Source organism: Micromonospora sp. NPDC049044, from assembly GCF_040649215.1.
Classification (GTDB): Bacteria; Actinomycetota; Actinomycetes; order Mycobacteriales; family Micromonosporaceae; genus Micromonospora.
Genome location: NZ_JBEZFA010000001.1, coordinates 57,186 through 113,195 on the forward strand (window position 1 = coordinate 57,186; position 56,010 = coordinate 113,195).

Here is a 56,010-nt window from a genome sequence, read left to right on the forward strand (position 1 = left end):
CTGCTCGCGGTCGCGGCCGGTGGCCCGCTGCCGGCGAACATGCTCGCCGCGTTGCTGGGCGTGGACCCGTCGGCAGTCGACGAACTGATCGCCACGACGCGGGCGGCCGGGCTGCTCGGCGCCGACGGCCGGCTCGCGCCGATCGTCCGGCAGGCGGTCACGACGCTCAGCCCCACCACCGACCGGACCGCGGTGTGGCGCCGGCTCACCGAGTTGCAGCTCGCTCGCGGTGCCGCGGTGCTGCCGCTGGTCCGTTCGCTGCTCGCGGCCGGCGCGCTCGGCGACTGCCCGGCCTCGACGCTGGCCGCAGCGGCCGGCGAGGCCCTGACCGACGAGCCGGCGTTCGCCGCCGAGTTGTTCGCCGCCGCCACCGCGGCCGGGCAGCCGGCCAGCGCGCAGCAGGCACTCGCCGCCGCGCTCGCCGGCAACCTCGACGACGCCCTGCGACTGGCCGATCGGCTGCTGGCCACCGCCGCCCCGCCCGAGCGTTCCGAGGCGGCAGTCGTGGCGGCGACAGCCCTGGCGCACCGTGGCCACGTCGGCCGCAGCGTGGAGCTGTACCGGTGGTCGGGCACCGCCTCGGCGCTCGCCTTCGCCACCGTCGGAGGGCTCGCCACCGGAGACCTGGCCGCCACCGCCGACCCACCGGCGGGTGACCCGCCCGGCGAACCGCCGACCCTGCACGCCAGCGCCGCCCGGCTGATGGCCACCGGGGTACGCGAGAGCGTCAGCGGCCCGCCGACCGCCGCACTCTCGGCGCTCGTACAGGCCGCCGCGCTGCTCGAACCGGACGGCCGGGCGGCCCTGCTCCCGGACAGCCCGGCGGCGCTCGCCGCGCTTACCGCCGTGCACTGTGGTGAGCTGGAGATCGCCGAGCAGGTGCTGCACCGTGCCCTGGACGCCGGTGTCGGTGGTCCGCTGATGGCCCGGCGCCACCGGCTGTTGCAGGCGTGGATCCTGATGGTCCGGGGTGAGACGCGCGCCGCCACCGAGCAGCTCGCCGCGGTGACGCTCGACGGGCGGCAGTTGGAGTCACGCGACCTGCTCTTCGCCGCCGCGATCCGGATGGGCATCGCCCGCCGCACGAGCGACCTTGCGGCACTCAAGCGCGGCTGGGGGCAGTCGCTGGAGGCGGTGGTCCGGCACCCCGTCGACCTGTTCACGCTCCTGCCGCTGGGTGAGCTGGCCATCGCGGGTGCGCGCCTCGGTGACCTGGCCCGACTCGAACCGTACCTGCGGGAGGCGTACGCGTTGCTCGGCCGGCTCGGCGACCCGCCACTGTGGAGCGTGCCGCTGCGCTGGAGTGGCCTGCACGCCGCGATCCTCACCGGGGCGCCGGCCGTCGCCGACGAACACGTCGCGGCCCTGCTGGCCGCGGCTGAGCACAGCCGGTACGCCGCGGTGATCGCCGCCGCCGCGGAGTGCTGGGTGGAGGTGCTCAGGGGTGTCGTCGACCCGGCCCGGGTGGAGGCTGCCGCCCGGGCGCTGCACGACACCGGACTGCGCTGGGACGGTGCCCGCCTGGCCGGTCAGGCCGCCATCCGCACCGCGGACCGGCGGGCGATGACCACCCTGCTTGAGTGCGCGCGGGCCCTCCAGGGGCGACCGCCCGGCGGCCACGGAGAGCCGGCGACGACGCGCACCACCGAGCGCGCCACCCGCGTCGCCGACCCCGCCCAGCAGGGGCTCAGCGACCGTGAGTACGAGGTTGCCGAGCTGGTGCTCGCCGGGTTGACCTACCGCGAGATCGGCGACCGGCTGTTCATCTCGGCGAAGACCGTGGAACACCACGTGGCGCGGATGCGCAACCGGCTGAACTGCGCCAACCGCACCGAGCTGCTGGCTCTGCTGCGCACCGTCGTCGCCGACCGGGCCAGCGACACGGCCGGGCAGCCGTGGCCGCAGCGGGCGACCCGGTGAGGGGTCCACGCCGGGTCCGTCGCCGCGAGCGGGGCGGCGCGTGACGCCCAGCGAGGTCCGGCTTCTCCGGACCAGGCTTGTCGTGCTCACCGTCGTCCTTGTCACGTTCTGGTCGTACGCGGCCTACCTGACCAGCCAGGACGCCCTCGACCTGCTGCGCGTGCGGGCCCTGGCGGACACCCTTGGCCAGCCCATCGACCGGCTGATCCTGAGCCTGCAGGCCGAGCGCCGGGCCAGCGCCGAGACGCTCGCCGGAGCCGGGCCGACGGCGACCGCGCTGGTCGGGCCGCGGGAGGTGACCGACCGGGCCGCCGGCGAGCTGCGCCGGTTCGCGGCGGGCCGCGACATCCGGTTGCTCACCGCCGGCGAGGTGCGCGACCGGGCCGACGAACTGATCCGCCGGCTCGACGGCCTGAGCACCATCCGGTCCCAGGTGGACGCCGGGCAACTCGACAGGGCCGCCGCGGCCGACAGGTACGACCAGGTCGTCGACGTCGCCTTCCGGGTGTACGGCCCGGAGTGGGGCGCGTACGAGAGCAGGTTGGCCGCCGACAGTCGGGCGGTGATCGCGCTGGCTGGTGCCCGGGAGCTGCTCGCCCGGGAGGACACCCTGGTCAGCGCGGCCCTGGCCGCCCAGCGACTCGACCCGGACGACCGACGCCGGCTTACCGAGCTCGTCGACAACCAGCGGTTCGCCCGGACGGCGGCGGCGGCCGGGCTGCCCGCCGACGGGCCGGACGAGTACCAGCGGATCGCGAGCGGCCCGCAGTTCGCCGGGCTGATCGCCCTGGAGGACAGGCTGGTGCGGGCGGACACCGCCAACGCCCTGGCCGGGACCACCAGGGCCGGCTGGCGGGCCGCGGCGGACACCGCCCTCGGCGCGCTACAGACCCTGGTGACCAGCACCGCCCGCAGCAGCGTCGAACGGGCCACGCCGGGTGCCGCCGTGGTCGTCGCCCGCACCGGCGCCGTGGTGGGGCTGGGCCTCATCGTCGTGCTCGTGCTCCTGCTGAACTGGGCGAGCACCGTCCGACGGCTGACCGCCGAGCTGACCCGGCCGGTCGTCGACGCGCCGGTCCCGGCCCCGGACGCGGGGGCAGAGCCGGCCGGCCCCGACCGGGAGGTGGGGGCAGAGCCGGACGGCCCCGACCGGGAGGTGGGGGCAGAGCCGGACGGCCCCGACCGGGAGCTGTTCCTGCGGGTCACGCGCCGCAACCAGAGCCTGCTGCGCGATCAGCTCGATCTGCTGGACGGGATGCAGCGCCGGGAGCGGTCCGCCGAGGAGAGCAGCGAGCTGTTCCAGCTCGACCACCTGGCCACCCGGGTCCGCCGCAACGTGGAGAAGCTGATCGCCCTCGCCGGGGCCAGGCCGGCCCGCCGCTGGCGGCGCTCGGTGCCGCTGCTCGACGTCGCCCGCGGTGCCGTCGCCGAGGTGCCGGACTACCACCGGGTCCTGATCGCGCCGCACTGGCCGTGGTCGCTCGCCGGCCCGGCCGTCACCGACGTCGTCCACCTGCTGGCGGAGTTGATCGAGAACGCGCTCGCCTGCTCCCCGGCGGACACCACGGTCCGGGTCAGCGGTGAGCCCCGCGCGCAGGGGTGCGCCGTCCTGGTCGTCGACGACGGGCCCGGCCTGGACGCCGCCGCGCTTGCCGACGCGAACGACCTGCTCGCCAGACCGCCGGCGGCTGCACCCGATGGCCCCACCGGCCTGTACACAGTCGCCGTACTGGCCCACCGATGTGGCGCCCACGTCTCGCTGCGTCCGAGCCGGCGCGGTGGGACGGCGGCGGTAGTGCTGCTGCCGGCCCACCTGGTTCCGGTGCCCGACACCGACCGCCGGCCCTCCGCCGCGCCACCCACCCCGTACCCGCCGGCGCAGCAGAGCATCAGCCGGCCCGCCCCGAGCGGCGACGGCGCGTTGCCGACGCGGGTCCGTCAGACCGGGCCAACCGGCCCCGAACCCGGCAGGACCGGACTCGACACTGTCGAGATACCGGTCGCCAGAGCAGCGAGGAGACACCCATGACCTCCGCAGTGGTCACCGACGACGGCCTGACCGGTGCCCTGGACCGCCTGGTCGACCGAGTGCACGGCGCGGAGTTCGCCGTCGTACTCTCCCCGGACGGGTTGCCCCTCGGCGGTTCCCGGCAGGTGGAGACGAAGCTCACCGAGCAGATCTCCGGCGTCGTCGCCGGCCTGATCGCGCTGGGCCTGGCGGCCACCCGGACCTGCGACGCGGGCGGTCTGCGACAGGTGGTGGTGCAGATGGCCCGGGCCTTCCTGTTCGTCGCCACCATCCCGAACGGGACCATCCTCACCGTGCGGATCGCCGGCGACGACGTCAAGGTGGGCGACATGGCGTACGAGGTGGCGCTCTTCGTGGGGCAGGCCGAACGGCACCTGCCGATCACGCTGGGGCCGGCCTCCGCCGCGACGATCGGGGACACCGGTGCACAGCAGCGGCACCGCTGACGAGGCGTGGTACGACGACGACGCGGGCCCGGTCGCCCGGCCGTACACGATGACCGGCGGGCGTACCACTCCCGCCCGAGGTCAGTTCGACCTGATCACCCTTGTCGTCGCCCGGCGGTCGGCCACGCCGCCCACCCCGCTCTTCCCCGAACAGGCGCGGATCGTCGAGCTGTGCCACCATCCAGTGTCGGTCGCCGAGGTCGGCGCCGAGCTGGACCTCCCGCTGGGGACCGTCCGGGTGCTGCTCGGTGACCTGCTCGCGGCCGGACTGATCGAGACGCACGACCCACCGATGCTGTCGGATCTGCCGACCGAGGATCTGCTTGAGGCGATCCTCGTCGGGCTCCGCGCTCTGTGACCGGGCCGGGGGCAGCCGCGACCCGCACGCAGCGCGGGCGGGCATCCGGCGACGAACCGAAGGGGAGACAGGCAGTGCCGGCGACACCACCCCAGCCACGCCGTACCGTGGCGATCATCCTGCTGGACCGGATCGTGGCGCTCGCCACGGCTGCCCGCCGGGTGCTCACCGGTCGGGCCGGCGTCTCGCGGCTCACCTGGGTGGCCGTTGTCGCGGTGCTCGGGGTGCTGGTAGCGACAGTTGTCCTCGTCGCCGGGGTGCTGCGTACGCCGGAGAAGCTGGCACCGGTGACGCTCGACCCGCCACTGTCGGTGGATCAGGTGGGCACACCGCCGGCCGGCACTTCCCGGGCACAGGCACGACCGGCGGCCACCAACCCGCCGCCGGCCGCTCCCCCGCCAGCCGCCTCGGTCACCGCTGTCGCACCGACAGTCAGTGCCACGACCGGGCCCACGGCGACGGGTTCGCCCGCCGTGGCCACACCGGCCGCCCTGCTCGCCGACTTCACCATCGAGGACACCGCGCTGCTCAGTTACGACGCGGCCGTGACGATCACCAACCCGGGACAGCTGCCGTCACCACAGTGGACGTTGGTGCTCACATTCCCCCGGGAGACGCTGCGGGTAAGCGCGGTCGAGGGCGCGCGGGTCAGCCACGACGGCGCGGTGTGGACGTTCGTGCCGGACGGCAGCACCGGCCCGGTGCCCGGCAGCGCGTCGGTCCGGGTGACGTTCCGGGTCAACGGCGCACCCGCCGGCGCCGCCCCCGAGTCGTGCGTCATCGACGGCGCCGCCTGCACCGGCCTGCCGAACTGAGCTGATCCTCAGCGGACGGTGGTGACCGGCTCGGGCCGGTCTGCCTGCTGCCGCAGGGCCGGCAGCGCCGGTGCGAGGGCCACGAGCATGGCCAGGCCGGCGACGGGTAGCAGGTCGAGAGTGACGACCGGCAGGAGGATGCCGGCCAGCAGGAGCGGCGCGCTCCACCACGGCAGCCGCCGTTTCGCGGCGAGCATGCCGGCGAGGATGACCAGGCCGAGGAAGAAGAGCTGGGGTACGACGTCGTAGAAGGCCACCTCGACGCCGGGGATGTCCTTGAAGTCCGCGCCGAGCGCCGACATCTCCGCCCGGTCCGCGGCCAGGAGGCCCTCCACGATGTCCGCGCCGAACTGCACGACCGTCGCGGCGAGCCCCACCATCGTGAGGGTCACCACCCCGGTGCGCCACGGGCTGCGGGGCAGGAGACGGGACAGCGCCAGCACCCCCGGGACGAAGCACACCATGCCGGCGAGCGCGACCAGATGCGCCGCCTGCCAGTCGAACCCGGGGCCGTACAGACCGTCGGACCTACCCCACAGGCGGACCAGGCCGTAGGCGGCGATACCGACCGGTCCGGCGATCACGTAGAGCGCAGCACGTTTCATGCAGGTCATCATCTGGTCGTCGGCGCCCCGTCGACCTCCGGGAAGATCCCTCGACGAGCCCTGGGTTCCGGGTCAGGTTTTCCACCGAGCGGACCCTCGGTGCCGACGCGCTGACCGGTCAGAGCGTCCCTCAGGCGGGCCAGATCGGTCGGGCGGCGGCGAGCGCGGCCTCCTGGTACGGCGTCCGTGGCGAGTCGGCGGCGGTGACCGCCACCGGCCACTTCTGGCGCAGCTCGACCCAGAGTGTCGACATCACGCCCGAGTGCACCGAGAGCTCATCCGCATCCTCGGCCACCAGTAGCACGTATGTCCAGGCCGCCGCGTCCGGTGCGCCGTCCAGTGGCGTCCGCCAGGCGCGGTGCAGGCTGCGGCCGTGGTGGCGGGGGGCCTGGACGGACAGGAGGGTGTCGGCCGGAACCGGGTCGGGCGCGTCAGTGGGGCCGTCGACGCTGAACCGGTACGGCAACGGCGGCACCTCCCCGATGGCCGGCACGTCGGCCAGGTCGGGCCCGTCGGGCTCGCCGATGAAGGTGCGCAGCAGTGCCCGTTCCTCGCTGGTGATCCCGACGCCGTAGTGCGCCAGGCCGAGCAGGAGGGTGGCGTCGGCCAGGTAGGACTCACCCGCGGCGTAGAAGTCCCCCACGGAGCCGAGGACATCGTCGGGGAGCCGACCCACGAGTCGCCGGCACACGTCGGCGGCCGTCGCGTACGTCTTCACATCCATTGTCTTCGCTTCTCCTTGTAGTTGCCGCCAGCCTCCGTCGCCGTCAGCCCGCCGCGCCACCGACCCATGATCATAATGACGGGGCCTGACAAGCGCTCACCTTCGCGGTGGCCCCACATCACCGCTCGCGCGACCGGGTGGCGGGCATCGCTCATGCTGGGGTGGTGATTCGATTCGTACTGAATGTGCTGTGGCTCATCTTCGGCGGTGGCATCGTGCTGGCGGTCGGGTACGGCGTGGCCGCGCTCGTCTGCTTCCTCCTGGTGGTCACCATCCCGTTCGGGGTGGCGTCGCTCCGCCTCGCCGTCTACTCGCTGTGGCCCTTCGGCCGCACCCTGGTGCCGAAGCCCGGCGCGGGCGTGGCATCCGGGTTGGCGAACATCCTCTGGGTGGTGCTGGCAGGCTGGTGGCTCGCGCTGTCCCACATCGTCGCGGGCATCGCCCTCTGCGTGTCGATCATCGGGATCCCGTTCGGCATCGCGAACTTCAAGCTGGTGCCGGCGGCGTTCTGGCCGCTCGGCCGCGAGGTCGTCGACGCGCCCTGAGCACGAAATTCGAGGTCACCTGACCTCTGCCACTTCTAACGTATAGCGCACTGGGGGGCTTGCGGCAAGGCCCGGGTCGTGCCGCAAAATCGTCGGCCGAGGCCAGAATCTGCCGAAATGGAAGTCATCATTTGAATTCCTCGCCTACCTCCGTGTTCGACCTCCCCGGGCACCTCTCCCGCAAAGCCGACCCGACGCTTGTCGCCCGCGACGAGCGGCATTTCGCCACCATGGCGCAGCGCCTTGACCAGCTCAACGCCGAGCTGTCCGAGCGCCTTGCCGCCGAGCGCAGGGCGCCCGGCGGCAAGGGCCGGCAGGCGATGGACCGGGACGAGGAGATCCGCCGCCTGACCGGTCACCTGCGTGCGCTGAGTCGCTACGGCCTGGACCTGTGTCTCGGCCACATGGTCGCCGCGGACGACCCCGAGCCGGTGTACGTCGGGCGACGTGGCCTCACCGACAGCACGGGTCGGCGGCTGCTGCTCGACTGGCGCTCCCCCGCCGCCGAACCGTTCTTCGGCGCGACCCACGCCAACCCGATGGGCCTGGCCAGCCGACGCCGATACCGGTGGACCCGCGGCCGGATCAGCGACTACTGGGACGAGGTCTTCACCCCGGACGGGTTCGTGGGGCACGCCGTCGCGCTCGACGACCAGTCCGCCTTCATCGCCAGCCTGGGCGGCGCCCGATCCGCCCGGATGCGGGACGTGCTCAGCACCATCCAGGCCGACCAGGACGCCATCATCCGGGCGGGATCGGCCGGCGCGCTTGTCGTGGACGGCGGTCCGGGCACCGGGAAGACAGTCGTCGCACTGCACCGCACCGCCTACCTGCGCTACGCCGACCCCCGCCTGGGTCAACGCCGGGGTGGGGTGCTCTTCGTCGGGCCGCACCAGCCCTACCTGGCCTATGTCGCCGACGTGCTACCCAACCTCGGCGAGGAGGACGTGCAGACCTGCACCCTGCGCGACCTCGTCGAGGAGGGCGACGCGGCGATCGTCGAAGCCGACCCGGAGGTGGCTCGACTGAAGTCCTCGGCGGAGCTGGTCGGGGCGATCGACGCGGCGGTCCGGTTCTACGAGGACCCGCCTGTCACACCGATGACGGTCAGCACCGACGAGGCCGACATCCGGCTGGACGCCGACGACTGGGCCGACGCGTTCCAGGCGCCGGGGCCGGGCACCCCGCACAACGAGGCACGCGACGAGATCTGGGCGGAGTTGCTCACCATCCTCGTCGGCAGGTACGACGGCGACGAGCCGGACGACGTGCTGCTCAGGTCGCTGTCCCGCAACCGGGAGCTGCGCACCGCGTTCAACAGCGCCTGGCCGGTGCTCGACGCGGCCGACCTGGTCGGGGACCTGTGGTCGGTGCCCGCGTACCTGCGCACCTGCGCGCCCTGGCTCAGCCCGGCGGAGGTCCGCAAGCTGCGGCGCGACGACCCCCGGGCCTGGACCGTGTCCGACCTGCCGCTGCTGGACGCGGCCCGGCGGCGCCTCGGCGACGCGTCGGGACGCCCGCAGCGCCACGACCGCGTCGCCGCTGTGGAACGCGAGCACCGGGCCCGGGTGCTCGACGAGTTGCTCGCGGCCGACGCCTACGACGACGGCGAGGGCCTGCTGACGATGCTGCGCCAGCCCGACCTGCGCGACGCCCTGGCCGACGAGTCGGTGGCACCCGCCGCCGACCCGGACCTGCTGGCCGGCCCGTTCGCGCACATCGTCGTGGACGAGGCCCAGGAGCTGACCGACGCGCAGTGGCAGATGCTGCTGGCCCGGTGCCCGTCGCGCAGTTTCACGATCGTCGGTGACCGCGCGCAGGCCCGACACGGGTTCACCGAGTCGTGGCAGGAACGCCTTGAGCGGATCGGGCTCGACCGGATCAGCCTGGCCTCGCTGAGCATCAACTACCGGACCCCGCGGGAGGTCATGGCGGAGGCCGAGCCGGTCATCCGGGCCGTGCTCCCGGACGCCAACGTGCCGACCTCCATCCGGGGCAACGGGCTCCCCGTCCGGCACGGCTCGACGGCCGAGCTGGGCGCGATCCTCGACGCCTGGCTCACCGAGCACCCCGAGGGGACCGCCTGCGTGATCGGCGACCCGGCGTTCCGGCCCACGCCGCGCGTCCGATCGCTGAGCCCCGAGCAGGCAAAGGGCCTCGAATTCGACCTGGTCGTCCTGGTCGACCCGGACGCGTTCGGCACGGGCGTCGAGGGTGCGGTGGACCGCTACGTCGCGATGACCCGGGCGACCCAGCGACTCGTCATCCTGACCGGATCCTGAGGGCGTGCGACGGGTCACCTCCATGGCGGGCGGACGCGCCTACTCCCCGCCCCGCAACGACTCGCGGACATGCCGGCGGGCGTGATGGATCCGGGACTTCAGTGTGCCGACCGGAATGCCCAGTTGCCCGGCGATCTCCTGGTAGTCCAGCTGGCACAGGTCCCGCAGCACGAGTGCCGTCACCAACTCCGGCCGGTGTGCCTCCAGCCGGTCCAACGCGTCGAGCAGGTCGAGACGCGACCCGGCGATGACGCTCGTCGTGCGCGGGTCGACCACCTCGACGGGCAGCAGCGCGCCGGGGCGCTCGGCCGCCCGTCGCCGCAGTGACCGATAGGTCTGCCGGGCACAGTTCGCGACCACGGTGTGCAGCCAGGTCGAGAAGAGCGACCGACCCTCGAATCGCCCGATGTGCCTGGCCACCTGCAGCAACGCGTCCTGTGCCGCCTCCTCGGCGTCCTGCCGGCAGGGTAGGAACCGACCACACTGGTCAAGGACCCGCGGACCGATCGCGGCCAGCAACGCGTCGAGGGCCGCGCTGTCGCCGGTCGCCGCCCGGCGGGCCAACTCCTCGATCGACGACGCCTCCACCACCGCGCTCCCCCGCTCGTGCGACACCGCAGCTCCGGTTGCCGGATAATACGGCCGTGTCCATCCCGCCGCAGATCGGCAGGTACCGCGTCGCCCGCCCGGTCGGCGCCGGTGCGTTCGCCACAGTGTGGCTGGCGTACGACGACGAGTTGCAGGCCCCCGTGGCCGTGAAGGTGCTCGCCGAGAACTGGTCGCAGCGGGCCGACATCCGGGCCCGTTTCCGCCAGGAGGCGCGGTTCATGCGGCAGGTCGACTCCGACCACCTGGTCCGCGTGTTGGACATCGGCGAGCTGCCCGACGGCCGGCCATACCTCGTGATGACGTACGCCGGCGGCGGCACGCTGGCCGATCGGCTGGCCGACGGCCCGATGCCGGTACGCGAGGCGCTGCGGACCGCCGCCGACATCGCCAGGGCGGTGGCCGTCCTGCACGACAACGGGGTGCTGCACCGCGACCTCAAACCCTCGAACGTCCTCTTCGACACGACCGCCGCCGGAGGCCGGGTGCTGGTCGCCGACCTGGGGCTGGCGAAGGCGCTCGCGCACGCCTCCGGGTTCACGCTTGTCGCCGGCACGCCCGGTTACATGGCACCGGAACAGCTCGTCGCGGGCGGCCCGCTGGACGCCCGCGCCGACGTGTACGCGATCGGTGCCCTGACCCAGCACATGATGACCGGCCTGCCACCGGGGCAGCCGATGGAGGCGGCGTCGCACGTGCCGTCCACTGTCGAGCGGGTGGTCCGTCGGGCCCTGCATCGCGATCCGGACCGCCGCTGGCCCACCGCTGCCGCGTACGCCACAGCGCTGGAGGGCCTGCTCGCCGTCCGGACGCGTCCGGGCCGGCCGGCGCTGCGACGCACCCGCCGGGCCCTCGGCACCGTCGGCGCGGCGGCCACGACGCTGGTCCTTGCCGGTTCGTCCACCGCCGCCGCCACCCCACCGGGCTGGACCCGGGTACGCGACGTGACAGGCACCGTCGCCGTCGCCGTACCCGACGACTGGGCCCGGCAGCTGCGCGACGGCGGCTGGAGGCCGGCGGTGGTCGGTCTGCCCGGCGGCCACGCCCCCGGCCTGCTCGTCGGGCCGGACCTCGCGGTCTGGGCGGACGTGGACAGTCCTACCTCCGGGGTGTTCGTCGGGGTGAGCCCGGCACTCACCGGCACGGCCGTCCAGCCCACACTGCCCGACCACCCCGGTTGCACGCGTGCTGCCGACCGCACGATCACGGTCGGCAGCCTCCGCGGGAGCGCCCGGCGCTGGACGCGGTGCGCCGACACCGCGACGTCCTTCAGTGAGGTCACCCTGATCGCGGCCGGGGCCACTGTCGGCGTCTACGTCCAGGTCAGACAGACCGGTGGCGCCGATCGCACCGACGAGATCCTGGACACGCTACTGGTGGACGGCGCGACGGCCACCCAGGGTTAGTACCGTTCCCAGTTCCCGCTGCCGTCGGCCTTGCGCCACCGGCGGGTCTCGGTGCCACCGTCGAGTCGGCGGACGGTGGCCTCCACGTTCTGGCCCACCAGCCGGTACGAGACGAACGTCATGACCTGGGCGCCGGAGGAACCGGGCGCGTCTCCCTTGATGACCGGCCACGCGTACCGTCCCCGGCCGTTGTCCGAGAGCTGCACGGGCACGAGCGCCTGGCGTCGCGCGGCGTTCGGGTTGCCCAGTTCGACGAGGACGAGCGCGTCCTCGGTCGACGGCGCGTTCGCCGGCTCCTCGACGATGAACTCGCCGTACACCGGCCGCGCGCCGGCCGGCAGGATCCGGCACGGCACGTCGAACCCGTTGGACCCGTTGCGGAACGCCACGGAGTCGTCGGACTCGCCACAGAAGTCAAGCTTTCGGATCACCGCGTTGGGCCAGTCGGTCCGCCTGATCTCGCTCACCTGGGCGGCCGGCCCGGAGGTGCTGGTGCCCGGCGCGTCCGGGGTCGGGCTGCCGGTGGTCGGCGCGCCCGAGCTGGCGGTCGTCGGTGCGGTGGACACCGACGGGCTCGCGCTGCCGGAGGGCGAGCCGGCGGGCGCCGCGTCGCCGCCGACCCGGTCGACCGACGTCGTGCAGCCGGCCACGAACGTCACGGTGAGCGCCGTACCGACAAGCAGTTTTCCGCGCATGGGCGGTCCTTTCCTCTGCGGGGTCTGTCACCGGATTCGATACCCCGGGGCCGGCGCTGGTTCACGGATCGAGCGTGGATCTTTTGACCGTCGGTGCACCCGGCCCTCCTCCTCAGGTCGTAGAGGCATTGCCGTCCCGCGCCAGATGGTTCGGCGCGTCCGGTCGAACAGGCTGGTGTCACGGCATCGGGTGACGCCGTCCGGACCCGCTCCGGACACCCGGTCGCCGGGGAAGGCACCGGCAGACATGCGCTTTCGCACAGTTCTTCGACAGCACTCGCCCCGACCCACGGCAACTATCGTCCGACTCGGCGCGATGCTGGCGGCCACGGCCCTCGTCGCGGTGAGCACCGCGGGCTGCGGCGCGTCGCCCGACAGTCCCGCCCCGCCCGTCGACACTCCGGCCGCTCCCGCCGGCCCGGGTGGCACCGGCCCGGCCCTGACCGACACCGACGCCAACGCCTGGCTCGACGGCCTGCTGCCGGCCGCGTTGGACCGCACCGGCATCGCCGGCGCGACTGTCGCCGTCGTGGCCGACGGCAAGATCATCACAACCCGGGGGTACGGCTACGCCGACACCGGTGACGGCGGCGCGGGAGCCGTGCCGGTCGACCCGGACCGGCATCTCTTCCGGATGGGGTCGGTGTCGAAGCTCGTCACCGCCACGGCCGTCCTGCAACTCGTGCAGAGCGGCAAACTCGACCTCGACGCCGACGTCGAGACGTACCTCGATTTCCGCCTGCCGCGAAGCTACGAACGAGCCGTCACCCTGCGGCACCTGCTGACGCACACCGCCGGTTTCGAGGAGCGGATCGCCGGCCTCATCGGCACCGACGACAACGCCGTCAACCTGCGCCGGGCGCTGGTGACCGACCCGCCGGAGCAGATCTACGATCCGGGCACGGTCCCGGCGTACTCCAACTACAGCAACGCGCTCGCCGGTTACATAGTGGAACGCGTCAGCGGGACGCGCTTCGAGGAGTACGTGCAGCGCAACATCCTGGACCGGGCGGGCATGCCGTCGTCGAGCTTCGAGCAGCCCCTGCCGGCGTCGCTGCGCGACCGGATGTCAAAGGGGTACGACACCTCCGACGGACCCGCCGCGCCCTTCGAGATCATCGGCACTCCCCCGCCCGGCGCCCTGAGCGCCCCGGCGACGGACATGGCGCGGTTCATGCTGGCCCAACTCGGTGAGACTGTCGGTTTCGAACCGTTGCTGGACCAGCCGACCCGCGAGTTGATGCAACGCCCGGCACTGGACGCGACATCGCTCGGCACCCTGGCCGACGGACCCCGGATGACGCTCGGTTTCTTCGACGAGAGCCGCAACGGCCACCGGATCCTCGGCCACGGCGGTGACACCACGTACTTCCACACCCACCTGCAGATCTACCCCGACGACCGGGCCGGCATCTTCCTCTCCCTCAACAGCAACGGCTCCGGTGCCCTCGCCAGTCACGACCTTCGCCAGTCGGTGGTGAACGGCTTCGCCGACCGCTACTTCCCCGCCCACGACGGGCCGCCGAGCACCGCCGTCGACCCGGCGACCAGTGCCGAGCACGCCGCGCTGGCGGCTGGCACGTACGAGTCCTCACGCGCCGTGCGCAGCAACTTCCTGACCACCATCGGCCTTGTCGGTCGTACGACTGTGAGCGTCGTCGACGACGACCGGTTGCTGTTCGAGCCGGGTCCGCTGTCCGACTCGCCGGCCCGTTACGAGGAGGTGTCGCCCTGGGTCTGGCGCGAGGTCGGTGGCCAACGCACTATCGCCATGCGGGCGACCGACGACCGGGTCGAGGCGATCGGTTTCGACTCCGCGTTCGCGCTGCTGCCTGTCGCACCCGCGCGCGGCTCCGCACTGGCCGTCCCGGTGCTCGCCGGGTCGACAGTCGTGCTGCTGCTCACCGTCCTGTCCTGGCCGATCGGCGCGCTCGTCCGCCGCCGGCTCGGTCGCGCCCCCCGCGAGCGGGCCGGGCGCACCGCGCGGATCCTGAGCCGCGTCGCCGTCGCCGGTACGCTCCTCGCCTTCGCCGGCTGGGTGCTGGCCGTCAGCAGCATCATGGGCCTGCGGGACGTTCCCGGCACGGTCCTGCGCATCGTGCAGGTGCTGCAACTGGTCGGCCTGCTCGGCGTGCTGCCCGCCGCCGTCCGGCTGGTCGACGACGTCCGACGCCACGTCGGCTGGCAGAAGATCGCCGGCAGCGCGCTGCTCCTGCTCGCTCTCGCCGGTGCGGGCTGGTTCGCCGTGGAGTTTCGGCTGCTCGCGCCTAGCATTTCCTACTGACCCGCCCGACCCGGGACGATCCGGAGCAAGGATGCGTACCGCATGAGTGACCACACGGGCACCGAACCCGGCCCGCCGCGACTGATGAGGTGGCTCGACGGGCGGCTCACCCGACTCGGCGTGGCGGGGGTGTTCCCCCGGGACTGTCTGCTCGCGGTGGCGCTCACCGTAACGACATTCGTCCTTCTGACAGTGCTTGTCTGGTTCGTGGCACCGCAGGACGGGGTGTCCTTCGACCCGACGCGGGCGTGGCTGCTCGTCGCCGTCTGCTGCGTCCAGGCGATGCTGCTGTGCCTGCGTCGGGTCCGCCCACTGCTCTGCCTCGCGCTCGTCGTCGGCCTCCAACTGCCAGTCATCGGCGTCTCACTGCCCGAGGCGACCGTCCGGGGCATCGCACCGTTCGTCGTGGCGTACACCATCGGGTCGGTGCTGCCGTTGCGGCGCGCGCTGCTGGCCGTCGGCGCGGCAGTGCTTGTCGAGTCGGTCGGGGCGGCCCTCATGGTGACCCCCGATCTGCTGACAGCCGTCACGTACCTCTCCGCGAGCGCTCTGACCTACCTCAGCGCGACATTCGTCGGCAGGTACGTGGCCACGTCCCGGCGCTACGTCGAGTTGGTCCAGCTACGGGCCCAGGAGGCGATCCGGGAACAGCAGACGAAGATCCAGGGGGCGATCGGCGCGGAGCGCACCCGGATGGCCCGGGAGCTGCACGACGTGGCCGCCCACCACCTGTCCGGCATGGTCGTGCAGGCGGCGGCTGTCGAACGATTGATCGAGCGGGACCCGGCAGCCGCGAAGGCCGGGGTGGCCTGGATCCGGAGCCAGGGCAAGGAGACCCTGGACAACCTGCGACTTGTCGTCGGTGTGCTGCGTGGCCGCCCGGGAGCCGAGGGCGGCGACGGTGCCGCACCGGTGCCGGGCCTGGCCATGCTCGACGATCTGGTCCGCACCGTCGGCGCCCTCGCCGGTCCGGTCGAGTTCGTCCGCGAGGGGCGGCAACGCGATGTCTCGCCGATCGCCGACGTCGCGCTCTACCGGATCGCGCAGGAGTCGCTCAGCAACGTCCGCCAGCACGCCCCGGGTGCGGTGGCGCGGGTGGTGCTCCGCTTCCTGCCCCGCTCGGTGGCGCTGGAGGTGGTGAACGAACCCACCGCCCGGCGTACCGTGCCGGCGGCGCGGACCGGCGGTGTCGGCCTGGTCGGCATGCGCGAGCGCGCGCAGCTGATCGGAGCGACGTTCGCGGCCGGCCCGACCGCGACCGGTGGTTGGTCGGTCACCGTGACGCTACCGACAAACGATCCCGTCGCGTCGCAGCCCAACGGAGAGGCCCCGGCATGATCAGAGTGATGCTCGTCGACGACCAGGCGGTCGTGCGCGCCGGCTTCCGCGTCATCCTCGAAGAGGCCGGGGACATCGAGGTCGTGGCGGAGGCGTCGAGCGGTACGGCCGCCGTCGAGTTGGCCCGTCGGCTGCAACCCGACGTGATCTGCATGGACGTCCGGATGCCGCACGGTGACGGGCTCACCGCGACCCGACAGATCGTCGCAACCGCCACCGCACCGCCACCGGCGGTGCTGGTGGTGACGACGTTCGACCTCGACGAGTACGTCTTCGGCGCGCTGGAGGCCGGTGCCAGCGGATTCATCCTCAAGGACTGCGAGCCCGACGACCTCATCGAGGCGGTGCGTAAGCTCGCCGGCGGGTACGGCCTCGTCGACCAGGCCGTCACCCGCCGGGTGATCTCGGAGTTCGCCAGGCGCACCCCGGCGCCCCGCTCGGACGCCGCGGCGGCCCACCAGCTCACCGCACGGGAAACCGAGATCGTGGAGCTGCTCGCCCAGGGGTTGTCCAATGTCGAGATCGCCGATCGGCTCTTCATCGAGACCAGCACTGTCAAGTCGCACCTCGGGCGGGCGATGGGCAAGATCGGCGCACGGGACCGGTTGCAGACCGTCGTGTGGGCGTACCAGAACGGGGTGGTCCACCGCTGAGGGTCCGTGTCGGTTCAGGTGGCCCAGGTCCGCCCCGCTGTCGCGGCGGGGGCGACAGCGGGGCGGCCGTCGGTCACCCGATACAGGTGAGCGTCAACCCGTCGGGCACCACGCTTGTCGACACGACCAGGCCGAGCCTCGCCACACCGTTCGGAGCCAGCGTTCCGTTGTACGTGGCGTTGCGGACCGTGACGTCGGCACCCACCGTCTCCGGCACGCCACCCCAGATCGTCTCGATCCGCTCGTCTCCGGACCACCGCCACGAGACGCGCCACCGGTCCAGCGGCTGGCTCCCGATGTTCTGGATGGTTGCCGTGACGACGAAGCCACTGCCCCAGTGGGCGTCGATCGTGGCGGTGGCCCGGCACGACGTCAGCGGAGCGGTCCTGGTCGACGCGATCACGAACGGATCCCGCCGGCCATCGACGTCGGTGAACCGGTACCAGTACTCGGTGTCGGGCGTCAGCCGGTCGATCGTCACAGTGCCGGTGCGCTCCGGCCCGGAGACGGCCGACGCCACCGGCGCCCGCCACTGCTGGGCGTCCTCGCGGCTGGCGAAGAGGCTGACGGTCATCGGCGGGTCGTAGCCGCAGGGCGGCCGGAAGAAGATCGAATACGAGATGGTCACGCTCGTGGTGGTGACCCCGGCCACGCCGACGGTGATCGGTATCGCCGGCGGGCAGGTGGGCGCCGGCGTGGGCACGGGACTGGGTGTGGACATGGCCGCCGGCGCCGGTGCCGACTCGGTGACGGCGGTCCCGGCCCAGCCGGCCAGTGCCATTGTCGTGACAGCGAGGAAGGTGCGAAGCATCGGTGCCTCCGTGGTTCGCCGGGCACCGGTGACCGAGGTGGTGGCCGGTGCCGCGCTCGGGTGTCCGGCTGCCGACGAGGGCTGCCCGGCACGGGTGGCCACGCCACCTCGTGCGCCCCGCGGGCCGGAGAAGTTGTGGTGCGCGCTGGCTCCCAGGCACTACCGAAGCACAGCATCGCACTCGACCAACATCGATACAAGGAGATGGCGTCGGGCCGGCCGCGGCGGGCAGTGCGCGAATCCGCCCCGCACCGGCGACACCGGGGCGAGGCGAATTCGTGCCGGACGGACCGGTCAGTGGCTGCTCGGTGGAGGTGACGGTGTGCCCGGTCCGGATACGGTTGCCGCCGAGGCATGGGCTGCGCCGGGTGCCAAAAACTTTTGTGCACTTCCTACAACTGAGCGACGGTGGGTTCGGTGGTTGCGCCATAGCGCTGGCCGCCGCCAGCCGGAAGGGTGATCACTGCTGGGAGCCGTCGTCTCGCGGCACGCAGTTCTGAGGTCTAGCTAAGGGGTCAGTCGGGTGTTCAACCGTGTCGCCATCGTCAACCGAGGTGAAGCCGCCATGCGGCTCATCCACGCGGTCCGCGAGCTGGCTGCGGAAACCGGCAGAAGGCTCGAAACCGTCGCTCTCTACACCGACGTCGACCGCACCGCCACCTTCGTCCGCGAAGCGGACATCGCCTACGACCTCGGTCCGGCCTCCGCCCGCCCGTACCTCAACCACGCCCTGCTTGAGCGGGCGCTCATCGAGACCGGGGCCGACGCCGCATGGGTCGGCTGGGGGTTCGTCGCCGAGGATCCGGCCTTCGCCGAGCTGTGCGAGAAGATCGGCGTCACCTTCGTCGGACCGAGCGCGGACGCCATGCGCCAACTCGGCGACAAGATCGGCTCGAAGCTGATCGCGGAGAAGGTCGGCGTGCCGGTCGCACCGTGGAGCCGTGGCGCCGTGGAGACCCTGGACGCCGCCCGTGCCTCGGCGGCGGAGGTCGGCTACCCGCTGATGCTGAAGGCGACCGCAGGCGGCGGCGGACGCGGCATCCGCGTGATCCGCGACGAGGCCGAGCTGGTGGACGCCTACGAGCGCACCAGCCAGGAGGCGGCGCGGGCCTTCGGCAGCGGCATCGTGTTCCTGGAGCGCCTGGTCACCGGCGCCCGGCACGTCGAGGTCCAGGTCATCGCCGACGGGCAGGGCACCGCGTGGGCGCTCGGCGTCCGGGACTGCTCGGTGCAGCGACGCAACCAGAAGGTCATCGAGGAGTCGGCGTCGCCGGTGCTCGATCCGGCCCAGGCCGCCGAACTCAAGACGTCGGCCGAGCGCCTGGCCATCGCTGTCGGCTACCGGGGGGCGGCGACCGTCGAGTTCCTCTACCACCCCGGCGACCGACTGTTCGCATTCCTCGAGGTCAACACCCGCCTGCAGGTCGAGCACCCGATCACCGAGTTGACCACCGGTTTCGACCTGGTCAAGGCGCAGCTGCACGTCGCCTCCGGCGGACGCCTCGACGGTGCGCCGCCGGCCGAGCGCGGGCACGCCATCGAGGCGCGGCTGAACGCCGAGGACCCCGACCGCGACTTCGCGCCGTCGCCGGGCCGCATCGCGCGGCTGGACCTGCCCAGCGGCCCGGGCATCCGGGTGGACACCGGCGTCAGCGAGGGCGACACCATCCCGGCCGACTTCGACTCGATGATCGCGAAGATCATCGCGTACGGCCGCGACCGCGACGAGGCGCTCGGCAAGCTCCGGCGGGCGATGGCGAACACCACGGTGATCATCGAGGGCGGCGCGACGAACAAGAGCTTCGTGCTCGACCTGCTCGACCAGCCCGAGGTCATCGACGCCAGCGCGGACACCGGCTGGATCGACCGCGTCCGCGGCGAGGGCCGACTCGTCACGCACCGACACTCCGCTGTCGCGCTCGCCGCCGCCGCCATCGAGGCGTACGAGGAGGACGAGCGCATCGAGCGCCAGCGGCTGCTCTCGACGGCGTCCGGGGGACGCCCGCAGGTGCAGCACGCCAGCGGCCGACCGTTGGACCTCAAGCTGCGCGGCGTCGGCTACCGCACCCGCGTGGCGCGGGTCGGCGCGCACCGCTTCCGGGTCGGCATCGAGGCGGGCGCCGCCGTGCGCACCGCGGACGTCGAGCTGGACCGCTTCGACAGGCACACCGGTCAGATCGTCGTCAACGGCATCCGGTACCGCCTGCTCACCGGCACCCACGGGCCGACCCACCTGGTCGAGGTGGACGGCGTCACGCACCGGGTCAGCCGCGACGAGGGCGGCGTGCTGCGCTCCCCGATGCCCGCGCTTGTCGTCGCCACGCCACTGGAGATCGGTGCCGAGGTCGAGGCGGGCGCACCGGTGCTGGTGCTGGAAGCGATGAAGATGGAGACGGTGCTGCGGGCGCCGTTCAAGGCGCGCCTGAAGGAGTGCGCCGTCTCGGTGGGCAGCCAGGTGGAGGCGGGTGCGCCGCTGCTGCGCCTGGAGCCGCTCGCGGACGAGGCCGCCGAGACCACTGCCGGACCGACAGGCGAGGCCGTCGAACTGGACCTGCCCACCGCCGCCGAGGACATGCCGGCAGGCGAGCGCAGCAGGCGCGGCCAGGAGAACCTGCGCGGCCTGCTGCTCGGCTTCGACGTCGACCCGCACGACGACCGTCGGGTGCTCGACGGCTACCTCACGGCCCGTCGGGCCGCCACCGAGGCGGGCCCCCGGCCGCTGGCCGCGGAACTCGATCTGATCGAGGTGTTCGCCGACCTCGCCGAGTTGAGCCGCAACCGGCCCACCGGCGAGGACGGCGGCGCCGCGCACGTGCACAGCGCCAGGGAGTACTTCCACACCTACCTGCAGAGCCTCGACGTCGAGCGGGCCGGGCTGCCGGACGCCTTCCAGGCGAAGCTCGCCAAGGCGCTCGGCCACTACGGTGTCACCGACCTGGAGCGTTCCCCGGCCCTCGAAGCCGCCGTCTTCCGGATCTTCCTCGCCCAGCAACGGGCCTCCGCCGACGCCACTGTCGTCGCGACGCTGCTGCGCACCTGGCTGCGGGAGACCCCGCCGGACGAGGCACTCCGCGAACCCGCCGGCCTCGCGCTGGAACGGCTGATCGCCGCCACGCAGGTCCGCTTCCCCGCGCTCGCCGACCTCGCCCGCGGCGTGGTGTTCGCCTGGTTCGCCCAGCCGCTGCTGCGCCGCAACCGCGCCCGCGTGTACGCCGGGGTCCGTGGGCACCTGCGGCACCTGGACGCCCACCCGGAGGCGACCGACCGCGCCGAGCGCGTCGCCGAGATGGTCCGCAGCACCGAACCACTGGTCCGGCTGCTCGGCCAGCGGCTCGTCCGCGACCACCTCGACAACGCGGTGATGCTTGAGGTGCTGACCCGGCGTTACTACGGCAACAAGGCGCTCACCAGCGTGCGTACCCAGAAGGTCGCGGGCTGCACGTTCGTGGTGGCCGGGCGCACCGATTCCAGTGTGGTCTCCGCCGCGGTGCGCTTCGACGCGCTTGGCGGCGCGCTGCGCGGCCTGGCCGAGCTGGCCACCGGCGAGGACGCCGTCGACGCCGACATCTACCTCGGCTGGGAGAACCAGCCGGAGGACTTCGACGCGATGGCGGCGGCGTTGGCCGAGGTCGTCGCCGCGCACCCGTTGCCGCCGCAGGTCCGGCGGGTCACCACCACCGTCGCCGGTCGCGGCGGGGCGGTCATGCACCACCACTTCACCTTCCGCCCCTCCGGCGACGCGATGACCGAGGACCGGCTGATCCGTGGCCTGCACCCGTACATCGCGCAGCGGATGCAGCTGGAGCGGCTGCACAAGTTCGACCTGACCCGGCTGCCGTCGTCGGACGAGGAGGTCTACCTCTTCCAGTGCGTGGCGCGCGAGAACCGGTCGGACGAGCGGCTCGTCGCGTTCGCGCAGGTGCGTGACCTGACCGAACTGCGCGAGCAGGACGGCCGCCTGGTCGCCCTGCCGACCACCGAGGACGCCATCGCCGCCTGCCTCGACTCGATCCGCCGCGCCCAGTCGCTGCGGCCGTCGAAGACCCGCTTCAACACCAACCGGATCGTGGTCTACGTGTGGCCGCCGAGCGAGCTGACCCGCGAGGAGATGGAGATGATCGCCGGGCGGGTGCGCCCGACGACAGCGGGGGCCGGCCTGGAGGAGATCCTGTTCATCGCGCGGCAGCGCGACCGCCGCACCGGCGAGCTGACCAAGATCGCCGTACGGATCTCGTTCGACGCCGCGGGCGGCGCGGAGCTGGCCGTCGGCGAGCCGCCGGTCGAGCCGATCGAGCCGCTCGACGAGTACCGGCTCAAGGTGCTGCGGGCCAGCAGCCGCAACACCGTGTACCCGTACGAGCTGACCGGCCGGCTCGGCGACTTCGTCGAGCACGACCTCGACGACGAGCACGTGCTGGTGCCGGTGCAGCGGCCGAAGGGGCGCAACAGCGCCGCCATCGTGGCCGGGGTGGTCACCACGCGCACCGAGCGGCACCCGCAGGGCGTCACCCGGGTGGTGCTGCTCGGCGACCCGACCAAGGCGTTGGGCGCCCTGTCGGAGCCGGAGTGCCGGCGCGTGATCGCCGCACTGGACCTCGCCGAGCGGATGAACGTGCCGCTGGAGTGGTGGGCGCTCTCCGCCGGGGCACGCATCTCGATGACCACCGGTACGGAGAACATGGACTGGGTGGCCGCGGCGCTGAAGCGGATCGTCGAGTTCACCCAGGCCGGCGGTGAGATCAACATCGTGGTCGCGGGCATCAACGTCGGCGCGCAGCCGTACTGGAACGCCGAGGCGACGATGCTCATGCACACCAAGGGCATCCTGGTGATGACGCCGGACTCGGCGATGGTGCTCACCGGCAAGCAGTCGCTCGACTTCTCCGGTGGCGTGTCCGCCGAGGACAACTTCGGCATCGGCGGCTACGACCGGGTGATGGGGCCGAACGGGCAGGCGCAGTACTGGGCGCCGAACCTGACGGCCGCGCGGGACGTGGTGATGTCGCACTACGACCACACGTACGTCGCGCCCGGTGAGGACGCACCCCGGCGGGCGGTCACCACCGACCCCACCGACCGCGACATCTCCGACTTCCCGCACGACGTGGCGGGCAGCGCCTTCCGTACCGTCGGGGAGATCTTCTCCGTCGCGCACAACCCGGACCGCAAGAAGCCGTTCGACATCCGTACGGTGATGCGGGCCCTCTCCGACCAGGACCACCCGGTGCTGGAGCGTTGGGCGGGCATGGCCGACGCGGACACCGCTGTCGTGCAGGACATCCACCTCGGTGGCATCCCGGTGTGCCTGCTCGGCATCGAGTCCCGGTCGGTGCCGCGGCACGGCTTCCCGCCCACCGACGGCCCGGACACCTACACGGCGGGCACGCTGTTCCCCCGCTCGTCGAAGAAGGCGGCGCGGGCGATCAACGCGGCCAGCGGCAACCGGCCCCTGGTGGTGCTGGCGAACCTGTCCGGCTTCGACGGCTCACCGGAGTCGATGCGCAAGCTGCAACTGGAGTACGGCGCCGAGATCGGTCGGGCGATCGTCAACTTCGACGGGCCGATCGTCTTCTGTGTGATCTCGCGCTACCACGGCGGTGCGTTCGTGGTGTTCTCGAAGGCGTTGAACCCGAACATGACGGTGCTCGCCCTGGAGGGTTCGTTCGCGTCGGTGCTCGGTGGCGCACCCGCCGCCGCTGTGGTGTTCTCCGCCGACGTCAACGCCCGTACGGCGGCCGACCCCCGGGTGCGGGACCTGGAGGCGCGCGCCGCCGCCGTGGCTGGCGCCGAACGCGCCGCGCTGACCGCGGAACTCGACGAACTACGCGCGTCGGTACGCGCGGAAAAGCTCGGCGAGGTGGCCACGGAGTTCGACAGGGTGCACAACATCCAGCGCGCCGTGGAGGTCGGCTCGGTGGACGCCGTCATCCGCGCCGCCGAGCTGCGTCCGCGCATCATCGAGGCCATCGAGGCCCGGCTGGGGTAAGGGCGGCGGGACCGGACCGGACCAGAGAGGGCGCCGCGCGGATCTCCGCGCGGCGCCTGCTCGACGACCGCGACCGGGATGGCGACGCTTGCCCGTCGAGTAGGCGGCCTCAGCCGGTTCGTCGCTCGTGGCTCGGGTCGGTGTCGGCCTGCCAGGCGGCGACGAGATCCTCCCGCGCCCGGGCGACCCGGGAACGGATGGTGCCGACGGGGCACTGGCAGACGTCCGCCGCCTCGGCGTAGGACAGGCCGAGGACCTGGGTGGCGACGAACGCCTCCCGCCGCTCCCGGCTCAGACCGGCGACCACCTGCTGGAGGCTGACCCGCTCGTCGGCGCTGGCGGTGATCGCACCGGCGGCCTCGGCCGCCGCCTGCCAGTCCGGCACCGACGCCAACCGTGGCCGGGCGACCACCGTCCGGACGTGATCCACGGCGACGCGCCGCGCGATGGTGAACACCCAGGTACGCGCCGACGAGCGCCCGGCGAAGCCGGGCAGGTTGCGGAATGCCCGCAGGAACGTCTCCTGGGTCAGGTCATCGGCCTCACCCGGCCCGGCCAGGTGCGACACGAACCGCCAGACCTGGTCCTGCAGGGCCCGGACGAACTCCGTGGCGGCCTGCCGGTCGCCCCGGCCGGCCTGCTGCGCCCAGCGGGTCACCTGGTCGTCGTCAGCGGCGCCGTTGCGCACAGACCACCGTCCTTGGTGCCACGGGCGCTCCTCCATGCCGAGATGCCGTCGTCGGTTCGCGCCGCTGAGCCGCGCACTCTGGTGGTCGGCCTCCGGCCCGGGAAAGTTCCCGGGACTCCCCGATCGGCCGACACCGCCGCCGTACCGCGGCCGGGGCCGGGGCCACGGCTGCGGACGCGAGGGGCCCGCCAGCCACGTCGAAGAACCGCCTGCGCGGCTAACGAATAGCTGACATCTGGCGACCAGGCTGACCGGCATGCGAAACGCGAAGGTGAAGATGACCGGCGTGGCGGTCCTGCTGCTGTCGCTCGCGGCCTGCGGCGGCGACGAGGCGGGGTCGGGGCCGCAGGTGGCCGCGATCCCGGGCGCGACCACGTCGGCGAGTGCCGGCCCGGCCGGTTCGAACAGCGGCGCCGACCGCCAACTCCCTCTCGGCGCTACCAAACAGGAGGTCGACCGCCTCTACGGCGCCTATTACGCCTGCTGGACGCAGCACGGTGTGCCCTCGGCACCGGCGGCGAACGGAAACGGCGGCCCGCTGCTCAGTTACAAGAAGGACACGAAGAAGTATCAGCCGGCCGTGGACGCCTGCGCCGACAAGGAGCCACTTGCCGCTCCGGAACTCGACCCGCACCAGAACCCGAACTTCGCCGACGACCTCCGCGAGCAGTTGCAGTGCGTCCGGAACCACGGCCTGTCGATGGAGATCCGGCAACCGGGCACCGACAACGCCGGTATCTGGGTCGCGCCGGAGACGAAGGCCAACCTCGAGAAGGCGAACAGCGACGCGGGGATGGAGATCCAGCGTCAGTGCGAGATCTCGGCCTTCACGGCGAAGTGACAGACAGTGCGGACGAGAACTCTCATCAGCATGATTTTCGGCGCGCTCGCGCTGGGCGGCGTGGTCTACGCCGTGCACGCCAGCGGCGGCAGTGACTCCCGGGCCGCCCCGCCGGCCACGTCCACGGTGGCCACGGCCGAGGTGGTCCGCACCGACCTCTCCGACTACTGGACCGAGAGTGGCACTGTCGGCTACCGCAGGCAGCGCGCCCTGCGTGGTGTCGCGCCCGGGGTGCTGACCTGGCTGCCCCAGCCGGGCACGACCATCGCCCGGGGCGACACGCTGTACCGATCCGGCGACCGGCCGGTGACCCTCTTCTACGGGTCGTCGCCGATGTTCCGCGACATCGACGTGGTCGGCATGGTCGGCCGCGACGTCAAGGTGCTTGCCGACAACCTCCGGGCGCTCGACTATCGGATCGGGTCCCAACCCGCACCGGGAAGCCGGGTGACCGTCCAGGGCGGGCCGCCACCGGCCACGAACGACCAGGACGCTCACGGGGAGGCCGACAGGCCGGACTCGACGCCGACAGCCTCCGGTGCGGGGGCGTACCAGACCGTCGTGACCAGCCAGGACGCCGTCTTCACCCGATCGCTCAAGGACGCCGTGAAACGCTGGCAGGCGGCCAGGGGGATCCGTCCGGCCACCGGCACCGTGACACTCGGCGACATACTGGTGCTGCCCGGTGCGGTGCGGGTGGGCGTGGCGTCGGCGCAGCTCGGCGACGACGCCACCGGCAACCTGATGGCGATAAGCGACCAGACCAAGGTGGTTTCCGTCGAGATCGACGCGAGCCGGGCCGACGACCTCCGGGCCGGGCAGCAGGTGCAGATCACGCTCCCGGACAGCTCGCACACAGGCGGCACCATCAGCTCGGTGAGCAGCAACGTCCAGGCCGGCTCGTCGGACGGCGGCGATCCGGGCCCGGAGGGCCCGAAGGTGCAGGTCGTCGTCGCGGTGGACAACGCCGCGGCGCTGGAGAACATCAGCTCGGGCACCGTCGAGGTCCGGTTCACCGGCACCACCGAGCACAACGTACTCGCCGTTCCGGTCGGTGCGCTGCTCGCGCTCAGCGGCGGCGGTTACGGCGTCCAGATCTCCGACGGCGCCCTGACCGCTGTGGAGGTCGGCCTGTTCGCCGACGGCATGGTGCAGATCACCGGTACCGGCATCACCGTCGGTACCCGGGTGGTGACGACGTCGTGACCCCGGTGCTGGAGATCGACAACGCCACCCGGCGCTACGGTGCGGACGTGACGGCGCTGCGCGACGTCTCGTTACGGATCGACGCTGGGGAGTTCGTGGCCATCCTGGGGCCATCCGGGTCGGGCAAGTCCACCCTGCTCAACATCATGGGCACGCTGGACCGGCCCACCGAGGGCCGGGTGCTGCTCGGCGGGCGGGACGTCACCACCATGTCCGACCGGCAGCTGTCCAGCCTGCGCGGCCGCTGGCTGGGTTTCGTGTTCCAACAGTTCCATCTCACCGATGGGCTCACCGCTACCGAGAACGTCGCGACCGGCCTGCTCTACGCCGGCGTACACCGCCGGCACCGTCGGGCGCGGGCCCTGGCGGCACTGGATCGGGTCGGCCTGGCCCACCGCGCCGACCACCACCCGCAGGCGCTCTCCGGCGGCGAACGCCAACGGGTGGCGATCGCCCGGGCGCTTGTCAACCAGCCCGCGCTGGTGTTGGCCGACGAGCCGACCGGGGCGCTCGACGTGGCCACCGGTTCGGCAGTGCTCGACCTGCTGACCGAGCTGAACCGGGGCGGGACCACAATCGCGCTGATCACCCACGATCACCAGGTCGCCGCCCGGGTGCCCCGACAGCTCCGCATCCTGGACGGCCGCCTGGTGTCCGACTCCGCGGTGAGCGGTGCGTCAGCATGAGGCGTACCCGTCACGCGGCGAGAGTGGACCGGGACGCCGCACCGGTCCGGCTGGCCCCGGCCGACCTGGTCGCTCTGGGCCTGCTCGGCATCCGCACGCGCACGGCGCGCGCCGCGCTGTCGGCGCTCGGCATCGCCATCGGCATCGCCACACTGGTCCTGGTCACCGGGATCCCCGCGTCGAGTCAGCGGGCGCTCGAGGAGAAGCTGGCCGCCCTGGGCACCAACCGACTACAGGTCACTCCGGCGCCCAACCGCGAGCCACCTGTCACACTGCCCGTCGAGTCGGTGGACATGGTGTCCCGGATCGCGCCGGTGACGGTGGCGAGCGCGACCGCCGACTTCGGGCTGAACGTCGCCCGTTCCGACCGGACCGGCCCTGGCGACTACAACGCGATAGCGGTTGTCGCCACCAGGACGAACCTGCTGGCGGCGATCGACGGCCGGGTCCGCTCCGGCCGTTTCCTGGATGCCGCGATGGAACGCCTGCCGACGGTCGTCCTCGGCTCGGTCGCCGCCCAGCGGCTCGGTTTCACCACCGTCAACCTCTCCCAGCCGGTTCAGGTCCACCTCGGCGGGCAGCGGTTCAGCGTGATCGGCATCCTCGACCCGGTGCCACTCGCGCCGGAGATCGACCGATCGGCGATGATCGGCTGGACGGCGGCCACCCGTTGGCTGCGCTTCGACGGGCATCCGACCCGGATCTATGTGCAGACCACCGACGCCCAGGTGGTGGCGGTGCGCTCGGTCCTGGCCGCGACGGCGAACCCGGAGCACCCGAGCGACGTGTTTGTCAGTCGCCCCTCGGACGGGCTCGCCGCCAAGCAGGCGGTACGGCAGACCTTCAGCTCACTGCTGCTCGGGCTGGCCGGGATCGCGTTACTCGTCGGCGGCATCGGGGTGGCCAACACGATGTACATCTCGGTGCTGGAGCGGCGCCGCGAAATCGGCCTTCGCCGGGCTCTGGGCGCGAACCGGGGCCAGGTGCGCATCCAGTTCGTCACCGAGTCGATAGTGCTGTCGGCGCTCGGCGGAACAGCCGGGGTGTTGGCCGGCGCGGTGGCCGTCGCGGGCTACGCCGCCCTCCAGCACTGGCCGGTGACCATCCCACCGGCGGCGGTCGCCGCCGGGCTGGGCGGTGCGCTGGTCATCGGGGTGTTGGCCGGGGTCTATCCGGCGATGCGGGCGGCGGCGCTCGACCCCACCGAGTCGCTGTCCAGCGTCTGAGCTGTCGTTAGGAATCTGTCAGGTCGGGCCGGGAATCGGTGCGGTGCCGCACCGGCGACCTATCATCGCCGGCATGTGTGCGATGGTCCTGGTCGCTGACGACGATCCGCGGCACGCGGAGGGAATCCGCCGCTACCTGGTGGCCGCCGGTCACGAGACGATCGTGGTGCACAACGGACGGGCGGCGCTGGACGCCGCCCGCCGGGACCGGCCCGACCTGCTGATCCTGGACGTGATGATGCCGGAACTGGACGGCTTGCAGGTGTGCCGCACGCTGCGGCAGGAGTCGGACGTCCTGGTGCTCATGCTCACCGCGCGCAGCACCGAGAGTGACCTGCTGCTCGGCCTGGAACTCGGCGCCGACGACTACCTGACCAAACCATTCAGCCCTCGGGAGCTGGTGGCCCGCACCCGCACCCTGCTGCGCCGCGCGTCCCGGGGCGCGTCCGAGCGCCCCGCCCGGGGCATCCGGCGGGCCGGTCGGCTCAGCGTCGATCCGGTCGGGCACCACGTGACCGTCGACGGCGAGCGGATCGAGTGCACCCGTGGCGAGTTCGCCATCCTGGCCGCCATGTCCGAGCAGCCGGACCGGGTCTTCACCAGGGCGCAACTGCTGCACCACACCCGTGGCATCGACCGCAGCTCGACCGAACGCACAATCGACGTCCACGTGCTGAACCTGCGCCGCAAGATAGAGGACGACCCGAAACGTCCCCAGCAGTTGCTCACCGTGCACGGTGTGGGTTACAAGCTCACTGCGGGCCCGACGCCGTGAGCAGGGACCGGGTGCCGCTGCGGCACAGCCTGGTGACCCGGCTGCTCGTCGCCTCCGTGGTGATCGCGCTGGCCGCGATCTCGGCTACCGCCTGGCTGGCGGCGACGACCACCACCCGCGCGATCAACTACGAGCAGGGCGGCGCTGTCGCCGACGAAAGGGCCGTCTACCAGGCGCTTGTCGGGTACGCGGCCACCCACCACGACTGGTCCGGGGCCGCCGACCTGGTGCACGCGCGCGCCGCGGAGCTGGGCCGGCGCATCACGCTGACCACCGACGACCACAAGATCATCCTCGACTCGCAGGCCGGGTCGGCGCTGCGGACCATCCGGCCTTCGGCAGTGGTCGATCCACTCCAGGTCGACCTGGGCCTGACCGGCGGCACCGAGCACATCGACGAGCGGGCCGTCGGACCGTACGTCGTGCCGGCCGAAGACCGGTACGTGCTCAGCGAGGTGGCCAAGAACACCCTGACCTGCTTCAACAAGATGGGTTACGACGGCGTCATCGAGACCGCGAAGACCGGCCGCCCGAGCGTCGTCCTCACCACCGTGCGCGCCGAGGCCGAGCGGCCACTGACCCGGTCCGTCACCGAGGGCTGTGGGTTCGAGCTCGACAGCCTGGTCAGTCCCGCCGAGAGGAAGGCGCTCCAGACGCTCACCACCCTGACCGCCCGCTGTCTCAGCCTCGGCGACCGCGCCAACCAGTTGCGCATCACGCCGACCTTCGCCGCATATCTCGGCGATTCAGCGGTCGTCCGGACCGCGCACGAGGACATCGAGGTGAAGCCGCCGTCGTTGCTCAAGCCGGCCGGGCCGGCCGGCGTCGTGCAGGGCTGCATCGAATCCGGGCGCCGAACCCAACTCCGGCCGTACGTGGCGCCCCGCGCACTGCTGTTCGTCACGGCACCCGGCACCGGCCGCACCACGCTGAGCCTGTCCGACGGCAGCATCGGACGGATCGTGGCGGTCACCGGCGCAATCCTGCTCGCCACCGTCGCGGCGACCGTCCTGGTCGGGCGGCGCCTGGTGCGACCGCTGCGCGACCTCGCCGTCGCGGCCGACCTGCGCACGCCCGCCCCGGTGTCCGGTCGCGACGAGATCGGCCGGTTGGCGCGCGCCCTGAACGACTCCGCGCAACGCCGGGAACGGGCCGAGGCACAACGCCGAACCATGGTCAACGATGTGGCGCACGAGCTGCGTACCCCACTGAGCAACATCCGTACCTGGTTGGAGGCGGCCCAGGACGACCTGGCCCCGACCGACGCCCAACTGCTGGCGCTGCTGCACGAGGAGGCGCTGCTGCTGCAGCACATCATCGACGATCTCGGCGACCTCGCGGCCGCCGACGCGGGCACGCTGCGGATCAACCCGGAGCCGACCCACCTGCGGGACGTGCTCACGCACGTGGTCGACAGCCACCGGGGCGGCGCGCTCGCGGCCGGGGTGCGCCTGGAACTCACCGTCGTGGGCGATCCGGTGGTGCACGCCGATCAGGTACGCCTGCGACAGGTGGTCGGCAACCTGATCTCGAACGCCATCCAGCACACCCCGCCCGGCGGTTCGGTGACTGTCGGCGCGAACGGCACTACCATTTCCGTACGGGACACCGGCAGCGGCATCGCTGCGGCCGACCTACCGCGGATCTTCGACCGGTTCTGGCGGGCCGACGAGTCGCGCAGTCGGGTGACCGGCGGCAGCGGGCTCGGCCTGGCGATCGCCCGCCACCTGACCGAGGCGCACGGCGGCACGATCGAGGTGGCGAGCGAGCCGGGTCGGGGCACGCTCTGCACCATCCGACTACCGGATCCGGCGTGACCCGGCGCCCGTAGGAGCAACGGCGCGTTCATCGCCCACGCGGCGGGGCCTGACGCGAAGAAGTCCTACCTGCGCCGCTCAGCAGCAGCGCGGGGCGGCTTCACCGCCGGCCGACTCGCCACAGCGGCACTCCTCGGCACCCGCCTTGGCGAGGGTGTCGGCATCGGCCTTGACGGTGTAGACCTCCCAGGGCTCGTTGCCGGGGCCGTGCACCCACACCTTGTCCTGGAGGGCGTAGCAGCATTCGGTGTCGTTCTCCTCGAGCGTGATGAGCCCGGAATCGGTGAGACGCCTGGTGGCCGCGTTGACGTCGGCGGTGGAGGGCACCTCCACCCCCAGGTGGTCCATGACCGTGGGCTGGTCGGCCTCACCTTCGATGAGTACGAGCTTCAGGGGCGGGTTCTCCACTGCGAAGTTGGCGTAGCCCGGGCGGCGCTTGGCCGGCTCGACGCCGAACAGGTTCGAGTAGAAGACGATCGATCCTTCGAGGTCGGAGACGCGAAGGGCGAGTTGGACACGGGACATGGAATGCCTCCTGCTGGTGGACACCGCACTGCTGTCTAGATGAACTTCGAATCAACCCCACTGTTGCACCCTGTTTTGACGTCTGTCAAGGTAGAGAAATGTCGAAGCAGACAATGCTGGTAGTGGACCTCCAAGCGGTCGCCTGCTGCCCCCCGTTGGCGGTCCGCCCCCTTGAGGCCGAGCAGGCGGCGGTGGTCGCGCCGATGTTCAAGGCCCTGGGCGACCCGGTCCGGCTGCGGCTGATGTCGATGATCGCCTCGGTGCCGGAGATGTGCGTGTGCGACCTGACCCCGGCGTTCGACCTGTCCGGGCCGACCATCTCCCACCATCTCAAGGTGCTGCGGGAAGCCGGCCTGGTCGACTCCGAGCGTCGCGGCACCTGGGTCTGGTACCGGGTCAGGCCCGAGGCGTTCCGTCAGCTCGGCGCGCTCCTCGACCTGCCCGTCACGACCGCTGCTGTCGACGGGTGAGGCTCACCCTCGCCCGGCGTGCCTCGGCCGAGTTCGCCGGCACGGCACTGCTGGTCACCGCCGTGGTCGGCTCCGGCATCGCCGCAGCGCGGATGTCGCCCGGCGACGTCGGGCTTCAGCTCCTGGAGAACGCGATCGCCACCGCCTTCGCCCTGGGCGCGCTGATCCTGATGCTCGGGCCGGTCTCCGGCGCACACCTCAACCCCGTGGTGTCCGCCGTCGACTGGTGGCTCGGCCGACGTACCGGAACGGGTTTGGCCGGCCCGGACCTCGCCGCCTACGCCGCCGCACAGGCCACCGGCGCGATCTGCGGTGCCATCCTGGCGAACCTCATGTTCGACCTGCCGGCCGTCGCCTGGTCGGAGACCGACCACACGGGCGCGAACCTGTGGTTGGCCGAGGTCGTCGCCACCGCCGGCCTCGTCGTACTGGTCTTCGCCCTCGCCCGCACCGGACGCACCTCGGTCGCACCCGCTGCCGTGGGCGCCTACATCGGCGCGGCGTACTGGTTCACCTCGTCCACCTCGTTCGCCAACCCCGCCGTCACCATCGGCCGGACCGTCAGCGACACCTTCGCCGGCATCGCCCCCACCTCGGTGCCCGGCTTCGTGATCGCCCAGCTCGTCGGCGGGCTGCTCGCCGTCGCCGCGCTGGCCGCCTGGTATCCCGGTGCCGGGCGCGCTGCCGACGCCGTGCTCATGCCCCGACTACCGCAGGAGACCACCCGCGATGCGTGACAAGCCCTCCGTCCTGTTCGTCTGCGTCCACAACGCCGGCCGCTCGCAGATGGCCGCCGGCTGGCTACGCCACCTCGCCGGTGACACAGTCGAGGTCCGCTCCGCCGGCAGCGAACCCGCCGACCACCTCAACCCCATCGCCGTCGCGGCCATGCGCGAGGTCGGCGTCGACATCACCGACCAGACTCCGGTCCGTCTCACCTGGGACGCCGCGGAAGCCAGCGACGTCATCGTCACCATGGGCTGCGGCGACACCTGCCCCGTCTTTCCGGGCAAGCGCTACGAGGACTGGCAACTCACCGACCCGGCCGGACAACCCATCGACGTCGTCCGGCAGGTCCGCGACGACATCCGGGCCCGGGTCGGCGCCCTCCTGGCCGAGCTGGAACGGGAGCGATGACCTGCGCCGACCTCGTGGCCAGCGGCCGGGGGTCCGGGTTCAGGTCGCTGGTGGCCGAGGGTTCATGCCGACGTGTGCGCGCCGGACGGCTCCCTGACCGTGAAGGGTGCTTGGAGTAGGGCGGGCAGGTCGCCCAGGGTGGCGAAAGCCGGTCCGCCCCAACGCGGGTCGGTGTCGTTGTGCTCCGTGGTCCGGTAGACGGTCATAGCGACCGCCGCCGCGCCGGCCAGCTCAGCGTCCGCGCCGTCCCCGACGAAGACGCACTCCGCCGGACTGACACCCAGGCGCTCGGCGGCAAGGCGATAGATCGCCGGGTCGGGCTTGGCCAGCCCGACTTCGCAGGAGAAGACCGTGACGTCGAACCGTTGGGCGAGCGGGCCCTGCGACCATGCTTCGGCAGTGTCCGAGGTGGCGTTACTGATGAGGGCCAGCGGATGCCCGTCGCCGCGCAACGCGTCCAGCACGTCCAGGGTGGCGGTCGGGACGCTGCCCAGCACCCGGCGCGCAAGGGCTCGCCGATGCTCACCGGCCCGGGCCCAGCTCGGCCCCGGTCACGCGGAGGAATTCCAACGCTCGGGCGGAAACCGGACGCGTCGGGACATGTGGACGATGATCAGGTGATGAAAAGTAGGTCGCAGGACTCTTCCTGACCTACTTTCCATCACTTGATCATGACAAGCGGCGGTGAGGGGCAGCCTCGGCCCTAGCGGCCGGTGTTGCCCCGGCGGCCCGGGCCGGTGGCGGAGGGCCGGTGACCGATGCGGGGGGCCCGCACCGCTGAGGCGGTGCCGGAGCCCGGCCGGAAGTCCCGGGCGGCAGCGGCCACCATCTCGTCGGGGTCGCTCGTGAGCTTCTGCCGAATGTGCTGCGGGACGACCTCGGAGGTCGCCATCGCCAGTCGGACCTGCACCGAGCGGTCGTCGACAAGGCGGTCCAGGTCCGCCTCGTCCAGCTCAAGCGAACGGACCAGCGCGGCGCGGACGTCGACCACCGGGTCCGCGGCGAGTGCGCTGCGCTGTGCGGCGGTGGTCCGCGGGTTGCGGGCGACCCCCTTGCGTACGCGGGCGGTGCGATCGGCCAGCAGGGTGGTGATCACGTCGGGGTGGTGGGTGTGGGTGGCGAGTCGTTCCCGTACCTCGGGTGAGACGTCCCCGGTCAGCTTGGCGGCCAACTCCGGCTCCAGGTCCCGCCGCTCGGCGAGCAGGCCGCGCAGCTCCTTGTCCGATGCCTCGGACATGGCCCGGCGGATCGACTCGTCGCAGGACGGGTTGCTGGCGACCGCCCAGCGGATCCAGCGGTCGGCGTCCTTGACCAGGCGCATCAGGTTGGCGATCGAGGTGGCGGGGTTTCTCGCCACCGCCTCCCGGACCTGACGATCCTGGTCCCTGGTCAGCGGCCGCAGGGCCTGCGCGGGTGCGTCGGGCCGACCGGCGACGGTCTTGCGGACCACTGCCGACGGGTCGGAGGCCAGGTCGATCAGTGTCATCTGTGGCGTGCTGGGGTCCTGAGCGAGCGCCAGCCGAGCGTCAGCGTCGCCACCGATCGGACGGTGGGCGGTGGTGCCGGTGTCGCCGTGTTGGTCGGCTGCGCCGACGTCCTGCTGTTTCCCCATCGCGCAATCATGTCACGCGCCCGATTTGCCCTTGGCGGGCGCGGGTAGCCGCAGGCCGGACATACCGCCGTCCACCGCCAGCGAGGTGCCGGTCACCGACCCGGTCGCGGGCGACGCGAGGTAGACGACGGCGGCGGCCACCTCGTCGGCGGTCACCAGGCGCCCGGTCGGCTGGCGGGCGGCGAGCTGCCGCTTCTCCGCCGTCGGGTCGGCCGCCCCGGCGAGCAGCCGGGCCACCCACGGGGTGTCGACGGTGCCCGGGGCGACACAGTTGACCCGGACCCCCTCGGTCACCAGGTCGGCGGCCATGGCGAGGGTGAGGGCGTGCACGGCGCCCTTCGACGCCGAGTACAGGGCGCGGCGGGGCAGTCCGACCGTCGCCGCGATCGAGGAGATGTTGACGATCGCGGCGGACGACGACCGGCGCAGGTACGGCAGGGCGACGGCGCTGGTGCGGGCGACGCCGGAGACGTTGACGTCGAGCACCCTGCTCCACTGCTCGTCGTCGTCCTCCTCCACGGTGCCGACCGCTGAGACAGCGGCGTTGTTCACCAGGATGTCGACGCCGCCGAACGCCTCGGCGACCGAGGCGACGGCAGCGGCCAGCGACGACCGGTCGGCCACGTCGGCCCGGACACCGTGGACGCGGGGGTCCTCGGGCAGGCCCGAGACGTCCAGGTCCAGCACGCCCACCCGGGCGCCGGCGTCCAGGAACGCCCGCACGCAGGCGGCTCCGATTCCCGAGGCACCGCCGGTCACCACTGCTACGAGGCCGTCACACCGCATGCTTCTCTCCCATTCCGAGTAGGTGACGCACCGCCGTCAGGACGGCCGTGCGGTCGAGCCCGTCAGACCCAGGCCGGTCCGTCGGGGTACGCGTACGTGGCGAGGCTCTCCGGGCGCATCGTGGCGGAGAAGCCGGGGGCGGTGGGCACGACGTAGTGCCCGTTCTTGATCACCACCGGGTCGACGAAGTGCTCGTGCAGGTGGTCGACGTACTCGACGACCCGGTCACGGGTCGAGCCGGACACAGCCACGAAGTCGAACATCGACAGGTGCTGCACCAGCTCGCAGAGGCCCACTCCCCCGGCGTGCGGGCACACCGGTACGCCGTACTTCGCGGCCAGCAGGAGGATCGCGACGTTCTCGTTCACGCCGCCCACCCGACACGCGTCGATCTGCACGACGTCCACGGCTCCGGCCTGCAACAACTGCTTGAACACCACCCGGTTCGCCACGTGTTCGCCGGTGGCGACCCGGATCGGCCCGCCGTCCGGCGCGCTCGTCGACAGTGCGGAACGGATCGCCGCGTGCGCGAGCACGTCGTCGGGGCTGGTCGGCTCCTCGATCCACCACGGGTCGTACGGCGCGAGTTCCCGCATCCGGGCGACCGCCTCGGCGACGTCCCAGCGTTGGTTGGCGTCGACGGCGATCCGGATGTCCGGGCCGACCGCCGAGCGGGCGATCCTCAGGCGGCGTACGTCGTCGGCGGCGTCCGCGCCCACCTTCAGCTTGATCTGGGTGAACCCGTCGGCCACCGCCTGCTTGGCCAGCCGGATCACCTTGTCGTCCGGGTAGCCGAGCCAGCCGGGCGACGTGGTGTACGCGGGGTAGCCCCGCTCGGCGAGCACGGCGGCCCGTTCGGCCCGACCCGGCTGGGCGGCGCGCAGGATCTCCAACGCCTCGTCGGGGGCGAGGGCGTCGGTGAGGTAGCGCCAGTCGACCAGGTCGACGATCTGCTCGGGGGTCAGGTCGGCGAGGTAGCGCCAGACCGGTTTGCCGGCCCGCTTGGCGACCAGGTCCCACATCGCATTGATCACCGCTGCGGCGGCCAGGTGCATCACACCCTTCTCCGGGCCGAGCCAGCGCAGCTGGGAGTCCTGGGTGAGCGAGCGCGCGAACGCGCCGAGGTCGACGGTGTCCGGGTCGATGCCGACCACGTACGGCACCAGCGCCTCGATCGCCGCCCGGCAGACGTCGTTGCCCCGCCCGATGGTGAAGGTGAACCCGTGCCCGTCCGGGCCGTCGTCGGTGCGCAGCACGAGGTACGCGGCCGAGTAGTCCGGGTCGGGGTTCATCGCGTCGGATCCGTCGAGGTCACGGGAGGTCGGGAACCGGATGTCGTACGTGTCGACGGAGGTGATCACCGCCATCAGGCGCTGCCGAGGGTGCTGCGCTGCCGGCCGAGGCCGTCGATCTCGACCTCCATCACGTCGCCCGCGGCCAGGTACGGGAACCGGCCGGAGAGCGCCACCCCCTGTGGCGTGCCGGTGTTGATGACGTCGCCCGGGTCCAGCACCGTGTACTGGGACAGGTGCCAGACCAGGTACGCCACATCGAAGACCATGTCCTTGGTGCTGCTGTCCTGTCGGGGCTCGCCGTTGACCCAGGAGCGCAGCCGCAACGCCTGCGGGTCGTCGATCTCGTCGGGGGTGACCAGCCACGGACCGAGCGGTTGGAACGTCTCGCAGGACTTGCCCTTCGACCACTGGCCGCCGGAGACGGCGAGTTGGAAGTCGCGCTCGGAGACGTCGTTGGAGAGGGTGTAACCGGCGACGTGCGCGAGGGCGTCGGCCGGGGAGGCGAGGTAGCGGGCCCGACTGCCGATCACCACCGCCAACTCCACCTCCCAGTCGGTCTTCGTGGAGCCGCGCGGGATCAGCACGTCGTCGTACGGGCCGACGACGGTGTTGGGCGCCTTGTAGAAGATGATCGGCGCGGTCGGTGGCTCGGCGCCCGACTCGGCGGCGTGCGCGGCGTAGTTCTGCCCGACGCAGAGCACCACCCCGGGGCGGGCGATCGGCGCGCCGACCCGCTGGCCGGTGATGTCGATCTCGGGCAGGTCGGTGGCCTCGCGGACCCGTTGGACACCGTCCCCGGCGAGGAAGTCCCCGTCGATGTCGGCGGTGAGCGACGAGAGGTCGACGTGCCTTCCGTCGGTGAACAGCACGGGGCGTTCCCGCCCCACGGGCCCGACGCGCATGAACTTCACGAACCAACCTCCAGTGCATAGGTACGAATCGCGGTGTCCGCCAGTACGGCGGTCCGCTCGTCCGGCGACAGCTCACCCAGGCAGGCGTGCAGCGCCGTCCACGCCTCGTCGTACGTGGCGACGAGCTCGCAGACGGGCCAGTCGGAGCCGGCCATCAGCCGTTGTGGGCCGAACAGGTCCAGCGCGGTGTCGACGTACGGCCTGATGTCGGCCACCCGCCACCCGGCGCCGGCCTCGGTGAGCAGTCCGGACAGTTTCGCGACGACGTTGTCGCAGGCCGCCAGGTCGCGCACGGCGGCACGCCACCCGGCGAGGTCGTCCGCCTCGATCCGCGGTTTGCCCAGGTGGTCGAGGACGAATGTGGTGCCCGGGGTGGCGTGGGCCAGGAACCCGGCGGTCTCCTCGGCGTCGCAACGGCCCGCCTCGACCAGCACGGTCGCCGTCACGTTCGACTCGTCCAGCCGGGGTACGAGGTCGGCGACTGTGTAGTCGCGGCGGATCGACTCCAGGCCCGGCTCGGTGAGCCACTGGTAGTCGGCGGTCCACAGGTGGTGGTGCGCGTCGATGATCACGGCGTGGGCACCTCCCTCGGCAGCAGACCCTCGGCCTTCAGGTCCGCCCACAACGCGCCGGGCACCTCCCACTCGACCATCGCCACGTTGTCGGCGACCTGCTCCGGGTTCCGGGCACCGACCACCACGCTGGCGACCGCCGGGTGGCCGAACGGGAACTGGATCGCCGCCGCCCGCAGCGGCACGCCGTGCCGCTCGCACACCGACCGGATCGCGGTGGCCCGGTCGAGCAACGCCTGGTCGGCCGGGGCGTAGTCGTAGGGTGCGCCCGGCCTCGGGTCGGCCAGCAGCCCCGAGTTGTAGACACCGGCGGCGAGGACCGAGATGCCCCTCTCCTGGCACAGCGGCAGCAGCTCGTCGAGGCCGGACTGGTCCAGCAGCGTGTACCGGCCGGCGAGCATGAAGCAGTCGAAGTCCCCGGCCCGGGCCAGCTCGACGAGCGCCGGGGCCTGGTTCATCCCCGCGCCGACCGCGCCGATCTCGCCGGCCTCCCGCAGCCGCGCGAGCACCGGGTACGCCTCGGTGATCGCCTCGGCGAGGTGGTCGTCCGGGTCGTGGAGGTGCGCGATGTCGATCCGGTCCAGCCCCAACCGGGCCAGGCTCTCGGTGAGCGAGCGGCGCACCCCGGCGGCGGAGAAGTCGAACCGTGGGGTCAGGTCGGTCGGCTCGGCCCAGAACTCCTGCCCGTCGTCACCACCGGGGACGAGCAACCGACCGACCTTGGTGGAGAGGGTGAACGCGTCGCGTGGCTTCTCGGCGAGGACCGCCCCTGCCCGCCGTTCGGAGAGCCCGCAGCCGTAGAGCGGGGCGGTGTCGAAAGAGCGCAGCCCGAGGTCCCAGGCCGCCGCGACCGTCGCGTGGGCGACGTCGTCACCGACGGCGTCGAACATCCCACCGATCGGGGCGAGGCCGAGCCCGAGCCGGGTCACCACCACGTCGGTACGCCCCACCGTCACCCGTTCGGTGGCCCTCACGCGACCACCCCCTGTCCGTCGTGGATGAACCTGATCACCGACTGGCTCATCCGGTCGTAGTCGTGATCGTTGTCCAGTTCCCCGACAATGGCGAACTCCCGCATCACAGCGATCCGGTCGGCGAGGGTGACCATCTCCGGCAGGTCCGACGAGATCAGCAGGATGGCCATGCCCCGCGCGGCGAGGCCGGCGATCAACTCGTGGAAGGCCGCCTTGGTGCGGACGTCGATGCCGACTGTGGGTTCGTCGATGATGAGCACGTCGCATTCGGCAGCCAACCACTTGGCCAGGCTGACCTTCTGCTGGTTGCCGCCGGAGAGCTGACCGGCGAGCTGACCGGGCGAGGCGAGTCGGATGCCGAGCCGGTCGGCGTACTCGTCGACAAGCGCCCGCTCACCCCGGTCCCGGACCAGCCCGAGCCGGGCCAGTCGGCGCCACACCGTGACGGCCGTGTTGCGGGCGACGGTCTGGTCGAGGAAGAGGCCCTCCTCCTTGCGGTTCTCGGTGACGTAGCCGATCCGGTGCCGGTGCAGGGCGTCGCCCACGTCCCGGATCCGCGCCGGCCGTCCGTGCACCCGCACCTCGCCGGCGGTGATCCGATCGAGGCCGAGCAGCGCCTTGGCCAGCTCGCTGCGGCCCGCGCCGACAAGCCCGTACAGGCCGAGGATCTCACCGGGGCGGACGGCGAGTGTGACGTCGTGGTGGCCGGCGGTGGTGGCGACGTGGTCGAGCGCCAGCGCCGGTTCGGCGTCCGCGTCGACTGTGCGGTCGGGAAGGTGCACCTGCTGGTACGCCCGGCCGACCATCAGGTCGACGATCTGCTCGCGGGTGTGGTCGGCGAGGGGCTCGGCCTCGGCGACGCTGCGCCCGTCGCGCAGCACCGTCACCGTGTCGGCGACGGCGAAGACCTCCTCCAGTTTGTGGCTGACCAGCACCGTCGCGTGACCCCGCTCGGACAGCCGACGCACGATCCCGTAGAGGCGGTCGGCCTCGTCGTTGGTCAGCGACGCGGTCGGCTCGTCGAGCAGCAGCACCGTCGAGTCGGCCGACAACGCCTTGGCGATCTCCACCAACTGCATCTGGGCCACCGACAGCCGGGACACCGGCAGGTCGGGGTCCAGGTCCAGGTCCAGCAGGTCCAGGCACCTACGTGCCTCGACGCGCAGCGCCTCCCGGTCGAGCAGACCGGCGCGGCGGGGCAGGTGTTGCAGGCAGATGTTCTCCGCGACGCTGAACGCGGGGATCAGGTTCCGCTCCTGGTGCACCACGCCGATGCCGGCCCGCTGCGCGTCCTGCGGATTGCCGAGCTGCACCGTACGCAGGTCCCCGTCCGGCCCGGGCAGCCGCAGTCGCCCGCCGTCCGGCCGGTACACCCCGGTCAGGATCTTGATCAGGGTGCTCTTGCCGGCACCGTTCTCGCCGAGCAGCGCGTGCACGCTGCCGGCGGTCACCGCCAGCGTCGCCTCATCCAGGGCACGCACCCCGGGGAACGTCTTGACCAGGTTCTCGGCGGACAACACGACGCTCATCGCCGACCTCCGGAGAGCTTGTCGCGGAACTGTCCGAGCAGCACCGCGCCGAGGACGACAGCGCCGATGATGAGGTCCACCCACCGCCTGTTGATGTCGAACTGCGACTGGCTGACGTCGACCAGGCGGACCAGGAAGGCCGCCAGGACCGTGCCGGTCACACTGATCATCCCGCCGGCCAGGGCCACCCCGCCGATGATCGGCGCGGCGAAGCTGGGCAGCAGCAGGTCGTCGCCGATGGAGGCGTTCACCGAGCCGAAGGCGGCCACCACGATCACCGCGGCGAACCCGGCCAGCAGCCCGGACAGGGTGTGGGCCAGCACCAGCGCGCGGTCGTTGGAGATGCCCGACAGCCGGGCCGCGAACGGGTTGCCGCCGGAGGCGAGCAGGTGCCGCCCGGGCACGGTACGCCGGAAGAAGAGCGCGACCGCGACGGCGACGACGACTGCCAGCAGGAACACCACTGGCACCCCGGCCACCGATGCCTGCCCGAACTCCCGCAGCCCGGGCGAGTAGCCCTGGTAGGTGCCGGTGCCGTTCACCCCGTACCGCAGGCCCTCCAGGATCGTCATGGTGGCGAGGGTGACGATGAACCCGTTGATCCGGGTGAAGATCACCAACAGGCCGTTGACCAGCCCGACGGCCGCACCGAGGGCCAACGCGGCGAGCACCGCGACCGGGGCGGGCAGGCCCGCGTCGATCATCAGCCAGCCGGAGGCCATCGCGCAGAACCCGGTGAGTACGCCCACCGAGAGGTTCATCTGGCCGACGGCGAGCACCACCAGCTGGGCCAGGCCGATCACGATCGGCAGGGCGAGGAAGCGCAGGAACGCGTCCAGGGTGCCGGCGGTGAGCAGGTTGAAGTCGGTGGCTACCGCGAGCGCGGCGAACCCGACGGCGGCGATCACCGCGAGGGTGAACTCGTTGGTCCGGACCAGGCTCCTCATGAGCTCGACACCGCCCTTCGCTCGGCGATCACCGCTCGGAGCCGGTCCAGCGACAGCGCCGCGAGCAGGACCAGTCCGATGTAGAGCTTCAGCTCCTCCAGGGAGAACTGGAGCAGGTTGAGGCCCTTGTAGATGACCTGGGTGAGGGTCGCGCCGAGCGCGGTGCCGAGGACGCTCACCGCGCCACCGGCGAGCAGCGTGCCACCGAGCACCGGTGCCAGGAACGACGGCAGCAGGAACGACTCCCCGATGTTCGCGGAGAACGCACCGTTGTTGGCGGCGAGCAGGAAGCCGGCCAGCGCGGCGAGCAGCCCGCTCAACGCGTGGGCGGCGACGACCCGACGGTGCGTGGGAATGCCCGACAACTCGGCGGCGACGGTGTTGGAGCCGGTCATCAGGATCTCCCGGCCCAGCCGGGCGCGCCGGAACAGCAACCCGACGCCGAGCGCCGCCACCACCGCGATCGGCACGACAAGGGGGATCCGAGGGCCGCAGACCTCGCCCATGCAGTAGTCGGCGAAGGTGTCGAAGCGCAGGGCGGACAGCCCGCTCGGCTGCACAGCGAACGACACCCCGCCGGTCGCCCAGGTGTAGAGGATGGTGACCAGACCCAGCAGCCCGAAGTCGAGCGCGAGGGTCACCACGAACGAGTTGACACCGGTCTTGGCGATCAGCAGGCCGGCGAGCGCGCCGATGCCCGCACCGACGACGAGGCCCACGAGCAGCCCGACCAGCAGGGGTACGCCGAGCCGGTCGTACGCCAGGCCCATCGCGAAGGTGGACAGCGCGGCCATCCGACCGACCGCCATGTTCATGTGCCCGAGCGACAGCACCGCGAGCTGGGCGAGGCCGACCACCGCGTACACGCTGATGTCGGCCTGCAGCGGCGCCAGGGTGAGCTTGGGGTTGAGGAACGCGGGGGTGAGCGACGAGAAGAGGACGACAAGCACGGCGATGACGATGACCAGACCGAGCCGGGGGTTCGCCCAGACCGGCAGGGCCCGGGTCGGCGGCCTGGGTTCGGCGGCCGGAGGGGCCGACGGGGCCTCCGGCGCGGTTTGCGTCTTCACGCCACCCTCCTGTCCTCGATCGCGTCGCGGTCCCAGTCGATGCCGAGGCCCGGCTCGCCGGGGGCGAGCGCGTGGCCGTCGACGATCGCGATCTCGGTCCGGGTGATCGCGCGCAGTTGCGGGATGTGCTCGACATAGCGGCTGTTCGGGACCGCCGCGCAGAGGCTCACGTGCAGCTCCATCAGGAAGTGCGGGCAGACCACCACGTTGCAGGCCTCGGCCAGGTGCGCGACCTTGAGCCACGGGGTGATGCCACCGATCCGTGCGACGTCGACCTGGACGATGCCGGCGGCCTGGCGACGCAGGTACTCGGCGAACTGGCCGATCGAGTACATCGACTCGCCCACCGCGACCGGGATGCTTGTCGCGCGGGCGAGCAGCTCGTGCCCGGCGACGTCGTCGGCCGGCAACGGCTCCTCGAACCAGGCGAGCCGGTGCGGTTCGAGCAGCCGGGCTCGGCTGATCGCTTCGGCGGCGGTCAGTGACTGGTTGGCGTCGACCATCACGTCGAAGCCGTCGCCGAGGGCCGCCCGGACCGCGCCGATGCGGGCGGCGTCCTCGGCCGGGTCGGGCTTGCCGACCTTGAGCTTGACGCCGGGCCAGCCGGCCGCCTGGGACGCCTTCGCGCCGGCGACCAGCTCGTCCTCGGTGAGGTGCAGCCAGCCACCCTCCGTGTCGTACAGCGGGATCCGCTCCTTGGCGCCGCCGGCCAGCACCCACAGGGGCAGGCCGGCGGCGCGGGCGCGCAGATCCCACAGCGCGGTGTCGACGGCTGCCAGCGCCAACGAGGTGATGGCGCCGACGGCGGTGGCCCGGGTGGCGGCGTGCAGGTCACGCCAGATCGCCTCCACCCGGGTCGCGTCCCGGCCGACCAGGTGTGGCAACAGGTAGTCGCGCAGCAGCGCGAGCACCGCGGTGCCGCCGGTCCCGATCGTGTACGAGTAACCGGTGCCGTGCCCGCCGTCGGCGGTGCGCAGCTCGACGAAGACCGTCTCCTGCTTGAGGAAAGCCTGCACCGCGTCGGTGCGGACGGTCTCGACGGGTATGTCGACGAGGTACGCCTCGGCTGTGGTGATCGTCGACATCAGTTGCACGTGAGGAGGTTGCCGTCGAACTTCTTCTTCAGCTCCTCGGTGGTCGCGGTGCGGTCGCTCTCGTAGCCGTCCAGGTTGTCCTTGGTCACCACGAACGAGCCGGAGTCGATGGTCACCCCGGGCTCGGAGATGGTGCAGCCGCCGCTGAGCTTCATCAGCGCGTACGAGCCGACGCGGGCCTGACCGACCGGGTTCTGCAGGACGGTGGCGGCGACCGACCCGCCACGGATCCCGTCGATGACGATCGGGTCGTCGTCGATGGCGACGACCTTGATGGGGAGCTTCGACTGGCGGACCCCCTCGGCGGAGGCGACCGCCGGGTTGTAGGCGGTGTTCACGATGGCCTGGATCTGTCGACCCTTGGCGGCGAGCAGGTCGGCAACCGCCTTCTGGGCGCTCTGCAGGTCCTTGTCGATGTCGGTGACGCTCTGCACGAGCACCACCTTGCCGCCGGTCTCGCCGACCGCCTTCTCCACGCCCTTGATCCGGCGCTGGGTGTTGGAGTCCACCTTGTTGCCGGTCAGGTGCACCAGGTTGCCCTGGCCGCCCATCGCGTCGATGGCGGCCTTGGCGCCCTTGTACGCGGCGACCTCGACGTCGGTGGAGAGGCAGAAGTCGGCCTTGTTGGCCCCGGCGGGGCAGGAGGCCAGCGAGGCGACCGGGAAGCCCTGCCGCTTGAGGTCCTCGAAGGTCGAGTTGATGTTGTCCGGCGAGACGCCGAAGACCCCGAAGGCGTTGTAGCCCTGCGCGGCCAGGGACTTGAGCACGTCGTTCTGCTTGGTCTGGTCCCAGCCGGCCGTCTCGTTGAAGGTAACGTCGCCGAGCGCGAGCTCCGACTTGGCGGTGGCCCCGGCGTCCTTCCAGGGCTGGAAGTACGGGTGTGAGCCGCCGGGGACGAGCGCGACCTTGACCTGCCCTGGCTCCCGACCCCCGGCTTCGGTGTCGGTGGTGTCGCTCTTCTTCGTGCAGGCCACAGTGGTGCTGGCGAGAGCCAGAACGGTGAGGCCGGAGCCGATCCGGGACAACATCGTGCGCGACATGTTCGTCTCCTCGCGGGTGGTGGGGTGAGACGGCGGCGGGCGAGCCTATTTCCTATAGGATGTTGCTTTGCTAGTGTGTACTCGCTCACACGAACACAGTCAAGGGGTTGTTGAGGAGACGAGATGGCCCAGCAGGAAGCTCGCGAGGGCCGACTCCGTCCCGCCCGTCGGCTCACCCTCGCCGAGGACGTGTACGAGTCGATAAAGACCCTGGTCATGGACCACATCCTGACTCCCGGCGAGCGGGTGAACATCGACGCTCTCGCCCGGGAGCTGGACGTCTCCCCCACCCCGGTGCGCGAGGCGCTCGCCCGGTTGGAGGCCGACGGCCTGGTCCGCAAACGCCCGCTGTCCGGCTACTCCACCACACCCCTGCTGACCCGCGCCGAGTTCGACGACCTCTTCGAGGTTCGCCTGCTGTTGGAGGGCGCCACCGCCGGCCGGGCCGCCGCACACGCCTCCGCCGAGCAGCGGCAACGGATCAGCGCCGAGGCGGCGACGACGATCGACGTGGAGGCCGGCGACGGATATCGCCGGCACGCCGCCTTCACCGCGCTGGACGCCACCTTCCACGACCTGATCGCCGAGGTCGCCGGCAGCCCACTGCTGCGGGACAGCATCACCCGGTTGCACCCGCACCTGCACCTGCACCGGCTGTACTTCCCGGTCACCGGCGCTCCGGACACCAACACCGAGCACCAACGCATCGCCGCCGCCATCGCCGAGGGCGACTCCGACGCCGCCGCCGAGGCGATGCGGGCGCACCTGACCGCCGCCCGGGAGCGCCACCTGCCCGCCTTCGACCAGCTTCCCGCCCCCGGCGCACCGCACGACCCGGTGTGACCCGCCCCGACCCGTCCGAGGAGCCGCCGTGCGGATAGCCCTCTTCATCACCTGCGTCAACGACATCGCGTACCCGGCCACCGGCATCGCTGTCACCCGCATCCTGCGCCGGCTCGGCCACACCGTCGACTTCCCGACCGGCCAGACCTGTTGCGGGCAGATGCACGCCAACACCGGCTACCGGGCCGAGGCGATGCCGATGGTGCGCAACTACGTCGACGTCTTCGACGGGTACGACGCCGTCGTCGTGCCGTCCGGGTCGTGCACCGCGATGATCCGCGACCAGTACCCCCGGATGCACCCACCCGCCACGTCGGTGGCCGCCCGCACCTACGAGCTGTCCGAGCTGCTCATCGACGTCCTCGGCGTCACCGACGTGGGCGCCGAGTTTCCGGAGCCGGTGACCTACCACCCCACCTGCCACGGCCTGCGGTTGCTGCGGTTGGGCGACCGGCCGCTGACACTGCTGCGCCAGGTGCGCGGGATCGACCTGGTCGAGCTGGGCGACGCCGAGGAGTGCTGCGGCTTCGGCGGCACGTTCGCTCTGAAGAACCCGGACGTCTCCACAGCGATGCTCACCGACAAGTGCGCCCGGGTCCGCGAGAGCGGCGCTCGCGTGCTCGCCGCCGCCGACAACTCCTGCCTGGCCCACATCGGAGGTGGCCTCGACCGCCACCGCTCGGGCGTACGGGCCCTGCACTACGCCGAGATCCTCGCCGCGACCGGGGCCCCCTCGTGAACAGCCAGGTCGCACCGGCCACCGGAGGCGGACGGATCCGCACGCCACTGCCCTTCCCCACCATGGCGAAGCCGGCAGTCGCCGACCAGCAACTGCGGGCCAACCTGCACCGGGCCACCCGCACCATCCGCGGCAAACGCGCCCGGGTGGTCGACGAGGTGCCCGACTGGGAGGCCCTGCGCGACGCCGGCTCCGCGATCAAGGCGGACGTCCAACGCCGGTTGCCGGAGCTGCTGGAGCAGTTCGAGGCATCCGCCACCGCTGCCGGCGCCACAGTGCACTGGGCCCGGGACGCGGCCGAGGCCTGCCGGATCGTCGTCGAGTTGACCCGGGCCACCGGGGCCGACGAGGTGGTCAAGGTCAAGTCGATGGCCACCCAGGAGATCGAGCTCAACGAGGCCCTGGCGGCGGCCGGGATCGCCGCGTACGAGACCGACCTGGCCGAGCTGATCGTGCAGCTCGGCGACGACAGCCCCTCGCACATCCTGGTGCCGGCGATCCACTACAACCGGACCCAGATCCAGGAGATCTTCAAGCGGCGCATGCCGGACGCGCCGGCCGACCTCAGCGACGAGCCGGCCGCCCTGGCCGAGGCGGCCCGCGCGCACCTGCGCCGGCGTTTCCTCTCGGCCCGGGTCGCCGTGTCCGGTGCCAACTTCGCCATCGCCGACACCGGCACGCTGGTGGTGGTGGAGTCCGAGGGCAACGGGCGGATGTGCCTCACGCTGCCGGAGACGCTGATCAGCGTGGTGGGCGTCGAGAAGCTGCTGCCGACCTTCACCGACCTGGAGGTCTTCCTGCAACTGCTGCCGCGCTCCTCGACCGGCGAGCGGATGAACCCGTACACCTCGATGTGGACTGGCGTCACCCCCGGGGACGGCCCGCAGGACGTGCACGTGGTGCTCGTCGACAATGGCCGGTCCGCGGTGCTCGCCGACCCGGTGGGGCGGCCGGCGCTGTCCTGCATCCGCTGCTCCGCGTGCCTCAACGTCTGCCCGGTGTACGAGCGGGCCGGCGGGCACGCGTACGGCTCGGTGTATCCGGGGCCGATCGGGGCGATCCTGTCGCCGCAGCTGACCGGCGTGGCCGACAACGCCTCCCTGCCGTACGCGTCGACGCTCTGCGGCGCCTGCTACGACGCCTGCCCGGTAAAGATCAACATTCCGGAGATCCTGGTCCACCTCCGCCAGCAGGCCCCGCACCCGGTGGCGGAACGGACAGCCATGCGCGTCCTGTCCTGGGTGATGCGCAGCCCCCGACGCTGGGCCGCCGCCCTGCGGCTGGCCCGCACCGGCGCGGGACCGCTCGGCGCGTACCGCGAAAAGCGCACCGGCGCCCGGACGCTGCGCCGGCTGCCCTGGCCCGCGTCGGCGTGGACCCGGTCGCGGGACCTGCCGCTGCCCGCGCCGCAGACCTTCCGCGAGTGGTGGGAGCAGCAGTGAGCGCGCGTGACGAGATCCTGGCGCGGCTGCGCACGGCCCTGGCCGACAACCCACCGCCGCTGCCGGTGCCCCGCCGATACCGGCGGGCCGACGACCGCCACGACCTGGTCGAGGTCCTCGTCGACCGGTTGGTGGACTACCGGGCGACAGTCCACAGTGGGTTTGCCGCCCTGGCCAGTCTGCTGGCCGAGGTCGGCCGGCTCGCCGTGCCCACCGACGTCCCCGCCGACTGGTTGGTCGGCCACGCCGGGCGGGTGCACCGCGACGCTCCCCCGCTGACACCGGCCGAGCTTGACACCATCGACGCGGTCCTCACCGGCTGCGCCGTGGCGGTAGCCGACACCGGCACGATCATCCTCGACGCCGGCCCGACGCAGGGACGGCGAGCGCTCACCCTGGTGCCCGACCGGCACATCTGCGTCGTCCGCGCCGATCAGGTGGTGGGCCTGCTGCCGGAGGCGCTTACCCGGCTCGACCTGCGCGCGCCCCAGACCTGGATCTCGGGCCCGTCGGCGACCAGCGACATCGAGTTGAACCGGGTCGAGGGTGTGCACGGCCCACGCCGGCTGGAGGTGGTGCTTGTCGATGCCGATCGCCGGGGACGCTGACGCGGGACTCACCCACCACGACGCACGGCAGCGCGACTGCCGAAACCTTCGGCGACCTTCTGCGCACCAGCGCACTTGACGCCGCCGACGCCGAAACCGCCGTGACCGCGCTTGTCGCCTTGGCGGTCAACGACCCGGACCCGGTCGTCCAGGAGTCCGCGCTGCACGCCGTCGCCGAGGCGTTCGATCACCACGAGTTGCCGTACGACACGCCGCAGCCAACGCGATTGCCGAGCTGTCAGGGCCCTGATGTGGCGCAATCCCGGAGTTGACGCGTGGATCCCGACTGGCTGGAGTCCTGGTGCGAGGATCCACGTCAGGCAGTCACCAGCACCGCGGCGGCGAACTCGTCGGTGGCGCATGTGAGGATGCCGGCATGGAACAGCCACTGAGTCGGCAGGCGGCCTCGGACGCGGTCGGCGACAAGGGATGGCGATATCTGCTCGGCGCGTTGCGCACGTCGGTCCCGGTCGGCTCATTGGCTCAGGCCGCCGAGGTGGCGGCGCGCGTGGTGGCGGCGTGCGGCAGCGACGCCGATGGCCACCTACGCGCTGATATCCGGTCAGACCGGATGGTCTTGACCCTGCAGTCGTTGGATCAGGCGGCGGTTACCGCTTGCGATATCGACCTCGCTCATCGGCTTTCCGACGCCGTGCGGGACGTCGGACTACGGACAGAGCCTGAGATTGGTACGGCAGCGCCGCGGTCGGTCCAGCTCGTGGAGATCGCTCTCGACGCGCTCGACATCGCAGCGGTCCGGCCGTTCTGGAAGGCCGTGCTCGGCTACACGGACGAGGCGGGAGCCGACGGTCCCGAGGATCCGATCGTCGACCCGGTCGGGCAGGGTCCGGCGCTGTGGTTCCAGCAGATGGATCACCCTCGCCCGGACCGCAACCGCATCCACCTCGACATCTGTGTTCCGCACGACGAGGCGCCACGGCGGATCGAAGCGGCGCTGACGGCAGGCGGCCTACTCGTGTCCGCGTCTGGTGCTCCCGCGTTCTGGGTGCTCGCGGATATCGAGGGCAACGAGGCGTGTGTGACGACCTGGCAGGGCCGAGACGACTCGTAGTGCGGGCTGACCGGCCTGGTCAGGTCACGTTACACCGGGACCCGCAGTAGGGGCAGAAGGCGCGCTTCGCGGACCATCCTTCTGCCCGCCGTCGCCTGCTGTCGAGGTGGCGCGGGCGGCGCGGTGGGCGGCCACGCGCGAGCGGTTCGCGCAGGAGGCATCGCAGTAACGGCGGGCCGGTCCGGGGCCGTAGCGCAGAACCGCGTGCGCGCACCGGGAGGCCGCGCATTCCGCCAGCACGTCAACTCCGTGTTCGGCGACCATGATGCTCAGCCCCATCGCTCCGGAGGCAACCAACCATCCACCCCATGTTGATCCGGGTGCGTCGACGCGCAGGTGCAGCGGCAGCTCGTTGTGGCCGACGAGCCGCGGGCGTGCGGTGCGGGCGAGCAGCTCGTTCAGCCGCTCCACGATCTGTTGCTCGTCACCGGCGACGGCGAAGACCCGGGCCAGATCGGATCGGGCAGCCCGGGCGTCGACCAGGTCCGCGTCGCGGACCGTGACCGGCTCGGGTTCGCCGAAGGCCACCAGCAGGTCCCGGAGCTGCGTCGGCGTCGTGAGGAAGTCACCGTGCCGCTCACCAGGAGCGGTGTTCACCAACGCAACCGCCAGGCGAGCCCAGCGAGTGGATTCGAATCGCGTCTCTGCGCTCACCTTGTTACGGTACCAACCATGCAAACCGTTACCGACGTTGTCGCCGACGGTCGTCTGGGTGGCGCGGCCACACGCCTGCTGGCCGCAGCCACCCTGTCCCGCCTCGCTGACTCGGCGGCGGGAATCGCTGTGACACTTGTCGTGATCGCCCGCACCGATGACGTTCGACTCGCAGGGCTGGTGGTTGCCGCCTTCGCACTGCCGACTCTGCTCACCGGTCCGGTCCTCGGCGCGCTGCTCGACAGACTGCGGACAAAGCGGCCCCTGTTCATCGCCAATCAGCTCATCCTTGCCGCGACGCTCACCGGGGTGCTGGTCCTGGCAGGTCGGTCGCCGAACATCCTGCTCATCGCGCTGGGTCTCCTCGCCGGACTTACCGCACCCGTGTTGACAGGCGGCTACAGCAGCATCCTGCCGCAGGTCCTCCCACCGGCCCGACTGCCGCGCGGCAACGCAGCGGACGCCGCAAGCTACAACATCGCCGGTCTCGGCGGACCGGCGTTGGCTTCCGCCATCGCCAGCACCGCTGGCGCTGGGGCAGCGCTCGCCAGCGTCGCCGCCATCGCCGCCATCGGCGTGGCACTCATCCTCAGCGCACCGATGCCGAACCCCAGCACGGCAGCCGCCGAAGGCGACGGCAGGGAATCTCTGCCGGCCGCCCTGCGCGACGGTGTCCGGCTCGTCATGCGAGAACCACTGCTGCGCGCGACGACAATGACGACAACTCTCAGCCACACCGTGCAAGGGCTGCTGCCGGTGACGCTGCCCCTGCTCGCACTCCAACTCGGCCACCCGGCCGAGCACGGTGGCTGGATACTCACCGCGATCAGCTTCGGCGCCCTGATCGGCTCGTTGGCGTCCGCGCGCCTGCTCATCCGCGTCCAACCCCGCACGGCATTGATCGGGGCGCTGGTCTGCCACGGCTCGGGCGTGGCCGCCATCGCTGCCGCACCCACCCTGTGGTTCGCGTTGCCCTTCGCCGCACTCGCCGGACTCGCGAGTGGTCCCGTCCTCGCGGCCACCATGGCGATCCGGCAACAGTGCACACCTGCCCACCGCTACGCCCAGATCGTCGCCACCGGCGCCAGTATCAAAACCGGCGGTTACGCACTGGGCGCCGCCGCCACCGGGCTACTCGCCGCCCACCTCACGGCACGGCAGATCGTCTTCGTCGTCGCCGGCGTTCAACTGCTCGCACTCGTTCCGCTGCTCGCCGGCCGTCAACGGACCGGGCCGCCGCACGCGAAGCCCCGGCCGGCATGAGCCCGCACCGGCCGGCGGTTCCTCCGTCAGTTGGCGACCGGTCAGCCGCTGCTTACCGATTGGCCCCTGTTGAACTCGAGACCATCATGCACCCACCGGCCAGTCAGGCCGCGTGACTACACCTGTCACCTGCTGGTGCAGCAGAACCTTCGCTGTCTCCTTGCTGCATTCATCGAGCGCGCTTCGGACCGAGCGTAAGTTTGTCCGACACTGGGCATTACTCCCTCGTGACGGAGCCGGTTGAAGATGCCGCCCAGGAGCTACCGCCCGAAACCGTGTGGCAGATGCTGCTCGACGAACATGCGCCACCACACGACGAAGCGCGAAGCTGGCTTTCCTCCGCCTTCTGGCCTCTGCTTCAAGCCGCGTACGCCGAACCGGTGCTGCGGTCGGCGTACCCTCGGACACCCCTGAACACACTGGTGCCGGGGCCTGGCCCACACATATTGGACATTCCGGCGGAGGGGCGGCGGCCGACCGTGGCGGTCGGGTCCGACGGCTGGTACGCCGTTTTCAGCCGTCGCACCCCGGACAGCGAGTGCCTCTTGCAGACCAGGGATCCGGTCGAGGCGGCGGCACTCCTGGCGCGCCTGCACGTGGAGAGCCTAGCTTGATCTTTAACCTGCGGGGCGGTGGCATCGACCCCAACTGATCATGGAGACAGCCCTTCTTCGATCATTCCTCTTGTCCAGGGAAGAAGTCGCAAACCAAGGGCTGTCTGGTGATCAGAGTGCACGATGCCGGGACGAACGGTGGGGTCGGCCGGCTGGCGGCGTTCCGGCGTGAGTTCCACGCCTGTCTGACCGCTCGCCGGGACGCGTGGGACCAGCCCAGCAGCACGGCATCAAGCGCGCCGAGGAGGGCCGCCCGAAGGGCGCCGACACATCCGAGCCCGAGGCGCCCAAGAAGACCAACCCCTGGGACGGCGACGGCCTGGGCAATGGCAACCACAAGCCTTCGTCCACCCTGGCCGGCAAGAAGCTCTTCCCGTCCGGCACCACGAAGACCAACCCACCGGCCTAGCCACCGAACCCACGGAAGACCCATGGAAGTCAACGATTACGTATGGCTCAGCCCTCGGATCATCGACCAGGTCGCACCCAAGATCAGCCCGAAGTACCGGTCGATGGTCCTGATGGCCAGAGGCGCCGGCGCCTGGGACCACGCGATCACGACGCTCGTCGGTGCCCTGTCGGAGGAGGACGTCGTGATCACCACGGCGGAGAAGGACGCGCTGCGGGAGCTCATGGAGTACCTCCGGGAACCTCTGACGCGCCTGGAGCAGATCCGGACCTCGGACTGACGGCCGGAGCGTAGATCGGGCCTCTCGAACCCTGCACCGTGTCGACCAGCGGGCGTTTCAGACCTGGCCCGATCTCGGCGAGCATGTCGATGGCGACATTCACCGAACGGTAGATCTCGGGATCCGACTGCGGAAGGTATCAAGATTTTGAGGCGGCCCACAGGAACCTGACTCACGGGACCCGCGATGTCAGAGGCGGTGAGTAGCTTCTACGCAACACGGACCACACGCCGGAGGAAGGCCGCAGATGGAACTACCGCTCAGGCGAGTCGAGCGAATCGCGACGCCGGTCATGTTCGTGGCTGTCAAAGACGGATCAGACGAGATCGGGCCAGCCTGGGACCACTTGGAGACCCTGCTCGGGTCGCTGCGCGGGCGCACATTCCTCGGCGTGTTCGACAACTCCGGCATCTACCGCTGCTGCGTCCAGATCCGAGCTGGCGACGACAGTGACCGACTCGGCCTGCAATCAGGCGTCGTGCCAGGAGGTCAATACCTGACCGCGACCGTGCGTGGTCCCCAACCTGCCGCCTACGCCCTGCTGACCCCGACCTTCGAACAGCTGCGGCGCTCCGGAGACCCAGACGACGCCCGCCCCAACATCGAGCACTACCGCCGTCACGACCGGATCGACCTGCTCATGCCGATACGAGGCAGAGCCTGAACCGACCGACCGCTCTCAAGCTCAGCCACAGCAGCGCGATGAGGCTGAAGCAGCCGCCGGAAGGGCGTGGCACGAGACCCGGCTCGTCTCTGGCGAAGGGCCCGCAGACTAGAGGCGTGATGAGACTGCGGTTGTACAAGGCTCGTGAACGGCAGCGCGTCATCGATCCTGCCGATCTCACGCTCACCTACTTCGCGGTCGACCCCGAAACGAAGCCAGTCTTCGAGCACAACGGCGTAATGGTGTGGGTCGGCCAGCGCTGAAGCCTCGGATTCGCCAAGGCCAAGCCGAACGACCCGCAACCGCGTCTGGCGGGGACTCCCTGACCTTCCCGTTACTTCTCGCTGTCGAGCATGCCCATCATCGGCGCCGCGTACCGCTCGCCGGAGGCGGCACCGGCCGGCACGGCCCGCTCGATCTCGTCGAGTGCCTCCCGGTCCAGCACCAGATCGGCCGCGGCCAGCGACTCGGTCAGCCGGTCGCGTCGCCGCGCGCCGACGAGCGGCACGATCTGTCCGCCCTGCGCGGCGACCCAGGCGGTCGCCACCTGGCTGGTGGTCGCCCCCAGCCGCTGCGCGACCCGGCCCAGCGCCTCCAAGCGATGCGCCAACGAGCCGGCCAACTCTCCAGAACCCTTGAGGGCATCACCCCCGAACAGCTGACCGATGCACGCGACGCCTGCTGGCACATAGCCTCAAACCGGCCCACCGCGCCCGCAGCTCCCCGACCTGGGAGTTTCCAGTCGTACCAGACCTCCTGATCGTAGTCGGGGTTCGGTGCGATCCATTTGTGGGAACCGTCGCTGTAGTGGAACTTCTCGTCACCCGGCCGCAGGATGCTCACCGAAGCCAGCCGAGGAAGCGTCACCTCTGACAGCCTGGAAACGGCATGATCTTGGGGCCCCTCGGGCTCCTGCCCCCTCGCTTATGAGTTCTGGGCACCTCGTCCGGCGGTGTCCGTTCAGGTCTGCGGCCTCGGTCGACCGTGCGCGCTCGACTGTCGGTGGCTGCCTTCGTCCGGGCCGGTTCTGTCGCCGTTGCTGTCGACGACGATGCGGCAGTGGGAAGCGCCCGGCCTATTCCTATTGCCCGAGGTCCCAGTCGTATCGCTGGACACCGAACTCCGCCGTGGCCTGCTCCATGGCCTCAGCAACGGAGTCGTGCAAGGTGTCGGTCATCTCCTCGCCGCTGTCGTCGCAGTAGAACAGGTAGGCCCGTGGTTCATCGCCGTCGTACTGCGCGATGCGCAAGATCACTGGGCGCGGCACCTCGACACGGTGTCCGTCGGCGTAGCCGTAGTAGTGACGGGTGAACCCGGTAGGCCGATGCTGCGGCCCCAACCGCACCTCAGCCAAAATTTTGGGCGCCACCACGCCGATCATGGTAGTACGTCTCCGCCCGTGGCACGGAGCGGCAGCAGAAGCTGAGCGACGTCGTACGCCATCGATGCCCTCTCTGACGAGGTGGCTGCCATGACTGACGGCGTGTTCGGCAAGACTGAGGATGGTGACGATGACCGGACCTTCCAAGACTCCTTAGCTGCGGTGTAGCGGCGTCGGCTGCTTGGTCAAGGGGTGGTGTCAACGTGGTGCGGCGGTGTACTCGGCTATCAGGTACGAGCGATACGTGATTACCGCAGGGAGAGTCACGTTCAGCTTCCCCGCCGTGGTCGTCAGCACCTCCTCATATCCCAACAGCGCGCCGGAGCGGGAATCGACGATCACGGTGTGTTGGGCGGGCAGCCCGTGAGCGTCAGTGGCGATGGAGAAGGCTTCGCCGGTGCGTCCGGCGCGGTCGGTGACGGTGCCGGTGACAGTGATGCCCGGGAGGTCGGCAAGAAACGTGAGCACCGCCGCGCGCTGGGCCGGGTTCAGCAGCCGTACCCCGGCCAATTGAGCGATGTCCTCCAGGTACTGCACCGGCGCCTGAGGTGCGGACGTGTCTGCCCTCAGCCAGCCGCGCAGTGCGGCGACGTCCGTCGACACCGCACCGCGGAAGCCGCTGTAGAACTCGCCGGCGGCGTAGTCCTGCACTTCCTCCGACGACTCGACACGACCACCCCACTTCGTCCACTGCCCGCGGTCAGCTTCTGAACGGAAGATTGGCGGCAGATCCTTCTTGACCATTCGACCAGCGTCGTCATCGGTCCGCCAGGACCGCCACTGCTGTGGCACCACAGCGGATACGGTCCTGCCGCCGGAGATGGAGGAGTTCAGAAACCAATTCGTCGACTCCAGGTGCTCCACCGTCCCGGCTGGACGCGGTGGCTTCGGCTGCTGCGCCGCCACGGCGGCCAGCCACCGAAGCCGGGTACCAGCCGGCTCCGCTGTCATCGGCGGCCCGTAGGTGAGCATCACCGGGGTCGCCGCATAGGCCGGCTCCGGCTGGCGGTACAGCGATACCGCTACCCCACCACCGGCCGCCGCCACGACCACCGCACCGACCGCGGCCAGCACGAGCCGACGTCGCGGCACTGCTCGCCTGGCGGTGTCTGCGCTGCGATCGTCGGAAAGGACAAGCGCCAGAACCCGCCCGCGACGGCTGTCATCACATGGCGGGGCGGCACGGGCGGGGTCCAAGCCGCCCAACACCTGGCGCACCTCATCCACGGCATTCATGTCATCCACCCCAATTCGACATCGACGGCGCTGCACTCGACATCCGCCCCGCCGCATCCCCGCTCACGCCGAGTTGTCTTCGTAGCCGACGACGAGCTCGC

57 protein-coding genes (2 of these 57 running past the window's edge) are annotated in these 56,010 nt (G+C 71.5%); 32 read left to right on the forward strand and 25 right to left on the reverse strand.

Annotated elements, in window-relative coordinates; translation table 11 throughout:
- The 5 genes from AB0B85_RS00250 to AB0B85_RS00270 all read left to right on the forward strand — a co-directional run.
- Positions 1–1,920, forward strand: partial view of a LuxR C-terminal-related transcriptional regulator gene (locus AB0B85_RS00250; protein WP_357401852.1) — the 3' portion only. The gene continues 648 nt to the left of window position 1, outside the view; the window shows 1,920 of its 2,568 coding nt (coding positions 649–2,568); its start codon lies beyond the left edge, outside the window; its stop codon occupies positions 1,918–1,920.
- Between the two features lie 40 nt (positions 1,921–1,960).
- Positions 1,961–3,949, forward strand: coding sequence for a nitrate- and nitrite sensing domain-containing protein (locus AB0B85_RS00255; RefSeq protein WP_357401854.1), 1,989 nt, complete (start codon positions 1,961–1,963; stop codon positions 3,947–3,949).
- A complete protein-coding gene (locus AB0B85_RS00260; RefSeq protein ID WP_357401856.1) occupies positions 3,946–4,395 on the forward strand; it encodes a roadblock/LC7 domain-containing protein in 450 nt (149 codons plus the stop codon). The genes AB0B85_RS00255 and AB0B85_RS00260 overlap by 4 nt, the downstream gene beginning before the upstream one ends.
- The gene (locus AB0B85_RS00265) at positions 4,373–4,753 is read left to right on the forward strand and encodes a DUF742 domain-containing protein (RefSeq protein ID WP_357401858.1); all 381 of its coding nucleotides are present in this window, start codon (positions 4,373–4,375) and stop codon (positions 4,751–4,753) included. The genes AB0B85_RS00260 and AB0B85_RS00265 overlap by 23 nt, the downstream gene beginning before the upstream one ends.
- A 74-nt stretch (positions 4,754–4,827) precedes the next feature.
- Complete coding sequence (locus tag AB0B85_RS00270) at positions 4,828–5,568, forward strand: cellulose binding domain-containing protein (RefSeq protein ID WP_357401860.1); 741 nt, start codon at positions 4,828–4,830, stop codon at positions 5,566–5,568.
- A gap of 8 nt (positions 5,569–5,576) precedes the next feature.
- Here the strand turns inward: AB0B85_RS00270 and AB0B85_RS00275 are convergent, their stop codons facing one another.
- Entirely contained in the window at positions 5,577–6,173 is a 597-nt protein-coding gene (locus AB0B85_RS00275) for a hypothetical protein (protein WP_357401862.1), read from the reverse strand.
- A 130-nt stretch (positions 6,174–6,303) separates the two neighbouring features.
- Entirely contained in the window at positions 6,304–6,897 is a 594-nt protein-coding gene (locus AB0B85_RS00280) for a hypothetical protein (protein WP_357401864.1), read from the reverse strand.
- 164 nt (positions 6,898–7,061) lie between these two features.
- Between AB0B85_RS00280 and AB0B85_RS00285 the strand changes: the two genes are divergently transcribed.
- Both AB0B85_RS00285 and helR read left to right on the forward strand, forming a co-directional pair.
- A complete protein-coding gene (locus AB0B85_RS00285; RefSeq protein WP_357401866.1) occupies positions 7,062–7,442 on the forward strand; it encodes a YccF domain-containing protein in 381 nt (126 codons plus the stop codon).
- Positions 7,443–7,594: 152 nt separating this feature from the next.
- Complete coding sequence (gene helR, locus AB0B85_RS00290) at positions 7,595–9,724, forward strand: RNA polymerase recycling motor ATPase HelR (protein ID WP_357401868.1); 2,130 nt, start codon at positions 7,595–7,597, stop codon at positions 9,722–9,724.
- Positions 9,725–9,763: 39 nt separating this feature from the next.
- On the opposite strand, the gene AB0B85_RS00295 is transcribed toward helR, so the two are convergent.
- The gene (locus AB0B85_RS00295) at positions 9,764–10,339 is read right to left on the reverse strand and encodes an RNA polymerase sigma factor (protein ID WP_357401870.1); all 576 of its coding nucleotides are present in this window, start codon (positions 10,337–10,339) and stop codon (positions 9,764–9,766) included.
- Between the two features lie 29 nt (positions 10,340–10,368).
- Here AB0B85_RS00295 and AB0B85_RS00300 point away from each other — a divergent pair, with 29 nt between their 5' ends.
- Positions 10,369–11,736, forward strand: a complete 1,368-nt coding sequence (locus tag AB0B85_RS00300) for a serine/threonine-protein kinase (RefSeq protein ID WP_357401872.1) — start codon at positions 10,369–10,371, stop codon at positions 11,734–11,736.
- Here the strand turns inward: AB0B85_RS00300 and AB0B85_RS00305 are convergent.
- Positions 11,733–12,431, reverse strand: a complete 699-nt coding sequence (locus AB0B85_RS00305) for a hypothetical protein (RefSeq protein WP_357401874.1) — start codon at positions 12,429–12,431, stop codon at positions 11,733–11,735. The genes AB0B85_RS00300 and AB0B85_RS00305 overlap by 4 nt on opposite strands.
- A gap of 316 nt (positions 12,432–12,747) precedes the next feature.
- On the opposite strand from AB0B85_RS00305, the gene AB0B85_RS00310 reads away from it, so the two are divergent.
- From AB0B85_RS00310 to AB0B85_RS00320, 3 genes are read left to right on the forward strand one after another with little or no spacing between them, the layout of a single operon-like run.
- Positions 12,748–14,715: a serine hydrolase domain-containing protein gene (locus tag AB0B85_RS00310; protein ID WP_357401876.1), complete on the forward strand. Its 1,968-nt coding sequence runs from the start codon at positions 12,748–12,750 to the stop codon at positions 14,713–14,715.
- Between the two features lie 42 nt (positions 14,716–14,757).
- Complete coding sequence (locus tag AB0B85_RS00315) at positions 14,758–16,053, forward strand: histidine kinase (RefSeq protein ID WP_357401878.1); 1,296 nt, start codon at positions 14,758–14,760, stop codon at positions 16,051–16,053.
- Positions 16,050–16,706, forward strand: coding sequence for a response regulator transcription factor (locus AB0B85_RS00320; RefSeq protein ID WP_357401880.1), 657 nt, complete (start codon positions 16,050–16,052; stop codon positions 16,704–16,706). The genes AB0B85_RS00315 and AB0B85_RS00320 overlap by 4 nt, the downstream gene beginning before the upstream one ends.
- Before the next feature lie 73 nt (positions 16,707–16,779).
- On the opposite strand, the gene AB0B85_RS00325 is transcribed toward AB0B85_RS00320, so the two are convergent.
- The gene (locus tag AB0B85_RS00325) at positions 16,780–17,517 is read right to left on the reverse strand and encodes a cellulose binding domain-containing protein (RefSeq protein ID WP_357401882.1); all 738 of its coding nucleotides are present in this window, start codon (positions 17,515–17,517) and stop codon (positions 16,780–16,782) included.
- A 523-nt stretch (positions 17,518–18,040) separates the two neighbouring features.
- On the opposite strand from AB0B85_RS00325, the gene AB0B85_RS00330 reads away from it, so the two are divergent.
- Positions 18,041–23,503, forward strand: a complete 5,463-nt coding sequence (locus AB0B85_RS00330) for a carboxyl transferase domain-containing protein (RefSeq protein ID WP_357401884.1) — start codon at positions 18,041–18,043, stop codon at positions 23,501–23,503.
- 109 nt (positions 23,504–23,612) lie between these two features.
- Here AB0B85_RS00330 and AB0B85_RS00335 read toward each other — a convergent pair whose 3' ends face one another.
- A complete protein-coding gene (locus AB0B85_RS00335; protein ID WP_357401886.1) occupies positions 23,613–24,191 on the reverse strand; it encodes a sigma-70 family RNA polymerase sigma factor in 579 nt (192 codons plus the stop codon).
- A 256-nt stretch (positions 24,192–24,447) separates the two neighbouring features.
- Between AB0B85_RS00335 and AB0B85_RS00340 the strand changes: the two genes are divergently transcribed.
- The 6 genes from AB0B85_RS00340 (at position 24,448) to AB0B85_RS00365 (ending at position 30,742) form a co-directional block, all read left to right on the forward strand.
- A complete protein-coding gene (locus AB0B85_RS00340; RefSeq protein WP_357401888.1) occupies positions 24,448–25,032 on the forward strand; it encodes a hypothetical protein in 585 nt (194 codons plus the stop codon).
- A gap of 30 nt (positions 25,033–25,062) precedes the next feature.
- Positions 25,063–26,238, forward strand: a complete 1,176-nt coding sequence (locus AB0B85_RS00345) for an efflux RND transporter periplasmic adaptor subunit (RefSeq protein WP_357401890.1) — start codon at positions 25,063–25,065, stop codon at positions 26,236–26,238.
- Entirely contained in the window at positions 26,235–26,924 is a 690-nt protein-coding gene (locus AB0B85_RS00350; protein ID WP_357401892.1) for an ABC transporter ATP-binding protein, read from the forward strand. The genes AB0B85_RS00345 and AB0B85_RS00350 overlap by 4 nt, the downstream gene beginning before the upstream one ends.
- Positions 26,921–28,150, forward strand: a complete 1,230-nt coding sequence (locus AB0B85_RS00355) for an ABC transporter permease (RefSeq protein WP_357401894.1) — start codon at positions 26,921–26,923, stop codon at positions 28,148–28,150. Before AB0B85_RS00350 ends, AB0B85_RS00355 begins: the two co-directional genes overlap by 4 nt.
- A 73-nt stretch (positions 28,151–28,223) precedes the next feature.
- Positions 28,224–28,925 carry a response regulator transcription factor gene (locus tag AB0B85_RS00360; RefSeq protein ID WP_357401895.1) on the forward strand — a complete coding sequence of 234 codons (702 nt, stop codon included), beginning with the start codon at positions 28,224–28,226 and terminating at the stop codon, positions 28,923–28,925.
- Positions 28,922–30,742 carry a HAMP domain-containing sensor histidine kinase gene (locus tag AB0B85_RS00365; RefSeq protein WP_357401897.1) on the forward strand — a complete coding sequence of 607 codons (1,821 nt, stop codon included), beginning with the start codon at positions 28,922–28,924 and terminating at the stop codon, positions 30,740–30,742. Before AB0B85_RS00360 ends, AB0B85_RS00365 begins: the two co-directional genes overlap by 4 nt.
- 78 nt (positions 30,743–30,820) lie before the next feature.
- Here the strand turns inward: AB0B85_RS00365 and AB0B85_RS00370 are convergent, their stop codons facing one another.
- On the reverse strand, positions 30,821–31,267 hold the full coding sequence (locus AB0B85_RS00370) for an ArsI/CadI family heavy metal resistance metalloenzyme (protein ID WP_357401899.1): 447 nt from the start codon (positions 31,265–31,267) through the stop codon (positions 30,821–30,823).
- Positions 31,268–31,365: 98 nt separating this feature from the next.
- Between AB0B85_RS00370 and AB0B85_RS00375 the strand changes: the two genes are divergently transcribed.
- The 3 genes from AB0B85_RS00375 to AB0B85_RS00385 are packed head-to-tail and all read left to right on the forward strand — an operon-like array spanning position 31,366 to position 32,874.
- On the forward strand, positions 31,366–31,737 hold the full coding sequence (locus tag AB0B85_RS00375; protein WP_357401901.1) for a metalloregulator ArsR/SmtB family transcription factor: 372 nt from the start codon (positions 31,366–31,368) through the stop codon (positions 31,735–31,737).
- On the forward strand, positions 31,734–32,474 hold the full coding sequence (locus AB0B85_RS00380; protein ID WP_357401903.1) for an aquaporin: 741 nt from the start codon (positions 31,734–31,736) through the stop codon (positions 32,472–32,474). Before AB0B85_RS00375 ends, AB0B85_RS00380 begins: the two co-directional genes overlap by 4 nt.
- Positions 32,467–32,874: an arsenate reductase ArsC gene (locus tag AB0B85_RS00385; RefSeq protein ID WP_357401905.1), complete on the forward strand. Its 408-nt coding sequence runs from the start codon at positions 32,467–32,469 to the stop codon at positions 32,872–32,874. Before AB0B85_RS00380 ends, AB0B85_RS00385 begins: the two co-directional genes overlap by 8 nt.
- A 62-nt stretch (positions 32,875–32,936) precedes the next feature.
- Here AB0B85_RS00385 and AB0B85_RS00390 read toward each other — a convergent pair whose 3' ends face one another.
- The 12 genes from AB0B85_RS00390 to AB0B85_RS00445 form a co-directional block, all read right to left on the reverse strand.
- Positions 32,937–33,371: an HAD-IA family hydrolase gene (locus AB0B85_RS00390; RefSeq protein ID WP_357401907.1), complete on the reverse strand. Its 435-nt coding sequence runs from the start codon at positions 33,369–33,371 to the stop codon at positions 32,937–32,939.
- Positions 33,372–33,577: 206 nt separating this feature from the next.
- On the reverse strand, positions 33,578–34,486 hold the full coding sequence (locus tag AB0B85_RS00395) for a hypothetical protein (RefSeq protein ID WP_357401909.1): 909 nt from the start codon (positions 34,484–34,486) through the stop codon (positions 33,578–33,580).
- Between the two features lie 12 nt (positions 34,487–34,498).
- Positions 34,499–35,272 carry an SDR family oxidoreductase gene (locus AB0B85_RS00400; protein ID WP_357401911.1) on the reverse strand — a complete coding sequence of 258 codons (774 nt, stop codon included), beginning with the start codon at positions 35,270–35,272 and terminating at the stop codon, positions 34,499–34,501.
- 62 nt (positions 35,273–35,334) lie between these two features.
- Positions 35,335–36,639, reverse strand: a complete 1,305-nt coding sequence (locus AB0B85_RS00405) for an L-fuconate dehydratase (RefSeq protein WP_357401913.1) — start codon at positions 36,637–36,639, stop codon at positions 35,335–35,337.
- A complete protein-coding gene (locus tag AB0B85_RS00410) occupies positions 36,639–37,478 on the reverse strand; it encodes a fumarylacetoacetate hydrolase family protein (RefSeq protein ID WP_357401915.1) in 840 nt (279 codons plus the stop codon). Before AB0B85_RS00410 ends, AB0B85_RS00405 begins: the two co-directional genes overlap by 1 nt.
- Positions 37,475–38,050, reverse strand: a complete 576-nt coding sequence (locus tag AB0B85_RS00415; RefSeq protein ID WP_357401917.1) for an amidohydrolase family protein — start codon at positions 38,048–38,050, stop codon at positions 37,475–37,477. Before AB0B85_RS00415 ends, AB0B85_RS00410 begins: the two co-directional genes overlap by 4 nt.
- Positions 38,047–39,024: an aldo/keto reductase gene (locus AB0B85_RS00420; protein ID WP_357401919.1), complete on the reverse strand. Its 978-nt coding sequence runs from the start codon at positions 39,022–39,024 to the stop codon at positions 38,047–38,049. Before AB0B85_RS00420 ends, AB0B85_RS00415 begins: the two co-directional genes overlap by 4 nt.
- Complete coding sequence (locus tag AB0B85_RS00425; RefSeq protein WP_357401921.1) at positions 39,021–40,553, reverse strand: sugar ABC transporter ATP-binding protein; 1,533 nt, start codon at positions 40,551–40,553, stop codon at positions 39,021–39,023. The genes AB0B85_RS00420 and AB0B85_RS00425 overlap by 4 nt, the downstream gene beginning before the upstream one ends.
- Positions 40,550–41,500 carry an ABC transporter permease gene (locus AB0B85_RS00430; protein ID WP_357401923.1) on the reverse strand — a complete coding sequence of 317 codons (951 nt, stop codon included), beginning with the start codon at positions 41,498–41,500 and terminating at the stop codon, positions 40,550–40,552. The genes AB0B85_RS00425 and AB0B85_RS00430 overlap by 4 nt, the downstream gene beginning before the upstream one ends.
- Positions 41,497–42,570 carry an ABC transporter permease gene (locus AB0B85_RS00435; protein WP_357401925.1) on the reverse strand — a complete coding sequence of 358 codons (1,074 nt, stop codon included), beginning with the start codon at positions 42,568–42,570 and terminating at the stop codon, positions 41,497–41,499. The genes AB0B85_RS00430 and AB0B85_RS00435 overlap by 4 nt, the downstream gene beginning before the upstream one ends.
- The gene (locus AB0B85_RS00440; RefSeq protein ID WP_357402395.1) at positions 42,567–43,655 is read right to left on the reverse strand and encodes a mandelate racemase/muconate lactonizing enzyme family protein; all 1,089 of its coding nucleotides are present in this window, start codon (positions 43,653–43,655) and stop codon (positions 42,567–42,569) included. The genes AB0B85_RS00435 and AB0B85_RS00440 overlap by 4 nt, the downstream gene beginning before the upstream one ends.
- On the reverse strand, positions 43,655–44,704 hold the full coding sequence (locus tag AB0B85_RS00445) for a sugar ABC transporter substrate-binding protein (RefSeq protein ID WP_357401927.1): 1,050 nt from the start codon (positions 44,702–44,704) through the stop codon (positions 43,655–43,657). Before AB0B85_RS00445 ends, AB0B85_RS00440 begins: the two co-directional genes overlap by 1 nt.
- Positions 44,705–44,827: 123 nt before the next feature.
- On the opposite strand from AB0B85_RS00445, the gene AB0B85_RS00450 reads away from it, so the two are divergent.
- From AB0B85_RS00450 to AB0B85_RS00465, 4 genes are all read left to right on the forward strand, one after another.
- On the forward strand, positions 44,828–45,547 hold the full coding sequence (locus tag AB0B85_RS00450; protein ID WP_357401929.1) for a GntR family transcriptional regulator: 720 nt from the start codon (positions 44,828–44,830) through the stop codon (positions 45,545–45,547).
- Positions 45,548–45,575: 28 nt separating this feature from the next.
- Complete coding sequence (locus AB0B85_RS00455) at positions 45,576–46,286, forward strand: (Fe-S)-binding protein (RefSeq protein WP_357401931.1); 711 nt, start codon at positions 45,576–45,578, stop codon at positions 46,284–46,286.
- A 62-nt stretch (positions 46,287–46,348) separates the two neighbouring features.
- Positions 46,349–47,728, forward strand: coding sequence for a LutB/LldF family L-lactate oxidation iron-sulfur protein (locus AB0B85_RS00460; protein WP_357401933.1), 1,380 nt, complete (start codon positions 46,349–46,351; stop codon positions 47,726–47,728).
- Positions 47,725–48,336 (forward strand): LUD domain-containing protein, encoded by a 612-nt coding sequence (locus AB0B85_RS00465; protein WP_357401935.1) that lies wholly within the window; start codon positions 47,725–47,727, stop codon positions 48,334–48,336. The genes AB0B85_RS00460 and AB0B85_RS00465 overlap by 4 nt, the downstream gene beginning before the upstream one ends.
- An 8-nt stretch (positions 48,337–48,344) precedes the next feature.
- Here the strand turns inward: AB0B85_RS00465 and AB0B85_RS00470 are convergent, their stop codons facing one another.
- Positions 48,345–48,527: a hypothetical protein gene (locus AB0B85_RS00470; RefSeq protein WP_357401937.1), complete on the reverse strand. Its 183-nt coding sequence runs from the start codon at positions 48,525–48,527 to the stop codon at positions 48,345–48,347.
- 185 nt (positions 48,528–48,712) lie between these two features.
- Here AB0B85_RS00470 and AB0B85_RS00475 point away from each other — a divergent pair, with 185 nt between their 5' ends.
- Positions 48,713–49,408 carry a VOC family protein gene (locus tag AB0B85_RS00475; RefSeq protein ID WP_357401939.1) on the forward strand — a complete coding sequence of 232 codons (696 nt, stop codon included), beginning with the start codon at positions 48,713–48,715 and terminating at the stop codon, positions 49,406–49,408.
- 24 nt (positions 49,409–49,432) lie between these two features.
- Here AB0B85_RS00475 and AB0B85_RS00480 read toward each other — a convergent pair whose 3' ends face one another.
- A complete protein-coding gene (locus AB0B85_RS00480) occupies positions 49,433–50,005 on the reverse strand; it encodes an ABATE domain-containing protein (protein ID WP_357401941.1) in 573 nt (190 codons plus the stop codon).
- A 75-nt stretch (positions 50,006–50,080) separates the two neighbouring features.
- Between AB0B85_RS00480 and AB0B85_RS00485 the strand changes: the two genes are divergently transcribed.
- The 6 genes from AB0B85_RS00485 to AB0B85_RS00510 all read left to right on the forward strand — a co-directional run bounded on the left by AB0B85_RS00485 (position 50,081) and on the right by AB0B85_RS00510 (position 53,555).
- A complete protein-coding gene (locus AB0B85_RS00485) occupies positions 50,081–51,325 on the forward strand; it encodes an MFS transporter (RefSeq protein WP_357401943.1) in 1,245 nt (414 codons plus the stop codon).
- A gap of 284 nt (positions 51,326–51,609) precedes the next feature.
- The gene (locus AB0B85_RS00490; RefSeq protein WP_357401945.1) at positions 51,610–51,939 is read left to right on the forward strand and encodes a DUF6193 family natural product biosynthesis protein; all 330 of its coding nucleotides are present in this window, start codon (positions 51,610–51,612) and stop codon (positions 51,937–51,939) included.
- Between the two features lie 205 nt (positions 51,940–52,144).
- Positions 52,145–52,348, forward strand: a complete 204-nt coding sequence (locus tag AB0B85_RS00495; protein ID WP_357401947.1) for a hypothetical protein — start codon at positions 52,145–52,147, stop codon at positions 52,346–52,348.
- Between the two features lie 22 nt (positions 52,349–52,370).
- Positions 52,371–52,628 carry a hypothetical protein gene (locus AB0B85_RS00500; protein ID WP_357401949.1) on the forward strand — a complete coding sequence of 86 codons (258 nt, stop codon included), beginning with the start codon at positions 52,371–52,373 and terminating at the stop codon, positions 52,626–52,628.
- 346 nt (positions 52,629–52,974) lie between these two features.
- Complete coding sequence (locus tag AB0B85_RS00505; protein ID WP_357401951.1) at positions 52,975–53,292, forward strand: hypothetical protein; 318 nt, start codon at positions 52,975–52,977, stop codon at positions 53,290–53,292.
- A gap of 116 nt (positions 53,293–53,408) precedes the next feature.
- Positions 53,409–53,555, forward strand: coding sequence for a hypothetical protein (locus AB0B85_RS00510; protein ID WP_357401953.1), 147 nt, complete (start codon positions 53,409–53,411; stop codon positions 53,553–53,555).
- A 71-nt stretch (positions 53,556–53,626) separates the two neighbouring features.
- Here AB0B85_RS00510 and AB0B85_RS00515 read toward each other — a convergent pair whose 3' ends face one another.
- The 4 genes from AB0B85_RS00515 to AB0B85_RS00530 form a co-directional block, all read right to left on the reverse strand.
- Positions 53,627–53,980: an aldo/keto reductase gene (locus AB0B85_RS00515; protein ID WP_357401955.1), complete on the reverse strand. Its 354-nt coding sequence runs from the start codon at positions 53,978–53,980 to the stop codon at positions 53,627–53,629.
- A gap of 393 nt (positions 53,981–54,373) precedes the next feature.
- Complete coding sequence (locus AB0B85_RS00520; protein ID WP_357401957.1) at positions 54,374–54,673, reverse strand: hypothetical protein; 300 nt, start codon at positions 54,671–54,673, stop codon at positions 54,374–54,376.
- A gap of 198 nt (positions 54,674–54,871) precedes the next feature.
- Positions 54,872–55,909 carry a CU044_5270 family protein gene (locus tag AB0B85_RS00525; protein WP_357401959.1) on the reverse strand — a complete coding sequence of 346 codons (1,038 nt, stop codon included), beginning with the start codon at positions 55,907–55,909 and terminating at the stop codon, positions 54,872–54,874.
- 1 nt (position 55,910) lies between these two features.
- Positions 55,911–56,010 carry the end of a sigma factor-like helix-turn-helix DNA-binding protein gene (locus AB0B85_RS00530; protein WP_357401961.1) on the reverse strand. The gene runs 290 nt beyond the window's last position, so only the last 100 of its 390 coding nucleotides appear in the window; its start codon lies off the right edge, out of view; the stop codon is at positions 55,911–55,913.

What these genes read in the sequence shown, in the direction of transcription:
- AB0B85_RS00325 (WP_357401882.1), bottom strand. Translation starts at nt 17,517, where the DNA reads ATGCTTCGCACCTTCCTCGCTGTCACGACAATGGCACTGGCCGGCTGG.
- AB0B85_RS00275 (WP_357401862.1), bottom strand. Translation starts at nt 6,173, where the DNA reads ATGAAACGTGCTGCGCTCTACGTGATCGCCGGACCGGTCGGTATCGCC.
- AB0B85_RS00370 (WP_357401899.1), bottom strand. Translation starts at nt 31,267, where the DNA reads ATGTCCCGTGTCCAACTCGCCCTTCGCGTCTCCGACCTCGAAGGATCG.
- AB0B85_RS00460 (WP_357401933.1), top strand. Translation starts at nt 46,349, where the DNA reads ATGGCGAAGCCGGCAGTCGCCGACCAGCAACTGCGGGCCAACCTGCAC.
- AB0B85_RS00490 (WP_357401945.1), top strand. Translation starts at nt 51,610, where the DNA reads ATGCTGCTCGACGAACATGCGCCACCACACGACGAAGCGCGAAGCTGG.
- AB0B85_RS00450 (WP_357401929.1), top strand. Translation starts at nt 44,828, where the DNA reads ATGGCCCAGCAGGAAGCTCGCGAGGGCCGACTCCGTCCCGCCCGTCGG.
- AB0B85_RS00340 (WP_357401888.1), top strand. Translation starts at nt 24,448, where the DNA reads ATGCGAAACGCGAAGGTGAAGATGACCGGCGTGGCGGTCCTGCTGCTG.
- AB0B85_RS00430 (WP_357401923.1), bottom strand. Translation starts at nt 41,500, where the DNA reads ATGAGGAGCCTGGTCCGGACCAACGAGTTCACCCTCGCGGTGATCGCC.
- AB0B85_RS00305 (WP_357401874.1), bottom strand. Translation starts at nt 12,431, where the DNA reads ATGCGCGGAAAACTGCTTGTCGGTACGGCGCTCACCGTGACGTTCGTG.
- AB0B85_RS00375 (WP_357401901.1), top strand. Translation starts at nt 31,366, where the DNA reads ATGTCGAAGCAGACAATGCTGGTAGTGGACCTCCAAGCGGTCGCCTGC.
- AB0B85_RS00385 (WP_357401905.1), top strand. Translation starts at nt 32,467, where the DNA reads ATGCGTGACAAGCCCTCCGTCCTGTTCGTCTGCGTCCACAACGCCGGC.
- AB0B85_RS00405 (WP_357401913.1), bottom strand. Translation starts at nt 36,639, where the DNA reads ATGGCGGTGATCACCTCCGTCGACACGTACGACATCCGGTTCCCGACC.
- AB0B85_RS00400 (WP_357401911.1), bottom strand. Translation starts at nt 35,272, where the DNA reads ATGCGGTGTGACGGCCTCGTAGCAGTGGTGACCGGCGGTGCCTCGGGA.
- AB0B85_RS00485 (WP_357401943.1), top strand. Translation starts at nt 50,081, where the DNA reads ATGCAAACCGTTACCGACGTTGTCGCCGACGGTCGTCTGGGTGGCGCG.
- AB0B85_RS00320 (WP_357401880.1), top strand. Translation starts at nt 16,050, where the DNA reads ATGATCAGAGTGATGCTCGTCGACGACCAGGCGGTCGTGCGCGCCGGC.
- AB0B85_RS00310 (WP_357401876.1), top strand. Translation starts at nt 12,748, where the DNA reads ATGCTGGCGGCCACGGCCCTCGTCGCGGTGAGCACCGCGGGCTGCGGC.
- AB0B85_RS00355 (WP_357401894.1), top strand. Translation starts at nt 26,921, where the DNA reads ATGAGGCGTACCCGTCACGCGGCGAGAGTGGACCGGGACGCCGCACCG.
- AB0B85_RS00500 (WP_357401949.1), top strand. Translation starts at nt 52,371, where the DNA reads ATGGAAGTCAACGATTACGTATGGCTCAGCCCTCGGATCATCGACCAG.
- AB0B85_RS00445 (WP_357401927.1), bottom strand. Translation starts at nt 44,704, where the DNA reads ATGTCGCGCACGATGTTGTCCCGGATCGGCTCCGGCCTCACCGTTCTG.
- AB0B85_RS00395 (WP_357401909.1), bottom strand. Translation starts at nt 34,486, where the DNA reads ATGGGGAAACAGCAGGACGTCGGCGCAGCCGACCAACACGGCGACACC.
- AB0B85_RS00475 (WP_357401939.1), top strand. Translation starts at nt 48,713, where the DNA reads ATGGAACAGCCACTGAGTCGGCAGGCGGCCTCGGACGCGGTCGGCGAC.
- AB0B85_RS00440 (WP_357402395.1), bottom strand. Translation starts at nt 43,655, where the DNA reads ATGTCGACGATCACCACAGCCGAGGCGTACCTCGTCGACATACCCGTC.
- AB0B85_RS00280 (WP_357401864.1), bottom strand. Translation starts at nt 6,897, where the DNA reads ATGGATGTGAAGACGTACGCGACGGCCGCCGACGTGTGCCGGCGACTC.
- AB0B85_RS00345 (WP_357401890.1), top strand. Translation starts at nt 25,063, where the DNA reads ATGATTTTCGGCGCGCTCGCGCTGGGCGGCGTGGTCTACGCCGTGCAC.
- AB0B85_RS00360 (WP_357401895.1), top strand. Translation starts at nt 28,224, where the DNA reads ATGTGTGCGATGGTCCTGGTCGCTGACGACGATCCGCGGCACGCGGAG.
- AB0B85_RS00425 (WP_357401921.1), bottom strand. Translation starts at nt 40,553, where the DNA reads ATGAGCGTCGTGTTGTCCGCCGAGAACCTGGTCAAGACGTTCCCCGGG.
- AB0B85_RS00525 (WP_357401959.1), bottom strand. Translation starts at nt 55,909, where the DNA reads ATGAATGCCGTGGATGAGGTGCGCCAGGTGTTGGGCGGCTTGGACCCC.
- AB0B85_RS00260 (WP_357401856.1), top strand. Translation starts at nt 3,946, where the DNA reads ATGACCTCCGCAGTGGTCACCGACGACGGCCTGACCGGTGCCCTGGAC.
- AB0B85_RS00315 (WP_357401878.1), top strand. Translation starts at nt 14,758, where the DNA reads ATGAGTGACCACACGGGCACCGAACCCGGCCCGCCGCGACTGATGAGG.
- AB0B85_RS00520 (WP_357401957.1), bottom strand. Translation starts at nt 54,673, where the DNA reads ATGATCGGCGTGGTGGCGCCCAAAATTTTGGCTGAGGTGCGGTTGGGG.